This is a genomic window from Enterobacter sp. GD03975, from assembly GCF_029838645.1.
GTDB lineage: Bacteria > Pseudomonadota > Gammaproteobacteria > Enterobacterales > Enterobacteriaceae > Enterobacter > Enterobacter quasihormaechei.
Genome location: NZ_JAOBZC010000002.1, coordinates 457,785 through 515,090 on the forward strand (window position 1 = coordinate 457,785; position 57,306 = coordinate 515,090).

At 53.3% G+C, this 57,306-nt stretch carries 55 protein-coding genes, 1 tRNA gene and 2 pseudogenes (2 of these 58 running past the window's edge); 11 read left to right on the forward strand and 47 right to left on the reverse strand.

Translation table 11 applies throughout. The features are described from left to right. The 6 genes from tauD to mmuP form a co-directional block, all read right to left on the reverse strand. On the reverse strand, window positions 1-414 hold the beginning of the coding sequence (tauD, locus tag N5C09_RS05800; RefSeq protein ID WP_102749794.1) for a taurine dioxygenase. The gene continues 435 nt to the left of window position 1, outside the view; 414 of the gene's 849 nt are visible here — the first part of the coding sequence; its start codon is at window positions 412-414; its stop codon lies off the left edge, out of view. After that, entirely contained in the window at window positions 411-1,238 is an 828-nt protein-coding gene (gene tauC / locus N5C09_RS05805; RefSeq protein WP_279748632.1) for a taurine ABC transporter permease TauC, read from the reverse strand. The genes tauD and tauC overlap by 4 nt, the downstream gene beginning before the upstream one ends. Beyond that, complete coding sequence (gene tauB / locus N5C09_RS05810; RefSeq protein ID WP_063451739.1) at window positions 1,235-2,002, reverse strand: taurine ABC transporter ATP-binding subunit; 768 nt, start codon at window positions 2,000-2,002, stop codon at window positions 1,235-1,237. The genes tauC and tauB overlap by 4 nt, the downstream gene beginning before the upstream one ends. A gap of 10 nt (window positions 2,003-2,012) precedes the next feature. Beyond that, on the reverse strand, window positions 2,013-2,975 hold the full coding sequence (tauA, locus tag N5C09_RS05815) for a taurine ABC transporter substrate-binding protein (RefSeq protein WP_279748633.1): 963 nt from the start codon (window positions 2,973-2,975) through the stop codon (window positions 2,013-2,015). A gap of 224 nt (window positions 2,976-3,199) precedes the next feature. Next, the gene (gene mmuM / locus N5C09_RS05820; protein ID WP_279748634.1) at window positions 3,200-4,132 is read right to left on the reverse strand and encodes a homocysteine S-methyltransferase; all 933 of its coding nucleotides are present in this window, start codon (window positions 4,130-4,132) and stop codon (window positions 3,200-3,202) included. Then, the gene (mmuP, locus tag N5C09_RS05825; RefSeq protein ID WP_279748635.1) at window positions 4,119-5,519 is read right to left on the reverse strand and encodes an S-methylmethionine permease; all 1,401 of its coding nucleotides are present in this window, start codon (window positions 5,517-5,519) and stop codon (window positions 4,119-4,121) included. Before mmuP ends, mmuM begins: the two co-directional genes overlap by 14 nt. Before the next feature lie 158 nt (window positions 5,520-5,677). On the opposite strand from mmuP, the gene N5C09_RS05830 reads away from it, so the two are divergent. From N5C09_RS05830 to N5C09_RS05845, 4 genes are all read left to right on the forward strand, one after another. Then, window positions 5,678-6,787, forward strand: coding sequence for an AI-2E family transporter (locus N5C09_RS05830; RefSeq protein ID WP_063451743.1), 1,110 nt, complete (start codon window positions 5,678-5,680; stop codon window positions 6,785-6,787). Between the two features lie 112 nt (window positions 6,788-6,899). After that, window positions 6,900-8,684, forward strand: coding sequence for a diguanylate cyclase (locus tag N5C09_RS05835; protein ID WP_279748636.1), 1,785 nt, complete (start codon window positions 6,900-6,902; stop codon window positions 8,682-8,684). A gap of 238 nt (window positions 8,685-8,922) precedes the next feature. Further along, window positions 8,923-9,417, forward strand: coding sequence for a molybdopterin-dependent oxidoreductase (locus N5C09_RS05840; RefSeq protein WP_063869143.1), 495 nt, complete (start codon window positions 8,923-8,925; stop codon window positions 9,415-9,417). A 17-nt stretch (window positions 9,418-9,434) separates the two neighbouring features. Continuing rightward, window positions 9,435-11,372, forward strand: a complete 1,938-nt coding sequence (locus tag N5C09_RS05845) for a bifunctional diguanylate cyclase/phosphodiesterase (protein WP_204643812.1) — start codon at window positions 9,435-9,437, stop codon at window positions 11,370-11,372. Between the two features lie 351 nt (window positions 11,373-11,723). On the opposite strand, the gene N5C09_RS05850 is transcribed toward N5C09_RS05845, so the two are convergent. Continuing rightward, window positions 11,724-12,737 (reverse strand): acyltransferase family protein, encoded by a 1,014-nt coding sequence (locus tag N5C09_RS05850; RefSeq protein ID WP_279748637.1) that lies wholly within the window; start codon window positions 12,735-12,737, stop codon window positions 11,724-11,726. A gap of 290 nt (window positions 12,738-13,027) precedes the next feature. Here N5C09_RS05850 and N5C09_RS05855 point away from each other — a divergent pair. Next, window positions 13,028-13,351, forward strand: a pseudogene (locus tag N5C09_RS05855) (hypothetical protein); the annotation flags it as partial. Window positions 13,352-13,551: 200 nt separating this feature from the next. Here N5C09_RS05855 and N5C09_RS05860 read toward each other — a convergent pair. The 18 genes and pseudogenes from N5C09_RS05860 to proB all read right to left on the reverse strand — a co-directional run bounded on the left by N5C09_RS05860 (window position 13,552) and on the right by proB (window position 27,992). Continuing rightward, window positions 13,552-15,234 (reverse strand): DUF262 domain-containing protein, encoded by a 1,683-nt coding sequence (locus N5C09_RS05860; RefSeq protein ID WP_087703414.1) that lies wholly within the window; start codon window positions 15,232-15,234, stop codon window positions 13,552-13,554. A 676-nt stretch (window positions 15,235-15,910) separates the two neighbouring features. Beyond that, window positions 15,911-16,426, reverse strand: coding sequence for a DNA-binding protein (locus tag N5C09_RS05865; RefSeq protein ID WP_279748638.1), 516 nt, complete (start codon window positions 16,424-16,426; stop codon window positions 15,911-15,913). Window positions 16,427-16,461: 35 nt separating this feature from the next. Next, window positions 16,462-17,247, reverse strand: coding sequence for a hypothetical protein (locus tag N5C09_RS05870; RefSeq protein ID WP_047737890.1), 786 nt, complete (start codon window positions 17,245-17,247; stop codon window positions 16,462-16,464). Then, window positions 17,244-17,417 carry a hypothetical protein gene (locus N5C09_RS05875; RefSeq protein ID WP_014830800.1) on the reverse strand — a complete coding sequence of 58 codons (174 nt, stop codon included), beginning with the start codon at window positions 17,415-17,417 and terminating at the stop codon, window positions 17,244-17,246. Before N5C09_RS05875 ends, N5C09_RS05870 begins: the two co-directional genes overlap by 4 nt. Before the next feature lie 411 nt (window positions 17,418-17,828). After that, a complete protein-coding gene (locus N5C09_RS05880; protein ID WP_279748640.1) occupies window positions 17,829-19,592 on the reverse strand; it encodes a primase-like DNA-binding domain-containing protein in 1,764 nt (587 codons plus the stop codon). Continuing rightward, on the reverse strand, window positions 19,589-19,903 hold the full coding sequence (locus tag N5C09_RS05885; RefSeq protein WP_279748641.1) for a DUF4222 domain-containing protein: 315 nt from the start codon (window positions 19,901-19,903) through the stop codon (window positions 19,589-19,591). Before N5C09_RS05885 ends, N5C09_RS05880 begins: the two co-directional genes overlap by 4 nt. 10 nt (window positions 19,904-19,913) lie before the next feature. Then, complete coding sequence (locus N5C09_RS05890; protein ID WP_020686326.1) at window positions 19,914-20,117, reverse strand: hypothetical protein; 204 nt, start codon at window positions 20,115-20,117, stop codon at window positions 19,914-19,916. A gap of 115 nt (window positions 20,118-20,232) precedes the next feature. Further along, the gene (locus tag N5C09_RS05895) at window positions 20,233-21,108 is read right to left on the reverse strand and encodes a tyrosine-type recombinase/integrase (protein ID WP_116326435.1); all 876 of its coding nucleotides are present in this window, start codon (window positions 21,106-21,108) and stop codon (window positions 20,233-20,235) included. Further along, window positions 21,101-21,346, reverse strand: a complete 246-nt coding sequence (locus N5C09_RS05900; protein ID WP_279748666.1) for a host cell division inhibitor Icd-like protein — start codon at window positions 21,344-21,346, stop codon at window positions 21,101-21,103. Before N5C09_RS05900 ends, N5C09_RS05895 begins: the two co-directional genes overlap by 8 nt. A gap of 44 nt (window positions 21,347-21,390) precedes the next feature. Then, a pseudogene (locus N5C09_RS05905) lies at window positions 21,391-21,705 on the reverse strand (ash family protein); the annotation flags it as partial. A 92-nt stretch (window positions 21,706-21,797) separates the two neighbouring features. After that, a complete protein-coding gene (locus N5C09_RS05910; RefSeq protein WP_063138967.1) occupies window positions 21,798-22,406 on the reverse strand; it encodes a BRO family protein in 609 nt (202 codons plus the stop codon). Window positions 22,407-22,427: 21 nt separating this feature from the next. Beyond that, on the reverse strand, window positions 22,428-22,640 hold the full coding sequence (locus N5C09_RS05915) for an AlpA family transcriptional regulator (protein ID WP_074135079.1): 213 nt from the start codon (window positions 22,638-22,640) through the stop codon (window positions 22,428-22,430). A gap of 209 nt (window positions 22,641-22,849) precedes the next feature. After that, the gene (locus tag N5C09_RS05920) at window positions 22,850-23,533 is read right to left on the reverse strand and encodes a hypothetical protein (protein ID WP_224787900.1); all 684 of its coding nucleotides are present in this window, start codon (window positions 23,531-23,533) and stop codon (window positions 22,850-22,852) included. Window positions 23,534-23,542: 9 nt separating this feature from the next. Beyond that, complete coding sequence (locus tag N5C09_RS05925; RefSeq protein ID WP_006809974.1) at window positions 23,543-23,914, reverse strand: hypothetical protein; 372 nt, start codon at window positions 23,912-23,914, stop codon at window positions 23,543-23,545. A 141-nt stretch (window positions 23,915-24,055) separates the two neighbouring features. Next, complete coding sequence (locus tag N5C09_RS05930) at window positions 24,056-25,270, reverse strand: integrase arm-type DNA-binding domain-containing protein (RefSeq protein ID WP_116326436.1); 1,215 nt, start codon at window positions 25,268-25,270, stop codon at window positions 24,056-24,058. Between the two features lie 166 nt (window positions 25,271-25,436). Continuing rightward, window positions 25,437-25,512, reverse strand: a tRNA-Thr gene (locus N5C09_RS05935). A 111-nt stretch (window positions 25,513-25,623) separates the two neighbouring features. Further along, window positions 25,624-26,877, reverse strand: a complete 1,254-nt coding sequence (gene proA, locus N5C09_RS05940; protein ID WP_279748642.1) for a glutamate-5-semialdehyde dehydrogenase — start codon at window positions 26,875-26,877, stop codon at window positions 25,624-25,626. An 11-nt stretch (window positions 26,878-26,888) separates the two neighbouring features. Continuing rightward, the gene (gene proB / locus N5C09_RS05945) at window positions 26,889-27,992 is read right to left on the reverse strand and encodes a glutamate 5-kinase (protein WP_063451759.1); all 1,104 of its coding nucleotides are present in this window, start codon (window positions 27,990-27,992) and stop codon (window positions 26,889-26,891) included. Between the two features lie 305 nt (window positions 27,993-28,297). On the opposite strand from proB, the gene phoE reads away from it, so the two are divergent. After that, the gene (gene phoE, locus N5C09_RS05950) at window positions 28,298-29,350 is read left to right on the forward strand and encodes a phosphoporin PhoE (protein ID WP_279748643.1); all 1,053 of its coding nucleotides are present in this window, start codon (window positions 28,298-28,300) and stop codon (window positions 29,348-29,350) included. Between the two features lie 132 nt (window positions 29,351-29,482). Here phoE and crl read toward each other — a convergent pair whose 3' ends face one another. The 3 genes from crl to gpt form a co-directional block, all read right to left on the reverse strand. Then, window positions 29,483-29,884: a sigma factor-binding protein Crl gene (gene crl / locus N5C09_RS05955; RefSeq protein WP_063451761.1), complete on the reverse strand. Its 402-nt coding sequence runs from the start codon at window positions 29,882-29,884 to the stop codon at window positions 29,483-29,485. Between the two features lie 56 nt (window positions 29,885-29,940). Then, window positions 29,941-31,185: an esterase FrsA gene (frsA, locus tag N5C09_RS05960; RefSeq protein ID WP_063869152.1), complete on the reverse strand. Its 1,245-nt coding sequence runs from the start codon at window positions 31,183-31,185 to the stop codon at window positions 29,941-29,943. Between the two features lie 104 nt (window positions 31,186-31,289). Then, window positions 31,290-31,748: a xanthine phosphoribosyltransferase gene (gpt, locus tag N5C09_RS05965; protein WP_003863205.1), complete on the reverse strand. Its 459-nt coding sequence runs from the start codon at window positions 31,746-31,748 to the stop codon at window positions 31,290-31,292. A gap of 258 nt (window positions 31,749-32,006) precedes the next feature. On the opposite strand from gpt, the gene pepD reads away from it, so the two are divergent. Further along, the gene (pepD, locus tag N5C09_RS05970; RefSeq protein ID WP_193528354.1) at window positions 32,007-33,464 is read left to right on the forward strand and encodes a cytosol nonspecific dipeptidase; all 1,458 of its coding nucleotides are present in this window, start codon (window positions 32,007-32,009) and stop codon (window positions 33,462-33,464) included. A gap of 55 nt (window positions 33,465-33,519) precedes the next feature. Here the strand turns inward: pepD and dinB are convergent, their stop codons facing one another. Next, window positions 33,520-34,578, reverse strand: coding sequence for a DNA polymerase IV (dinB, locus tag N5C09_RS05975; RefSeq protein WP_063869155.1), 1,059 nt, complete (start codon window positions 34,576-34,578; stop codon window positions 33,520-33,522). Between the two features lie 160 nt (window positions 34,579-34,738). Here dinB and N5C09_RS05980 point away from each other — a divergent pair, with 160 nt between their 5' ends. Then, window positions 34,739-35,602 carry a glycerophosphodiester phosphodiesterase family protein gene (locus N5C09_RS05980; protein WP_279748644.1) on the forward strand — a complete coding sequence of 288 codons (864 nt, stop codon included), beginning with the start codon at window positions 34,739-34,741 and terminating at the stop codon, window positions 35,600-35,602. A gap of 30 nt (window positions 35,603-35,632) precedes the next feature. On the opposite strand, the gene nqrM is transcribed toward N5C09_RS05980, so the two are convergent. Genes nqrM through N5C09_RS06015 form a run of 7 tightly spaced genes read right to left on the reverse strand, consistent with a single transcriptional unit; the run spans window position 35,633 to window position 41,672 of the window. Continuing rightward, window positions 35,633-35,833: a (Na+)-NQR maturation NqrM gene (nqrM, locus tag N5C09_RS05985; protein WP_041911135.1), complete on the reverse strand. Its 201-nt coding sequence runs from the start codon at window positions 35,831-35,833 to the stop codon at window positions 35,633-35,635. Between the two features lie 2 nt (window positions 35,834-35,835). Next, window positions 35,836-37,059, reverse strand: coding sequence for an NADH:ubiquinone reductase (Na(+)-transporting) subunit F (nqrF, locus tag N5C09_RS05990; RefSeq protein ID WP_279748645.1), 1,224 nt, complete (start codon window positions 37,057-37,059; stop codon window positions 35,836-35,838). Window positions 37,060-37,069: 10 nt separating this feature from the next. Further along, the gene (gene nqrE, locus N5C09_RS05995) at window positions 37,070-37,666 is read right to left on the reverse strand and encodes an NADH:ubiquinone reductase (Na(+)-transporting) subunit E (RefSeq protein ID WP_003863217.1); all 597 of its coding nucleotides are present in this window, start codon (window positions 37,664-37,666) and stop codon (window positions 37,070-37,072) included. Window positions 37,667-37,672: 6 nt separating this feature from the next. Continuing rightward, on the reverse strand, window positions 37,673-38,311 hold the full coding sequence (locus N5C09_RS06000) for an NADH:ubiquinone reductase (Na(+)-transporting) subunit D (protein WP_003863219.1): 639 nt from the start codon (window positions 38,309-38,311) through the stop codon (window positions 37,673-37,675). Next, window positions 38,304-39,098 carry a Na(+)-translocating NADH-quinone reductase subunit C gene (locus N5C09_RS06005; protein ID WP_063869161.1) on the reverse strand — a complete coding sequence of 265 codons (795 nt, stop codon included), beginning with the start codon at window positions 39,096-39,098 and terminating at the stop codon, window positions 38,304-38,306. Before N5C09_RS06005 ends, N5C09_RS06000 begins: the two co-directional genes overlap by 8 nt. Continuing rightward, complete coding sequence (locus tag N5C09_RS06010; protein WP_063869163.1) at window positions 39,091-40,326, reverse strand: NADH:ubiquinone reductase (Na(+)-transporting) subunit B; 1,236 nt, start codon at window positions 40,324-40,326, stop codon at window positions 39,091-39,093. Before N5C09_RS06010 ends, N5C09_RS06005 begins: the two co-directional genes overlap by 8 nt. A 2-nt stretch (window positions 40,327-40,328) precedes the next feature. Next, window positions 40,329-41,672 (reverse strand): Na(+)-translocating NADH-quinone reductase subunit A, encoded by a 1,344-nt coding sequence (locus tag N5C09_RS06015; RefSeq protein ID WP_279748646.1) that lies wholly within the window; start codon window positions 41,670-41,672, stop codon window positions 40,329-40,331. A 300-nt stretch (window positions 41,673-41,972) separates the two neighbouring features. On the opposite strand from N5C09_RS06015, the gene dpaA reads away from it, so the two are divergent. Then, entirely contained in the window at window positions 41,973-42,713 is a 741-nt protein-coding gene (gene dpaA / locus N5C09_RS06020) for a peptidoglycan meso-diaminopimelic acid protein amidase (protein WP_279748647.1), read from the forward strand. Here the strand turns inward: dpaA and N5C09_RS06025 are convergent. Together N5C09_RS06025 and lpcA are read right to left on the reverse strand one after the other, a co-directional pair. Continuing rightward, window positions 42,684-43,451, reverse strand: coding sequence for a class II glutamine amidotransferase (locus N5C09_RS06025; protein WP_102750185.1), 768 nt, complete (start codon window positions 43,449-43,451; stop codon window positions 42,684-42,686). The genes dpaA and N5C09_RS06025 overlap by 30 nt on opposite strands. Window positions 43,452-43,499: 48 nt before the next feature. Beyond that, window positions 43,500-44,078 (reverse strand): D-sedoheptulose 7-phosphate isomerase, encoded by a 579-nt coding sequence (gene lpcA / locus N5C09_RS06030; RefSeq protein WP_063869169.1) that lies wholly within the window; start codon window positions 44,076-44,078, stop codon window positions 43,500-43,502. A gap of 239 nt (window positions 44,079-44,317) precedes the next feature. On the opposite strand from lpcA, the gene fadE reads away from it, so the two are divergent. Next, window positions 44,318-46,762, forward strand: coding sequence for an acyl-CoA dehydrogenase FadE (gene fadE, locus N5C09_RS06035; RefSeq protein WP_107534761.1), 2,445 nt, complete (start codon window positions 44,318-44,320; stop codon window positions 46,760-46,762). A gap of 107 nt (window positions 46,763-46,869) precedes the next feature. Next, on the forward strand, window positions 46,870-47,640 hold the full coding sequence (locus N5C09_RS06040) for an amidohydrolase (RefSeq protein ID WP_279748648.1): 771 nt from the start codon (window positions 46,870-46,872) through the stop codon (window positions 47,638-47,640). 41 nt (window positions 47,641-47,681) lie between these two features. Here the strand turns inward: N5C09_RS06040 and N5C09_RS06045 are convergent, their stop codons facing one another. From N5C09_RS06045 to N5C09_RS06085, 9 genes are all read right to left on the reverse strand, one after another. Continuing rightward, on the reverse strand, window positions 47,682-49,283 hold the full coding sequence (locus N5C09_RS06045; protein WP_193038236.1) for a gamma-glutamyltransferase family protein: 1,602 nt from the start codon (window positions 49,281-49,283) through the stop codon (window positions 47,682-47,684). A gap of 9 nt (window positions 49,284-49,292) precedes the next feature. Continuing rightward, complete coding sequence (locus N5C09_RS06050; protein WP_279748649.1) at window positions 49,293-50,168, reverse strand: ABC transporter permease; 876 nt, start codon at window positions 50,166-50,168, stop codon at window positions 49,293-49,295. Window positions 50,169-50,170: 2 nt separating this feature from the next. Continuing rightward, window positions 50,171-51,112: an ABC transporter permease gene (locus N5C09_RS06055; protein ID WP_063451776.1), complete on the reverse strand. Its 942-nt coding sequence runs from the start codon at window positions 51,110-51,112 to the stop codon at window positions 50,171-50,173. An 18-nt stretch (window positions 51,113-51,130) separates the two neighbouring features. Beyond that, window positions 51,131-52,645: an ABC transporter substrate-binding protein gene (locus tag N5C09_RS06060; RefSeq protein WP_279748650.1), complete on the reverse strand. Its 1,515-nt coding sequence runs from the start codon at window positions 52,643-52,645 to the stop codon at window positions 51,131-51,133. A gap of 2 nt (window positions 52,646-52,647) precedes the next feature. Then, entirely contained in the window at window positions 52,648-53,730 is a 1,083-nt protein-coding gene (locus N5C09_RS06065) for an oligopeptide/dipeptide ABC transporter ATP-binding protein (protein WP_279748652.1), read from the reverse strand. Further along, window positions 53,727-54,740 carry an ABC transporter ATP-binding protein gene (locus N5C09_RS06070; protein ID WP_023299383.1) on the reverse strand — a complete coding sequence of 338 codons (1,014 nt, stop codon included), beginning with the start codon at window positions 54,738-54,740 and terminating at the stop codon, window positions 53,727-53,729. Before N5C09_RS06070 ends, N5C09_RS06065 begins: the two co-directional genes overlap by 4 nt. Next, window positions 54,737-55,456: an FCD domain-containing protein gene (locus N5C09_RS06075; protein ID WP_063451779.1), complete on the reverse strand. Its 720-nt coding sequence runs from the start codon at window positions 55,454-55,456 to the stop codon at window positions 54,737-54,739. The genes N5C09_RS06070 and N5C09_RS06075 overlap by 4 nt, the downstream gene beginning before the upstream one ends. Window positions 55,457-56,600: 1,144 nt before the next feature. Next, complete coding sequence (locus tag N5C09_RS06080) at window positions 56,601-57,179, reverse strand: hypothetical protein (protein WP_279748653.1); 579 nt, start codon at window positions 57,177-57,179, stop codon at window positions 56,601-56,603. An 8-nt stretch (window positions 57,180-57,187) separates the two neighbouring features. Then, window positions 57,188-57,306, reverse strand: the end of a protein-coding gene (locus N5C09_RS06085; RefSeq protein WP_279748654.1) for a hypothetical protein. It continues 775 nt past the right edge of the window; the window shows 119 of its 894 coding nt (coding positions 776-894); its start codon lies off the right edge, out of view; its stop codon occupies window positions 57,188-57,190.

The following is a 57,306-nucleotide window of genomic DNA, read 5'->3' on the forward strand; positions in this document are numbered from 1 at the left end:
GAGCGCCTCAAACGCCGCAATGCCGCTCGCCCACAGCGTATCGCCGCCGGTCTCTGGCAGTAATTTTGCTGCCAGAATGGCCCCGGCTGGCGGTGTGTCGATAAAGGTGACGTCCGTGTGCCAGTTGTCATTATCGGGCGGATTATCGTTATGGGTGTCCAGCACGATAATTTCTTCCACCCCTTCCGCATGCGGGTAGACCGGGTGGATATGCAGGTCGCCAAAGCGCAGGGCCAGCGCGCGCTGCTGCTGCGGGGTAATGGCCTGATCGCGCAGGAACACCACCTGATGGCGCAGCACCGCGTGGTATAGCTGCTCAAACTGGTTATCGCTCAGCGGACGGGTTACGTCCAGGCCCGACACCTGCGCGCCAATGTACGGCCCCAGCGGGGTAATCGTCAGACGTTCACTCATTGTATTTCTCCATGCCAGGGCGTCAGGCGACGCTGTAGCGCGCGCAGTCCCAGTTCTAATCCAAAGGCGATCGCGGCGATCACCGCGATCCCTGCCAGTACCACGTCAGTCGCCAGGAACTCTCCCGCCGACTGCACCATAAATCCAAGCCCGCGCGTGGCGGCAATCAGCTCTGCCGCCACCAGCGTAGACCAGCCCACCCCAAGGCCAATGCGCAGCCCGGTCAATATCTCCGGCAGCGCACCCGGTAAAATGACGAACAGCAGCACCTGCGCGCGGCTGGCACCGAGCGACTGCGCCGCGCGTATGCGTACCTGTTGCGCACTTTTTACGCCAGCCAGGGCCGACATCGCGACCGGCGCAAAAATCGCCAGGTAGATCAGTAAGATCTTTGACGTCTCGCCGATGCCAAACCAGATCACCATCAGGGGCAGGTAAGCCAGCGGCGGAACGGGCCGGTAAAGCTCTATCAGCGGATCGAGAATGCCGCGCACCGTCGGGCTCAGCCCCATCGCGATCCCCACCGGAACGCCAATCATCACCGCCGCCAGCAGCGCCACCAGAATACGCGCCATACTGGCGCCTAAATGCTGCCAGAGGGTGGCATCCATAAAGCCCTGCGGCCCGGAGATGGTCATCAATTTTTCCAGAACCTGGCCTGGCGGCGGCAGAAACAGCGGACTGATCCACTGCTGAGCGGCAACCGCCCACCATACCGCCAGCAACACCGCCAGCGTGCCGACGCTTAAGGCGATCCGGCGAGAGAACGGCCAGCGTAAGGCGAGGCGCGCCCGCCGCGGTTTTTCACTGAAGACAATGCTCATGAGAAGGCCTCCCGCTGCTCAAACACGCGGCTCAGGATATATTCCCGTTTTTCGATAAACAGCGGGTCGGATTTGATGCTGCGCACCGGTTCTCCCGCAACATAGCGTCGGGCAAATTCAAGCGGCAGGCGCTCCAGCACGCGTCCCGGCCCCGGAGAGAGCAGCACCAGCTCCGTCGCCATAAACACGGCCTCTTCGATATCGTGGGTAATTAACAGCACCTGCTTGCCGGTTTCATGCCACAGGCGCAGCAGCAGGGTTTGCATCTGCTCGCGGGTGAAGGCGTCAAGCGCCCCGAAAGGTTCGTCCAGCAGCAGCAGCTGTGGATTGGCCGCCAGCGCACGGGCGATCCCGACGCGCTGGCGCTGCCCGCCCGAAAGCTGCCAGATAAAACGTTTTTCAGCTCCCTCCAGCCCGACTTTTTTTAGCATGTCGCGCGCCGTACTCAGGCGCTGTTCACGCGCCACGCCAGCCAGTTGCAGACCGAACGCAACGTTTTCCTGTACGTTTCGCCACGGCAGTAGCCCTTCGTTCTGAAAGACCACGCCGCGCTCTGCGCCCGGCCCCGTGACCCGTTTCCCTTCCAGGTGGATCGTGCCGTGCTGATACGGTACAAACCCGGCGATCAGGTTCAGCAGCGTGGTTTTCCCGCAGCCGGACGGCCCCAGCACGACCAGCAGTTCACCGCTGTCCAGCGTCAGGTTGATCTCTTCCAGGGCGGGTTTGCCGCCGTAATCGGCAGACAGGTTTGTAATGTTCAGCATCGCAGCCTCTTTATTTCACAAAGCGATCGGTCACGAACTGGCTGTAATCCGCCGCCACCGCAGGCACTTTGCCCTGCTCTTTCAGGAACGTTGCGGTGTCGACAATCGCTTTGCTTACCGGCCCGTTCAGCTGCTGGACCTGCTGAGCCGGCGTCAGATAGGTGTTACCCTTCACCAGCCCCGGCACGTCTGCTTCCGGCACGCCGCTCAGTCGTGAGAGTTTCTCCAGGTTGGCGGGCTGTTTCAGCCATTCATCCGGGTTATTGATGTACGGCTGCTGGGCTTCAATGGCGCTTCTGGCGAAGGCTTTCACCACTTCAGGGTGTTTTTCGGCAAAGTCTTTACGGACTACCCAGACATCAAGGGTTGGCGCGCCCCATTGCCCCACTTTTTCGGAGTCGGTCAGCACGGTGCCGTCTTTTTCCAGCTCGTTGACGGCGGGCGCCCAGACGTAGGCCCCGTCAATGTCGCCACGCTGCCAGGCTGCGATAATCGCCGGTGGTTGCAGGTTAATGATCTGCACCTGCCCCGGCTTGATGCCCCAGTATTTCAGTGCGGCCAGCAGGCTGTAATGCGTGGTGGAGATAAACGGCACCGCGATGCGTTTACCAATCAACTCTTCGGGTTTCGTGATGGTTTTCTTCACCACCAGCGCCTCGGAGTTTCCGAGCTGCGACGCCAGCAGGAAGACTTCAATCGGTACCTGCTGGCTGGCGGCAACGGCCAGCGGGCTTGAGCCCAGGTTGCCAATCTGCACGTCGCCCGAGGCTAACGCCCGCACAATTGCCGCGCCGCTGTCGAACTTGCGCCAGTCGACTTTTGCCCCGCTCTCTTTGGCGAAGGTGTTATCCGCCTGCGCGACTTTCGCCGGTTCCGCGGAAGTCTGATACGCCACGGTGACGTCCACCGCCTGCGCCTGAAATGCCCACAGCGCCAGCGCGCCGAGTAATGTGATCCGCGATGAAATAGCCATACTCTCTGCTCCCCTTGTTGTTATAAGGGCAGTATTTCCGGCGCAAGAATTTTGATAAAGGAATAAAAAAGCATCGTTAATGACGATTCGTTTTTAGAAAAAAAGCGGGAAAGGATAGTGAATTTTGTGCGGTTGGTTTGTGCCGGGTGGCGCTGCGCTTACCCGGCCTACGGTTCGTGCAATTTGTAAGCCGGGTAAGGCGCAGCCGCCACCCGGCAAAGACCTCAGCGCTGAACCGTCAGCGCAGCAATATCTTTCGGCGTGGTCCGGCAGCATCCGCCAATTAATTTCGCGCCCGCCGCCAGCCACTGCGGTAAATACCCCGCCAGCGTTTCGCAGGCTTCACCATGGTGATGCCACGTTTTGCTCACCGCATCGTAATGCTCCCCGGAGTTCGGATAGACGACCAGCGGCAGCGACGTCAGGCTGTGCAGATGCGTCAGCGCCGCCGTGGTGTTTTCCAGCGCGATACAGTTAATCCCCAGCGCGACAACCTGCGGGTAGCTTTCCAGCGCAGAAACGACATCCCGCAGCGGCGTTCCGTCGCTCAGGTGCTCGCTGTCACGCAGGGTAAATGAGAACCATGCCCGGGCGCGCGGATACGCCATCAGCAACGCGGCCAGCGCCCTGATTTCCGGGAACGAAGGCAGCGTTTCACAGGCCAGGAGATCCGCGCCCGCATCCAGCAGCGCCTCCACGCGGGGGCGGTGGAAGGCGGTAAATGCTTCAGCGCTACGCACGTAGTCGCCGCGATACTCGGAACCATCGGCCAGATACGCGCCGTACGGCCCAACGGAACCCGCCACCAGCAGCGTGCCCGCCTGTGGGTTCTCCGCCAGATACGCCTCGCGCGCCTTACGCGCCAGCTCTACGCTTTTGCCGATCAGCGCCCGAGATTGCGCCTCGTCCAGCCCGCGAGCGGCAAAGCCTGCGGGTGTCGCCTGATAGCTGGCGGTGATCGCCACCTGTGCGCCCGCGCGGTAGTAGTCGAGGTGCACGTCGCGGATCAGTTCAGGATTTTCCATCAGCACTTTGGCCGACCAGAGGCTGTCGGCAAGGTTACAACCGCGCGCTTCCAGCTCCGTTGCCATCGCCCCATCCAGCACCACAAACGGCTGTTTTTCAAGGAGGGCGGTAAGCGGATTATTCTGCGACATGTTCAGGCTCCTGCGTAGTCAGAGTTCGGGTCAGGTAGTACGCACCATAACACAGGGCGACAAACGGAAGCCCGCAATAAAGGGCAATTCGCTGGCTGGGGTCAAACCACAGACCGACGCAGGCGACCAGGCAAAGAATAAAGCCGAGCACGGGCACCAGCGGATACCATGGCGCGCGATACTGCAACGCGGATAGCGGCTGGCCGGACTGCACGTGACGGCGACGAAACACGAAGTGCGACGCACAGATGCTGATCCACACCGCCACCACCGCAAAACCGGAAATGGCTGACAGGGCCACAAACACCGTATCCGGCGCGACCACGCTGGAGAACAGCGCCAGCACGCCGCCCAGCATGGACACGGAGAGCGCCGTCAGCGGCACGCCGTTTTTGTTGACGCGGGCAAAGCAGCGCGGCAGCGTTTTCTCGTTAGACAGGGACCACAGCATACGGCCAGAGGCGTACAGGCCCGAGTTCGCCGCCGAGAGGATCGCCGTCAGGATCACGAAGTTAAAGATATCGGCCGCATAGGGAATGCCGACCTTTTCAAACACCAGCACGAACGGGCTTTTCTCCACGCCAGCCTGCTGCATGGGGATCAGCGCCGCCAGCACAAACACGGTGCCGATAAAGAAGATGATGAGCCGCGCGATGGTGGTGCGAATAGCAACCGGAATGACCTTGTGCGGATTTTCCGTCTCCCCTGCCGCGATGCCGATAAGTTCCGTCCCGGAGAAGGCAAAGTTGACCGCCACCATGGTCATCAGGATCGGCAGACCGCCGTGCGGGAACCAGCCTTCGGCGGTAATGTTGCTCAGCCCCGGCGCGGCAGAGCCGTCCGCCATCGGGATAAAGCCAAAGATGGCCGCGCCACCGAGAATAATAAAGGCGACAATAGTGATGACTTTCACCAGCGAGAACCAGAATTCCCCTTCGGCAAAAAAGCGCGTGGAAATCACGTTAAGGCCAAAAATCACCGCGCAAAAGACCACGCACCACGTCCAGACGGGAACCTGCGGGAACCAGTACTGCATGCAGAACCCGGCTGCGGTAAAGCTCGATCCCAGCGCCACCGTCCAGGTGAGCCAGTAGAGCCACGCCACGGTATACCCCGTCGCCGGGCCGAGATAGCGGGCGGCATAGACGTGAAACGCGCCGGTTTCCGGCATCGCCACGGAAAGTTCGCCCAGACACTGCATCACCAGCCAGACCACCAGCGCACCGATCAGGTACGCCAGCAGCGTGCCCGCCGCGCCGGTTGTCGAAATGATGTATCCGGTATTGAAGAATAACCCTGTGCCGATAACGCCACCCAGCGAAAGCATAATCAGGTGGCGGGTTTTCATGGTGCGCTTAAGCTGCCCGTTTTCTTGTTGTGTTTGCATGTTACCTTCTAAACGTATGGACATCTAAACATCCAAAGAAGAGGTGTTATACCGCGATTGTTAACAAAAAGCCACCCGCCGCGACTTCAGCGCAATTATTGGTAAATCCCTAAATCAGTTCTATAGTCGACACAGTTTCTTCCTCACCAGGACTTACTATGCGCTTTAACGGACTGACCAAAGGTTTCTTTATTCTTATCCTGGCCCTTGTCACCTGGGCCTTCTTTGACGTGCTGTCTCCCTATTTCTCGGCGATTCTGTGGGCCGCGATCCTGACCATCATTTTCAACCCGGTGAAAAACAAACTGCGTACCGCGCTGGGCGATCGCAACGGGCTGGCTTCACTCCTCACTCTCGGCATTATCTGCCTGATTGTGTTTATTCCGTTGATGGTGATCCTTTCATCGCTCGCGGTGGAACTGAACATGGTTTACACCAAGCTGCAACAGAACAATACGCAGTTCCCGGAAGTGATCGCCGGTATCTTCAACCGCCTGCCGGACTGGGCCAGCGGCTTTCTGGCGGATCACAACCTCACCAACGCCGCGCAGATCCAGAAAAAACTTTCTGATGTCGCGTTACAGGGCGGGCAGTATCTGGCGGGCAGCGCATTCCTGATTGGTAAAGGAACGTTCGGCTTTGCTATTAGCTTCGGCATAATGCTCTATCTGCTGTTTTTCCTGCTGAAGGACGGGCCGTATCTGGTGCGCCAGATCCTCGACTCGCTGCCGCTGTCTGACTTCGCCAAACAGCACCTGTTCGCTAAGTTTGTCGGCGTGTCGCGCGCCACGGTAAAAGGCACGGCGGTCGTGGCGGTGGTTCAGGGTACGCTCGGCGGTATCGCCTTTGCCATCGTGGGTATTGACGGCAGCGTACTGTGGGGCGCGCTGATGGCATTCCTCTCTCTGGTGCCTGCCGTCGGGTCGGCCATCGTCTGGGTTCCTGCCGCCATCTTCCTGTTCGCCACCCACCAGCTGTGGCAGGGCCTGTTCATTGTGGGCTTCTTCGTCATTATCGTCGGGCTGGTGGACAACCTGTTGCGTCCGCTGCTGGTGGGCAAAGACACCAAAATGCCGGACTACCTGATTTTGATCACCACGCTGGGCGGTATGGAGCTGTACGGGATTAACGGCTTTGTGATTGGGCCGCTGATTGCCGCCCTGTTTATCGCCTGCTGGAACCTCTTCTCCGGGCGCGATCACGAAGGCAATGCCGAGGAGCTTGACGCAGACTTTATCGAAGAGGGAAGAAACCCTCCGGATCTCTAAAGCAGACGTTCTGAAAGGCGGCCCCAGGTCGCCTTTTTTTTCGCCATAAATCAGCGGTTTTCTATAATCTGAATGAACGCTCTTTCATTTTTGTCGCAGAGGAAACCAACAGGTGCGAATCGCCACGATCACAAACTGGGCTTATGGCGTCACGGTGTGCCTGACCATTGCCTCCGGCATCGTCATGCTGTTGGCTTCCCATGCCGCTAACATCGAACGTGAAGCCGTTAAACAACGCCAGGTTTTCGATCAGCTGACGGAGGAGATCGAGACAGACACCTGGATGCTCTCCGATCTGGCGCGACTTTACGTCATCCAAAAAGAGCCCGAGGTGCTTGAGAAATACCAGGCGAAAGAAGCCGAGCTGAAAAATATTGAACACACGCTGCGACAGCTCAAAAACACCGGGGCATCGGGTGAAGAGCTGGCGCTGCTGTACGACGGACTGAAAATTGTAGACGAACTCCAGGATGAACAGCAGTCAGCCATTGACGGCATCGCACGGGGCGAGGAACAGCAGGCCGTTGCGCTGCTTTTTGGTAAGAGCTATGAGCGGGAACTCGAACGGGCACACAACAATATCGAACGCTTTCGCATGCTGCTGGACAAGCGCATTATTGCCGACGTGCAGGCTGCAACCAAAACGTCCAAAACGCTTCGAACTGCCTCGGAGGTGATGGTCGGCCTGACCGCCCTGCTCTTCTTGTTTGTGATGGGCTTTATCCTCAAGCGCCGCGTACTCCGTCCGGTGGTGCGTCTGAGTGACGTGGTTCATCGTCTGGCATCGCAGGATTACGCCGTCGAAACGCCGAACTTCACCCAGGTTGATGAAATCGGCGATATGGCGCAGGCCATCCGTATCTTCCGTGAGAACGGTCTGGCAAGGCAGCGGCTGGAAAAAGAGCGCGATGCTGACTGGGCCATCCGCGAACTGCTGGCGCGAATGACCCAGCGGTTGCAGGGCTGTGAAAACTTTGCCGACGTGATGAACGTGGCGGAGCTGTTTGCGCCCAATATCGCACCGGGCGTTTCCGGGCGTCTGTATATTCTGGAACGCGATCCGTGGCAGATGCGCTGTGCGGCCGAATGGCTGTCGCCCGAAGGGGATAAAAAGCCGTTCCATCCTGACGAATGCTGGGCCGTCCGGCGTGGCCAAAGCCATCCGCCGGTGAATGGCGAGCCGGATATCGGCTGTTATCATCTGCCTGAATCACAGGCACAGCAATCGCTGTGCGTTCCCTTAATTGCTCAGGGCGAGGCGATTGGATTGCTCTCATTCCAGAACATCACGCCTGAAACTGCGCCGTCCCGCGCCTATCTGGAACTGATGGCCGAGGCGCTGGGACTGGCGCTGGCCAACCAGCGGCTGCGCGATGCGCTGCTGGAAAAAGCCCTGTTCGATCCCCTGACGGGGCTGCGTAATCGCCACCATCTGGAAGATACGTTACGTACTCAAATGAAGCAGGCCGTGCGTAACGAGGAGCCGGTAAGCTGCCTGATGATTGATATCGATCACTTCAAGAGCATTAATGACCGCTTTGGTCATGAGGCTGGCGATCTGGTGATCAAAAGCGTGGCATCCATTATTCAACGGACGGTGCATGATACCGGGCTGGCCTTCCGCTACGGTGGCGAAGAGTTTCTCGCGCTTCTTACCGGTGCGGATGAGGAAGCAGCGCACGCCGCCGCAACGGAGATCTACAACGGCGTGCATGCGCTTTCGCTGCGCTACGGGCTTTCGGAGATTGGCCCGGTGGATGTGTCGATCGGGATCGCCAGCTATCCGCAGCACGCCCAGGGCGATAACCTGCTGCGCGCGGCGGACGTTGCGCTCTACCGGGCGAAAGAGCTGGGGCGCTCGCGGATTGTCAGCTTTGGGATGCTGGAGGCGGGCTAACGAGTGTATGGACCGGCGCACCATCAATCCATCCTGTTGACACTCTGATTTATATCTTTCCCCGTGTGAACGTTTTTTTTGCTCAGCCAAATAATCGTTAAATACCCCTGCGCCACCCGACGGGTGGCGTTTTTACATCCTGCCCATGATGGATAAACGTGGGGGGAGAGAAAATATATAAACTAGTAGGATAACTAAATTATAATTCTTATACTTATGATAAAACGTGGAGGCTGAAATGCGATTAATCCTACTGCTGTGCTGCTTTTTAGTGCAAAGCGTCACCCTGGCTGCTGAGTTGCCAAAACCTGCTGGTAAACCCATTTTAACCATTTACGGGAATATTGAGAACACGAATGAAAGTGGAAAAGCCGTGTTTGATATCGCCAGCCTTGAAAAACTCGGTATGGTGAGCTTCCAGACGTCATCTCCCTGGTACAATGGCCGCACTAAGTTTGAGGGTGTTCCGATGAGCAAACTCATGGATTATGTGGGTGCCAAGGGTAACGTAGTCAATGTTATTGCGCTTAATGATTACGCGACAGCCATCCCGCTCAGCGACTTCAAAAAATACAATGCCATACTCGCTTTAAAGGTTAATGGCGAATATATGCGCATTCGCGATAAAGGCCCGGCATTCATCGTATATCCTTATGACAGTCTTCCTGAATTAAATAACCAAATATATTACTCGCGCTCGGCATGGCAGGTCAGCAAGATGAAGATTGAATAGCAGTTCAGGAGAACATAATGAACAGGATACTGGTTGGTATCATTTTTTCTCTTTTTATCACGACTGGATATATTGCTTTTCTGGTTTACGATCGACAGCAGGAGCTCCAAAAACTGACTCATTACACGGAGTCATGGTCTGTCGCCCAACTGGTATCCGAATATTATCGCTTTGAATCATGGCTTGGTCTGTACGCAACCGATTCCGACGACGTTACGATAGACCAGGTCCGCATGCGCCTGGAAATTATGCTAAGCCAGAACGATCTGTTTAAGGAGGGGGATTTAGGGCATTACGTTAAAAACGTTCAGGCGCATCGAGACCTCGCGTTAAGACTCGATCAAATACTTGCCTATCTGGATGGTAACCTCGAAAAAATGAGCCATTCGGACGTAAAAACATACCTGCATACCATGCATTTACTGGATGCTCCGCTCAGCCAGCTATCATCAAGCGCGTTAACGAAAGATATTAGCACGATTAACAGCACCAACCATAAAATACAGATCCTGTATTATATTTACTCCGCTCTCTCTTTACTGCTGATCATTCTGAGTATTATTCTGGGCTTTTTAACAATTTATCAAAATAAAAATATTCTGAAAGCGCACAGGCAGGTTGAAAGTCTGGCAGAGGAACTCCAGTTATCCAAAGAGACCCTACAGGTTCAGAATTCAAAACTGGAGTATGACGTTTACCATGATTCCCTCACCGGCATGAAAAACCGCCTCTACTTCTGGGATGACCTCAGCAAACTTAATCTTGAGGCCGAGGAAAATCATATCCCCGTCACGGTGATGTTATTTGATTTAGACCGCTTCAAAGAGGTCAACGACACCTATGGTCATGATGCTGGCGACTTACTGTTACGCCAGGTATCCAGACGACTGACCGCCATGAGCAGTATTTCAGACACCTTTTACCGTTTAGGCGGAGACGAGTTTGCTTTTTTAGCCAGCGGATTAACCGAAAGCGAAGCCGTTTCGCGCGCAAGAGAAATCAGCGAGAATATCAGCAAGCCCTACACAATTAATAACCAGCTTATAAAAATTGCCACCTGCGTGGGCATTGTTTTATCAGATAATGAACGACGCGCTGATTATCTTTATAAGTTCGCCGATCTGGCGCTCTATGAGGCCAAAAAGGCAGGCTCACAGCAGATTAAAGTTTTCCGCCAGCGAATGCTTCAAAAGTTGCAGGAGAGCAGAACGCTTGAAAACGATATGGCCAAGGCGATAGAGAACAATGAGTTTATTGTTTATTACCAGCCTATTGTGAATTCCATCAGCAAGGAAATTTACGGCTATGAAGCGCTGATTCGCTGGATGCATCCTGTAAAAGGAATGCTCTCACCTGATAGCTTTATTTTCGCTGCTGAAAAAACAGGCATGATCAACGAGATAGGCAAAACCGTACTCAAACTGGCCTGTAGGGAAGCGGTCTCCTGGGCTGTTCCGGCAAGGATCTCCGTAAACGTCTCGCCTGTCCAGTTGGGCAGCAAATCATTTATTAGTACGGTGCAGTCCGTTCTGACAGAGACCGGGCTACCGGCTAACCGTCTTGAGTTAGAGGTCACAGAGTCATCACTCTTCAGCGACAGAAATAACCCTATTACCATTCTCAAAAAGCTACGCTCATTGGGCGTAAGAATTTCCATCGATGATTTTGGCACGGGTTACTCGTCGCTCTCACGACTCAGTGAACTGAATTTTGATAAAATCAAAATCGATAAATCTTTTGTCAATCCGATATCTACGCAAGACGATGCGCTTAATATTGTAAAACTTATTACCGGGATGGCTAAAAGCCTTAACATGGGTGTTATTGCCGAGGGTGTTGAGACCGAAGAGCAGCTTGAGCGCCTTCAGGCTTTGGGTTGCGAGCTGGTGCAGGGATATCTTTTCAGCAAACCACAGCCTCAGGTGGACAGCAAAATTAAGCACGGCCTGGAATGATCTCTTTACTCAACCAGCTAAATATGTGATCCCTCACGGACTCACATATTTAGCTCTGGCTATTCACTTACAAAAATCAGGTGTTATTATTCATCCCGTAAATACCTTTTAACTCAATCCGAGGCTTTGGTGCTGGAGAATGTCATCATCCGATAATCAGCTACCCGACCTTCCAGGCCGGACGAGAAAATAATTTTTCTAGTTTATTCAAATAATATACCACCAGTAGTTTCTAATGATCGATATTAAATTTACCACCATACAGGGATAAATATCACATGGATAAATGGCACTAAAAGATATGTGTTTAAATAAAATGGGGGAATCAAACTCCCCTAGGATTTTATCTTGTTATGAAACCAGTTTATTTCTATCAACTGCCTTTATTGAAAATGCTATTAGTAAAGATAATAAGAAAACGGAAATTGACATTAAAAACATATCCAATACTGGTTTATCTAAAGATCGATAACCTCTCATTACAAAATAATCTAAAACCAGGGCATGAACACCATAAATAGGTAATGATGCACCTGATATCAATTTTATGACTGGATTTACACTACGATCTGAGTAATAGTTTTTCAAGAAAATGAAAATACACAGCGAGGCGCCCATTACGAAAGGAGAACTTCCGCTGTAAAAATTACCAACATACTTGTTGAAATTATCACTTTGCAAGTAAATAAAGTATGCTGTAAGCATTGAAAAAATAAGATACCCTACAACTGGAGTCAAAACTCCAATTCTTTTTGTGTCCATTCTTCCAAAAAAATACCCCAACACACAATATATAAAATTATAGATGAATCCACCATCTATAAGAAAAGTTCCGTAATATCTAATCCCGATGAATTTAAATAAATTAGAAGTGAACGGATTTAACAGAACAAACACAACCAATAATATAGTTATAGCACTATATTTTCCAACATCCCTAACCTTAAGGAAAGAGAAAAGTATGTAGCAACCAACTAAAGTATAAAAAAACCATAAGTGATAAAATACTGGCTTAGAAAGTATATTTAATATTCTTTCTGTCGGGTTATAGCGGTCGGTAGCTAACATATAAATTATGCACAGCGCGCTATAAAATAAAAGACAATACAGAATTCGTAATATATTCTTGGCTTTTACTTTCTTTTCTCCAAGAAAAATATAACCTGAAATCATAAAGAATAGCGGCACACAGGGTCTTACAAACGAATCAACTATATTCCCTGACATCCAGTCAGAAAGTGGGATTTTTCCATATGAAACCACATACCACACAGAACTGTGCAAGATGATAACCATTAAACACGCAAGAGCGCGAATTGCATCTGGCCAGGATTCTCTTTGTTGATCCATAATTGCATTAAACACATGTTAACATTTTGTGTGCAGATTATGACCAAGAATTAATTTTTTTCAAGAAAATTTAACATATGGATCACGTTTGAAGTATTCAATGGCTTACTCTAACTACTACGCTCTCCATGCCCGCTGTAGCTACGTTAGCTAGCTAGTGGGCCGTTACGCTACTGACGTTCAGTCAGTAAAGAAATTTACCGCTTCATTTTAAAAGTCTTCAGGATAACGCCTACCTCTCATGGGCACCTCTCTTTAAGTCATCTTAAATGACTACGGGTGTCTGTTAGATCCGTGCCGATTCAATCCTCAAAGTTCCTCAACCGAAGAACAAACGTATCAGACGGCTTGAACCTTATGAGGCGAGAAGGTTGAATGATGAATGTCCGGAGCCGCTTAAGTCAGTCGTAGAGTTTGCGCTTTCTACTGGCTTAAGCCGCTCGAACATCATCAATCTGGAATTGTTGCAGGAAATAGTTCGATGGGAGTCAATCGAAATGGTCCAGTGATACGCTCACCTTTCCGCCAGTCATCTCCCCAAGCTCGCTAGCAAAATTGGCGCGATTATTGACCGCAATGTCACAAATACAGTACAAGAGGAGAATGTAGTTTATTTAAATCTTTTGTAAGTATGTGATATGAGTGGTGCGATAATAGGAACATAACATCGCTAAACATCCAATTGATTTTCAGTGAGTTATATTCATTAAGTTTTCTAAGGTACCCCCAAAAGTACCCCCAATCAGATCCCGTCTGAACTCTGACAGTAAAAAATGTTGCGGGCTGCCTAATAGACAGCCCGCCAGCACGGTTGATGTTTTTACAGAGACTAATCAACCTTCCAAACGTTAACTGCTTGTTGTGACATCCACTTTTGAAAATCATTGACAGATTCTAAATTCCACTCTGCATATTCTGTTACTTTTAAGGCCAACTTATATCCGGATTTTGTATATTCTTTTTTCTTCTCTTCAAAGGATGAGCGTTTTAAATTATCTTTATCCATTAAGATCATGTTTCCAAGTCTATCTTTTACATCATTAATTCCTTCACCAAAAGATTCGTTCCAATCTTTCTCTGGATGATAAGGGCAAATATGCTCTAATGTCGTTTTTTCATAATCACATGGATTACCTAAATAGCCTTCAATTTCAGAAAGTAAAAAGCGTATTTTTTTCGCTGTTTGTCTACTTGGCATTCTATGAAATTCAAAAGCATTAAAGAAAGCATTATCATCAGGATACAAACGTTTAAATTCTTCGCTATTTTTCACATGACTAGCTCTTAAGAACTCTCGATTATAAACTTTGTTCGCGATTTGATTATAAATATTCTCTTGTTCACTAGGTGATAAATGGCAGATAATATTATACCGAATAGATAATATATATATATATTTTACGAGCTTAACAAACTCTTCTGGAGAAAAATTACCAAAGGCAGCGAGGAATATTGTTAGTGGTTGCTTGATATTAAACAATCTAATACCATTAAGATAGTGCAATACATTTCTGTATTTCACATCTTGATCCCCCCACCATGCATCATTGGGATTGATCAATGATGCATAGATAGGTGAGTAGTCAATTAATGACTTCAAATACTGATACGCTTCTTCCGGTTTCGTTAATATTTTTCTCATTGAGGAAAAAAGGTTGTTCTTAGTAACCATTCTTCTCTGTGAATTATAGTGATATCTAATGTAATCAGAAACATTGCTCTCTCCAAGTTGAACAATCATTTCTGACCATTGTTCGTCCAAATCGTTGAGCTCTTCTTCTCCGATTTGATCATCTTTCGTCACAATTGAAAACAAATAGTTTTTTAGTAGGTCCGGAGTAGACAATTGGACCCCTCTCGCATTCAAAGTTTCAAAAACTTTATAGGCATTAAGATCGTCTTGTACAATTATCTTTGTAAAAATCATACTTGAAGAAAAATCTGCAATAAACTGAGCAATCTCCGCACCTGTTTTGCCGTAATCTTTCTTACAGAAAAAGTCAAAACACTTGCGTATCAATTTATTAGTTGATGTTATACCGCGAGAGTTTTGAGCCTCTAAATGAGATGACATTCTTTGAAAATAACTTTTATTATTTCTATTTAGTTCTAATTTATTAATTACTTTAAGCGTAACGAAGTTCTTACTTCCTACAAAATTCTGAGTTATACCATCGAGTCGCTCAGTATTGCCCTGAACATCCTCCCCGTTATCAATTAAAGTTTTGATCGCTTTCATTGCAGCCAGAACTATAATCGATAACGTAACTAAGCGTTGTTGCCCATCTATAATTTCATGCTGATACTGTTCTTTTTGTTGTAGGACAATATAGCCCATATAATGAAAACCTTCATCATCAAGAGAATTTATATCTCCCCATAAATCCTCCCATTGTCCTACATCCCATGCATAGTCTCGCTGGAATCTAGGCACTATATATTTGTTAGGCCCACCGATTAATTCATTAAAATTCTCATTTTTTGGTTCCATCAACATAAATTGCTTTGCCATTTAATCAAATCCCGTTATTTTAAAATGACGTTATCATAAGGCTGTTAATTATTAACAAGACATTATGATGAGAGTTTCATAGCTATGATGCACGATAAACGATTCGAGCACTAAGAGACACTTCTAGTGCTCTACATCATCAGAGACAATCAACTTGGTCGCTTAGAACAAGCTTTAGAATGGTTAAAAGTTATTCTAAATATATCTAAATTACTGACTGAAGCAACTGTAACTTAGAGCGCGTTCTGCCAAAAATCCCCGCTGGCGCTGCCGGTGGGTGACAACTTTTGACAACTCAATCTGAACGCCAGCGTCCGGGCAAACCAGAACAGCGATCTGAAAGAGGCTCGAGGATGGTTGCAAAGGGGGAGTGCTTGACACCTCCCCTTCACGAGTTCGTGTGCCTGAAGTTTTCTGAAGCGGTAGCGGTTGACACTTTCCCCCTAGTTTTCCCTAGTAAGGCATAACAAACCATAACAGGCTGACACCTGCCCTGCTTCGCATCAGGATTAACAAAAGCTAACAGCCAAGGCTCAACAAATCTCAACGCCAGCCCTTTACACTTCTGCTGTAGCTGCTGTTCGTAGGCGTTAGGATCCGTTAGGTTGGGTTGACACTTTTCCCTGTTTTTCACGAAAAAGTGTCAAGTTAGAGGGGTTAGGTTTGACCGGGGGGTTTACAGTTTCTCACCTGCCAGCAGACAGAGTGCCTTTAATCCTGTATCGCTCCAGTCATCCTGGGTGTCGGGATGCATTGCGGCCACATAGGCCAGCTCGGAACGCAGGAAACGCAGACCACCAGCCATGTGATCTTTGCCATAGAAGCTGTGGGTTTCTTCATCCAACCGGAAGAGGATCAGCAATTCTTCCTCGGGCTCGTGCTGAACATCAAAACCCAGCTCAGCGGCTGCTGCCTCTATTCGCTGGCCAGCATTAATATCAGCCGGCAGCTCTTTACCGCTGTCATGCCCCCATACCCACGCGGCGGCCTGCGCCCACGTCATTGCATTGTGACGATCACCAGCACCAGCACCAGCACCAGCACCAGCACCAGCAGAATTTTGTTTAGCCTGCGATGCTTCGACATCCACTTTATCGCCTGAAATTACAATTTCACCGCGGGCTATCCAGCCGTAAACAGTTTGCCGGCTGACGCCCATATGCCTGGCGTAGGCTGATTTACTTAATAGCATCGTGATGTTTCCCTCCGGTCAGAAAAAAGCCGCCCTCAGGCGGCCTGCTTCTCTTCTGAATGTGTCTGCCGCTGGCTGCCTTTGAGCATCGCGCTGACATGTTCGCTTAACTGGTCAAGGCCGGTCATGCGGGGCTGTACGTCTGATGGATCGTCGTTCTTCCCGTACACGAGATTGTTATACCAGGTTCGGACAGCTGTAATTTGTGCGACATCTTTCCTTACCGCGTCGACCAGATCGGCAACTGCGCTAATCACCTGCCCGTTCTCCGATGCGATACGGGAGAAGCCGAGACGTTTTAGCTGTTCCGTATCGAGTCCCGAACACACAGCGTGCGCCCTTAGTAAGGCGTCCGCCAGCTCCTGATGCTTTCCACTGTGCATCGACAGCAGCATTTTTTCCTGGCTGCGGCGATCCAGCCTTGCGAATGCCTGGCGCATTTCGCTGTCACGCATGAATCCCTGAACATCATCAGATGCCAGGGGATTAACCGGTGCGAGCTTATTCTTCAGGTAATCGAGAATGTTTGCGGCCTGCTCGCTTACGGCTGCCACACCGCGGGTAAAGTCTTTGAGCGTGTCCGGGTTCCGGGCTTCACCTGCCCTGCGGTTTTTTGCCTGTTCGTTCAGATCCGGATCGTTGCGGATAACGTCCAGCAAATCCGCCTCGGCTTCGGCCTGCTGCGCCGTTGTCCTCAGGCTGGTGAGTTCCCCCGCCATACCACGGAATAAAGCGGCCATCTGAGTATTTGGCGCAACAACCTTACCGGCATAACCCGCCAGCTCGATGCTGTGTTTCCCTATTTTGATTGAGTAGCTCACTGGCCAGCCTCCATTTTTGACAGCCCTGCATCAAATACCTTGCGTGCAACAGCATGGATTGACGGCGCGATCCCCATGCCCGACTTCTGGCGCTCCCTCTCCTGAATGGTTTTCAGAGCCTGAATCTGTTCCCCGTTCAGCAGAACGGGCTTAACGTTAACCTTGCTCATGATGCCCCCTGGTAAAGCGATCGTTAAAGTTTCATTAATCGCAACAATCAAATAATAAATTGCGATTTATGAAACGATGTTAATGAAATTACAGGGGTGCACAACGCGAAAAGTGTGGATGCGTTTTAAAGAATTTGCCCTCAAGGTATACATGGTGTTCATAAAGGCAATATATTTCTTTTAAAACAATATATTAACCTATGAATACCAGCCTACATTTTGGGATTTGAGGTCTACACGGTATACATCATTCTGTTTAATAAACCATCAGATGATTAATGAGAAAATGAACACCATGTACACCCTGTGTATACCTGAAAACAAGGTATACATGGTTTACTTCACTGATCTATATATAAATTATTCTCTCGATGTATACCATGTATACCTTTCTCCATATTTATCTGAACTTCATTCTTTATGACCGGCTACAGGATGCGTCTGAGGTAACCAGTCTTCCGCACTTTCCGAAAGTTCAACGTTAGTCACCATGCCACGGGCTCTACGTTCCTTACGGTACTCGTGATTAAACTCCCGCATCGCGCTTTCCATCCCCTCTGCGAATTTATTCAGCGTCAGCGGCTTGTCGAAACCGTTGGCCTCCAGGAATGCCAGATAAGCGTGATAGAGATAAATTCGCGGATAGTGAGGCGGATTGCGGTTTCCTACCATCATTCCCGCACAATCAGCCAGTCGCTCAAGGTGAGCGCAGAAGGCATACAGCGGATCCGTTTTCTGCTTCACCTCCAGTGCTTCTTCGCTGTTCCGTTGCTCCAGCAGCAGCGCCCGCGCTTTTTCCGGGTCCGCAAAGTTCGCCAGCAGCCGGCGAACAACTACCGGAATTTCAGCGGATATCTTTTCTGCCAGGTCGGGATCTTTATTCTCTTCGCTGACGCGCCGGTTAAACTGGAAAATTACGCGGCGCCGGGAAACGCCGCCGGCACGTTCGGTGAAAATCATCGGCGTGTTGTTCGTGGCCACAACCACCGCCCGCAGAACGGCGGTGTACTGGTGCTCGTGTTTGGGGTCTATCTCCACGGCATCCCCGCCGGTTATCGCTTTTATCCCGGTGCCTTCTCCTGAATATTTGGGCTGATCAGGAAGCGTTATCATGCTTTTCCCGACGAACTGCGCCCGCCCGCGCGCGCTGTCGAGCGCCGCCATGTTCCCGCTGGCGGTGTTATGCGCCCCGGCCAGCATCGTGGCGATGTGGGTAAAGACGCTTTTCCCGCTGCCGCCCTCCCCGGTTATCTCGAGGAACAGCTGCCAGTCGTACCGGTTCGCCAGCACCATAAAGAGCGCCGCAGCGATACGCTGCATCTTAATTGCGTCTCTATCTGATGCGTAACTTAGCCACTTATGGAAGTTCGGCGCGTGGTCGCGGAGGTTTTCGCCCGGTACCGCCGGTGTATAGGTCACGCCGTTATGGTTGGTCAGCCAGTTATCCTGGCTGTGTTCGGAGAAAATGCCGGTTTCCATATCGTAGACGCCGTTTGCAAAGGGGATCAGGCTGCGCCGCGGCTCTCCCATTACCGGGATAACGATTTTGAGGGCGTCGATAACGTTGTTGATCGCGCGCTTGCTGAAGTTGGTTTTGTTCTCGTTGTAGATAGCCACCATTTCGCGGCTCAGCTCGAGCAAAGCCGTTTTCTCCCAGATGCCGGCACGGTAGACGTACACGCCCTCGCTGTTTTCATTGATCGCAATGCCGGTGTAACGCGCGGCCAGTATGAGCGCCTTTTCGTTATCAGCCAGGTCGCGGAGGTTTACATCCGTCAGCGGTTTGCCGATCACCATGCTTTTGCCGGCTTCCGCATCGGCTTTGAGGCGCGGCAGTCGCGGCGTCCAGTCCTCCAGAAGCTGATAACCTTCAGAGTAGAATTGCGCGCGCTCCACGCCGGCCACCGCCAGCTTTGTAGCGAGAATGGTTATCTGCCGTTCGGTCAGATGCCCGCCACGACAAACCCGGGCATAGAGCCGGCCATCATCCACAATCCGGATATTCTCCAGCTCCGCCAGCTGCTTTTTATCCAGCACGACCGGCGGCACGGTGTCACCAATCGGGTTCATTTCCTGCCATGCTTTGGCGAACGTCCAGGCATCGGCGCCGGCAAAGATAATTGACTCCTCCATGAGATCCGCCGGCTGCTTTTTAAGGTTTGGTGCATTCTTCATTTTCTGTTCCCTCGCTCCCTGATGATTTCCCGCATAACCCGAATTCGTTCGATGCCCTGTACCCGCATAATCCGATCGATATCTTTTTCGCCGGCGACCGGCGCGGAAGAAATAAATTCAAACTCCCGTACCAGTCTTTCGGGCGTGCAAAAACACGGTGAGCAGTACCCTTCACGGCAATATGTCACTCTGTCGAATCGGTAACTTTCGATAATTACGATATTGCCCCGACTGTCCTTCCATTTATCGCCCGGCCTGATTTCAGGGTGAGCGCGGGCACCAGCAGCTAAGCCGGAATTTTTAATCGTCATATTTTTTACCTCACGCCGCTGGCGGGATTACCTGATAACCAATTTTCCTCAGAAAGCGCGCGGCACTCTCCACCGTAAAAATGATCTCGTCGTCCATAAGGGGGCGCATCGACTGAAGACCATTTGACGTGTCCACCAGATAGCGGCCGCCGGCCGGGAAACTGAAAACGTTTTTGCCGTCGGCCCGGCGAACCAGATCGTACACAGGAGTCATAATTTCTCCTCCCCATCCCTTAATGACTGGCTGGCAAAACAATATCGCGCACTATTTAATTGCTCAGATACGTGATCGGCAAAAGCGCCGAGACGGCAAAATTGGATAACCATTTTCATACAGATACCTCCATGGCCAGACGGGATTGAATGGCGGAGGCTTTACTGCCTAACTGGAGGTAAGTTCGGGTGATTGCCGGGTTACTGTGCCCGAGCATTTCAGAGGCGACCAGCAAACCCTGTTCGCCGCCGGCGGACATGAGATTAAAGGCGGCAATTTTGCGGCTGGAGTAGGCACTCAGGCGCAGACGCGTGTTTACGACGCGCGTAAACCACAGCATTACGTTGTGCAGTTTCTTCCAGATTGTCTGGCGGCTCACGCTACCTTCCAGAGACTGGCAACGATTACTTTCGATCTGGCTGCGGGAAAATACCAGGTCGTCACCGATAAGATTGCGCTCCATGCGTTCGCGCAGCCGCTTGATAATGCCCGGCGGCAGCTGTTTGGTGTCGTGCTTAACTTCAGCCTTTGCCACCAGCTCAAACACGATCGCCTGTTCTTCTTCCGTCATGCCGGCGGCCAGCTCGTCGCAGCTCACGCTATCCCAGTGCATGTACCCAATGTGATCGCCAGCAAGCCGGGCAGCGTCCTTACGCTGCTGGCGAACAATCTCGATCCCCTTCCGGGTCGCTCTGGCTTCCGCTGCTTTGGTCTGCTTCGCTACGATGATTGTTGCAATGCCGGTTTCCCAGTTAATGCACGAGTAACGAAAGTTGCACACGTCACTGGTACGCCAGCCGGTTACGGTCGATATATCCCACCAGAGTAAAACCCAGTCCGGCTGGGTCTGCTGGATACGTTCGCGCAGTTTGCGCTGCTCTTCCCGTTCGTAAACAGGGGTCATGGTGCGGGTGCCTTTCGTGGTAGTGGCTTTTACCACGTTGCCGCGCAGCGCGCGGGCTTTAGCTGTAAGGGTCTGGAGGTTAAACATAGCTACCTCCCAATTTCGCAACATCCAGTTCAAACGCGCCGCTGCTGTACTGATAAAGCGAACATTCAGAGCGAATTTTGGCGGCAAAAATAAGATCCCAGCGGGAATACCACTCGCGGGCTTCTTGCTCACTATCGGCAACGATGCGGATAACAACGGGAGTGCACGTTTGGCCTTTCGGCGTACCGAGGAAAAGCCAGGTAAATTTGGGCAGTTTTTGGGTTGGGGTAGTAGCCATGTGGCAGCCTCCTTTTGCTTACTGGAGTCACCACCTGAGTTCTCACGCTCATAAAGGGTGGTGACACTGACGGGGGTGAGAATACCGGTGCAAAAGGATACCGGCCAGCCTTTCGGCTGCCCCGCCAGCGCCACCATAGATTCGACGCGGATCTTCCCCGCTGAATGAAGATGTACTGGCTTTACGACACAAAAAAAGACGCTATAGGCGTCTGGTATCGCCTTTTGCTTATCCGGGTTCTCACGCCCGACACCAGATTTTGCTGGTGCTTTTAAAGCATACCCTTCAGTTGAATAACAAGGCAAGGAGTTTTTAGGATGAGCGAAACCCTGCCCCAGATGGGCATAAATGTTCTTCATGGCATTAACCTTTTCGAATTTTTTAGTGAGCTGTCGCGACAAACTTATTTTGAGTGCTCAACATCGCAAGAGCACGCAAGTTATTCACGAACTCAATTTATTTCATCCGTTAAAGGGCGAACTTCAGTAAACGGCTCATGACCATCTTCGCCTAACAGCTCGGGCTGATACTTACGCCATAGCTGGCTCTCCTCCCGCACAAGAGCCTCTTTTACTGCCTTACACTGCTGCAACTTATACCCGCGTTTGCTGGCCTCCTGCTGATAAGCAGCCATGCGCCGGCTGAAGTCGTTCAGGAACACGAACGGCACTCCATAGAAGCCAGTTTTACGAATTGAGGGAATGACCTCACGGAATACCCAATTACTGAACTGGTGCGCAAAGGTGCCGGGAGTAGTCGCCTTACGACTACGTGAGATCAGTTTGTAGAATCCTGACTCGCAGACAGTTCGCATTGTCTGCTTTCCACCAGGGGTGGGTATTAAACACTCCCCCTTTTCATCATCATCCAGACGTCGCAAAGCAACCTTGTGATCAGTTATTTCCAGAGCTGCGCATACATCTGCCGCGACAAACCATGGCTCACCCAGGATCTTAACAATTCGTACTTTTGCATCCTCAAATTTAATTACCGAAATATCATCACTGCTGTTTTCTGGGTGAGCAAAACCCTGCCCGGCACGGGCATTTTTGATAGTCATCTTAGTTTTCCCCGGGCTAAGTTACAGTTGTGGCTTTGTGGAAATTAACGCATCACGCTCTTCGATCCGCTGGCTTATCCATTCGTCAATTTCACTTTCAACAAATGCGATAGCTCGGGCTCCAATTTTAACTGATTGTGGAAAGCGATTTTCTTTAAGGAGACGATAGATCCACGCTTTGCTATAGCCTGTTCGTTTCTGTACTTCTGCAAATCTAATTAATGAATAAGACATATATACCTCGTGTCGTCTAATGAAGTTCACGAGAATAATTTAATCAGAACTAGAACTATGATTGTGGAAACCGATATAAGATTGTTGGAAGGGATGATAGATAGCCTACAGGCCATGAAATCGTTTTTTTAAGTGCGTTTGGAAATGACTAAAGCATGAACGCGAGACTTTGGAAGTTGAGACCCGCGTTCACATTAACTTTGGAAATGCTAACCATCGCTTTCTGGAAATGTGACTTCCAAAGCCTCCTTTATGAGGTTTGTCATCTGTTTTTCCGTCACTACCATCCCTTGATATCCCAGAGTAGCCAGGTTCTGTGCAACCGCACGAGCAATTGCCAGCTTGTTCAGGCGCTCACCATTTCGATAGCTTTTACTTGATTTTTCGAGGGCGATAGCCATACCTGCAATCATCATCAATGCAGTGTTTTTACCGGGGAACTCCCCCCATTGATCTAGATAGACCTGATTTGTTTGTTCATTTACAGTCGGTTGCTGTAAGGGTAAAGGCCAGTTGAAATTATGTTCTGTAACCCATTTTTCAACCTCACTACGCACGAGCATACAATCACGCCGATCATGGTCCATGTTATCGTAGTGGGAAATATCCCTTGCGGTTAGTTTTGAATTATCAATCGCATCCCAGAGAGATTCTTTATAAGCTTCATATTCGTGAGATTTTTCACCTGTAATATTTTCTCTTGGATTTGCGCCAACAATTAAACGTGCAGAGTCACTAAGAGAGATACTATCTCTTGAAAGATATGGAACAAGCCAACTTGGTAAATTTTTCTTTAAACCAATGTTATATTCCAATAAATTATCATGCAGATTAAGACCTAACGTTTTCTCAATCTCTGAACGATTAAATCCTATAAAATCAAATGAATTCATAGCATCACCTTAAAATGGAATATCGTCATGAAAATTGAGATCTGAAGAGCTAGAGGTTTGCTCTTGGCCTTCTTGTGTCATAGATGGAGTCCATCCCTCGTAAGGAGGTTCATCCATAGTAGGGTTTGCCATAACACTGCTAAGCATTTCATAGGCACTAAAAGAAGGATCACCGAAAGTTGGTCGTCTGGTGATTCCACGAGAGTCTTGTATCAATAGACTCGGTGCGTATTCTTGTTCTTCATCAAGTTTAATGATTATCCAGTTTGCGATTTGATCCCTTGTCATGTCAGGGAATTTTGCCTCAATTCGAGCAATCAATTCCCTAATGCTTATAAACTGCTGTTTTTTTGCTTTGAGCTCTACTGCTGGATTAAGCATACGCCACCTCGCGTCCTCTATCTGGTGGCATTGCCAGCCCGCAGAGGTGCGCGGGTTTTCGGTGATCAGCCTAGACAATGCCTAATTATTGTTCGTCTACTGAAGTCTACTACTGTCAATTAGCACTGTCTATACATACAGTTAAGCGCTTTTCCCAAACGTTCCATGCACTACATTTTCGCCGTTTTCCAACGCCTCCATATAGTCGGCATACCACTGGAGCATTTCGCGGCGGCCATCCAGATACTGGGCGTGGTTGTACGTTCCTCGAATAGAGTTTTTGTCGACGTGTGCCAGCTGCGTTTCTATCCACGCGGTGTTGTAGCCCTGTTCGTGCAGGATTGTACTCATGGTGTGCCGGAAACCGTGCCCGGTGACTTTTCCGTTATAGCCAATCCGCTTGAAGACTTGGTTTATGCTGGCTTCACTCATTGTTTTTCGCGGATCGTTACGGCCTGGGAACACAAGCGGGTAATTGCCTGTTAGCTCTTGGATCTGACCAATAAGCGTAAGAGCTTGCCTGGACAACGGCACCACATGAGGGCGACGCATTTTCATGCGTGAAGCGGGTATTTCCCAGACCGCCTTACTGATATTGATTTCATCCCAAAATGCCCCACGGAGTTCGCCGGGACGCAATCCGGTGATAATCAGCAAACGAGCAGCCAAAACTACTAACTCGCTTCCTGAATATCCTGACAACGCATTGAAGAAATCAGGCAATTCTTTCGGTGTAAGGAAAGGAAAATGATTGGACTCGTGCCCTTGCATCGCACTGGTGAGATCCGGGGCGGGGTTATACTCAGCTCGACCGGTGACTATTGCGTAACGGAAAACTTCCCCACAGCGCTGCCTAACTTTTCTTGCCTTTTCGGTAGCACCGCGCCCCTCTATGCGCCGCAGTACATTCAACAGTTCAAGCGGTTTAATATCGGCTATTGGTTTTTTGCCAATGTATGGGAACACATCTTTATTGAAGGCTTCGAGGATGTCTGAAGCATACCCAGCAGACCATTTTTTTAGTTTGTTGCTGTGCCACTCAAGGGCAATATCTTTGAAGGTGTTGTTTAACTGCGTTTCACGGGCGATCTTCTCTTCCCGTTTCGCTTCCATAGGATCGATACCCCCAGCGATACCCCTTTTGGCTTCTTCACGTTTTGCCCGAGCATCGGCCAACGTGACTTCAGGATACACACCCAGCGCTAACAGCTTCTCTTTACCGGCAACACGATACTTGAGCCGCCAGTATTTGCCGCCATTAGGTTTAATCAGGAGATACAAACCACCACCATCAGCCAGCTTGAAAGGCTTATCTTTAGGTTTGGCGGCGTCCACCTGCCGGGCGTTTAGTTTCACTTGGGGGTACCTCCTCTAGACCGAACAGCAAATACCCCCATAAGTACCCCCAAACGACCGTAGATTTCAGGGAACTTTAGTAGACGTAGAAATACTAAAAGGGGCTGCAAAGCGCAGAGTATAAGGGGTTTTAGTGAACTTTAGTAGACTTGGGGAGACGTTAGAATGGTGCCGATAATAGGAGTCGAACCTACGACCTTCGCATTACGAATGCGCTGCTCTACCAACTGAGCTATATCGGCCCTGAGAGGCCGGTTACGAGCGTAACCACGGGGCAAAAGAGTAGATCTAACCGGGTGATGCGTCAATGCCCTTTTGAATCAAACGGCTATTTTTGCATCACCCGCGATTATTTACGCACGAATGGTATCATCACCGAAGCCGATCCACTTGTAGGTGGTCAGCGCTTCCAGCCCCATCGGACCCCGGGCGTGAAGCTTCTGAGTGCTCACAGCTACCTCCGCGCCAAGACCAAACTGGCCGCCATCGGTGAAGCGCGTCGAGGCATTCACGTAAACCGCAGATGAGTCCACTTCATTCACAAAACGATCGGCATTACGCAGGGTGCGCGTCAGGATCGCATCAGAATGCTGGGTGCCGTGTTCACGAATGTGCGCAATGGCGTCATCGAGATCCGCAACCATCTTCACGTTCAGATCCAGCGACAAATACTCATCGTCGTACTGCTCCGCGTTAACCGGAACAACCGTCGCCGGGCCGTCCTTCAACAGAGCGAAAGCCTTCTCGTCCGCATGCAGCGTGACGCCACTTTCCGCCATCTGCTTGCTCAGCGCAGGCAGGAAAGTACTGGCGATGCCCTGATGCACCAGCAGCGTTTCCACCGTATTACAGGTGCTTGGACGCTGGGTTTTGGCGTTGACGATGATCTTAAGCGCAGGTGCGATTTCTGCGGTGTCATCCACCACGATATGGCACACGCCGATACCGCCGGTGATCACCGGGATCGTCGACTGCTCACGACACAGCTTATGCAGGCCCGCGCCGCCGCGTGGGATCAGCATGTCGATGTATTTGTCCATGCGCAGCATCTCGTTCACCAGCGCACGATCGGGGCTTTCGATTGCCTGCACGGCACCCGCCGGTAAGCCGCACTCTTCCAGCGCCTGCTGGATGACGTTGACCGTCGCGGCGTTGGTGCGCCAGGTCTCTTTCCCGCCGCGCAGAATCGCGGCGTTACCGGTTTTCAGGCACAGGGAGGCGACATCCACCGTCACGTTTGGACGCGCTTCATAAATCACGCCGATAACGCCGAGCGGCACGCGGCGTCGCTCCAGACGTAACCCGCTGTCGAGCACGCCACCGTCAATCACCTGCCCTACCGGATCTGCGAGGTTGCACACCTGACGGACGTCGTCGGCGATACCTTTCAGACGCGCCGGGGTTAGCGCCAGGCGGTCGAGCATCGCTTCGCTCAGGCCGTTGCGGCGCGCTTCCAGCAGATCCTGTTCGTTAGCGAGCAGGATCTCCTGCGACTGAGATTCCAGATAATCAGCGATTTTTTCCAGCACGCGGTTTTTCTCGCGGCTGGAAAGGAGCGCCAGTTTATAAGAGGCGGCTTTCGCGGCTGCGCCCATTTGTTCCAGCATGTTCAGGCTCCTTAACGAATAATCATGTCGTCGCGATGCACAGCAACCGGGCCATATTCATAGCCCAGGATGGCGTCGATCTGCTGGGAGTGGTGACCCGCAATCCGACGCAGCGCGTCGCTGTTATAACGACTGACGCCATGAGCGATGTCGCGACCTTCAAGGTTACGGATTCGGATCACTTCACCACGCGAGAAGTTACCTGTCACGCTTTTAATTCCTTTTGGAAGTAATGAGCTTCCTCTTTCCAGAATAGCGGCAGTAGCGCCTTCATCCACGGTCAGTTCGCCAGCCGGAGGCGCGCCAAAGATCCAGCGTTTTCGGTTTTCCAGCGGGGAGGCCTGGGCGTGGAAACGCGTGCCCACAGAGATGCCTTCCATCACGTCACCGATGACGCCAGGGCGGCTGCCTGCGGCAATAATGGTGTCGATACCGGCCCGGCACGCCACGTCCGCGGCCTGGAGCTTGGTGCCCATACCGCCGGTGCCCAGCCCAGAAACGCTGTCACCCGCGATGGCGCGCAGCGCGTCATCAATGCCGTGAACGTCTTTGATCAGTTCTGCCTGTGGATTGGAACGCGGGTCAGCGGTAAACAGCCCCTGCTGATCGGTCAGAAGTAGCAGCTTATCGGCCCCTGCCAATATCGCCGCCAGCGCAGAGAGGTTATCGTTATCGCCTACTTTGATTTCAGCGGTGGCAACTGCGTCGTTTTCGTTGATGACCGGAACGATATTGTTATCCAGCAGCGCGCGCAGCGTATCGCGGGCGTTAAGGAAACGTTCTCTGTCTTCCATATCCGCGCGCGTCAGCAGCATCTGCCCCACGTGAATGCCGTAGATGGAGAACAGTTGTTCCCAGAGCTGGATGAGTCGACTTTGTCCCACGGCGGCCAGCAGCTGTTTGGAGGCGATCGTCGCGGGGAGTTCGGGGTAGCCCAGGTGTTCACGCCCGGCGGCAATCGCCCCGGAGGTCACAATCACAATACGATGCCCTGCGGCATGCAACTGAGCACACTGACGTACAAGCTCAACAATATGGGCACGATTCAGGCGGCGCGATCCGCCCGTTAACACACTGGTACCGAGTTTTACCACCAGCGTCTGGCTATCACTCATGATTCTCTGCCGTTCAACAATAAGGGAAAATGATGTCAGTCAGACGTTTTAACAGGTGTCAGCCCCGTTGCCAACTGCCTTAGCACATCACCCGTCACTTTGTTGCGCGGGATCAGGAAGCGTAGCGGCAGATTTTGACAATTTTATTACCGAAAAATTAAAACATACTTTTTTAGACATATTCTTACTTTGTCATAAAAGTTTCACCCACGGACGATAAAACCCTTCCTGTTTTTCACGGGGTAATAAGTTGAATCTTATTGCTCAGCGAATATTAGCGCGTTTGTATAAAATCAGGATTGAAAATGAAAAAGAGCACTCTGGCATTAGTGGTAATGGGCGTAGTTGCTTCCGCATCTGTTCACGCAGCAGAAGTTTATAATAAAAACGGTAATAAACTGGACGTGTACGGCAAAGTAAAAGCAATGCACTACATCAGTGATGATGACGCTAAAGATGGTGACCAGACTTACGTTCGTTTCGGCTTTAAAGGTGAAACGCAGATTAACGATCAGCTGACGGGCTACGGACGTTGGGAAGCAGAATTCGCGGGTAACAAAGCAGAAAGCGATTCTTCTCAAAAAACACGTCTGGCATTTGCTGGCCTGAAACTGAAAGACTTCGGCTCTCTGGATTACGGTCGTAACCTGGGCGCGCTGTATGACGTCGCTGCCTACACCGATATGTTCCCTGAGTTCGGCGGTGACGGCCTGGCACAGACCGATAACTTCATGACCAAACGCGCCTCCGGCCTGGCTACCTACCGCAATACCGACTTCTTTTGCATGGTTGACGGTCTGAATATGACCCTGCAATACCAGGGCAAAAATGAAAACCGCGACGTGAAAAAACAAAACGGAGACGGCTTCGGTACCTCTCTGAGCTATGACTTTGGCGGCAGCGATTTCTCTGTGATTGGTGCATATGCCAGCTCCGATCGCACCAACGAGCAAAACCTTCAGGCGCGCGGCGAAGGTAAAAAAGCAGAAGGCTGGGCGACCGGTCTGAAATACGATGCCAACGATATTTACCTGGCCGCTATCTATTCCGAAACCCGCAACATGGCCCCTATTTCCGGCGGGTTTGCGAATAAAGCGCAAAACTTCGAAGTGGCCGCGCAATATCAATTTGACTTTGGTCTGCGTCCATCTCTGGGCTACGTGCAGTCTAAGGGCAAAGATATCGAAGGTATCGGCGATGAAGATATCGTGAAATACATCGACGTCGGTGCGACTTATTATTTCAACAAAAATATGTCTGCGTTTGTTGATTATAAAATCAACCAGATCGATGACGATAATAAACTGGGCGTAAGCAGCGATGATATCGTTGCGCTGGGCTTGACCTACCAGTTCTGATGCTGTGGTAATAAAAAAACCGGCGCTGAGCCGGTTTTTTTGTGCCCGGTGGCGCTGTGCTTACCGGGCCTACAGGAAAGTACATCTTGTAGGCCGGGCAAGGCGTAGCCCCCACCCGGCGCGGTGATATCATCAGGCGGTCAGCTTCACCGCTTCGCTGGAAAAATCATCCGCAGGTTCCAGCTTCAGATCCAGCGTGGCCAGCAAATCACGCGCCCTGCCGTGGAACTCTTTAAGCGTGTGTTCCAGGCGGTCAATCACCTCCTGATCCTTGATGGACGTCGCCTGCCAGTACCCGTCTTTATTAAACAGGCCAAACTGATAGCTATAGGTAAAACGGTTTTCCTGTGCTTCCATTTCCATCCACCAGCCCCAGAACTCACGTTTTTCGGGTGCAGGCTTCACGTTGACGCAAACAGCCAGGCAGTCGAAAAAAAAGCGATTCTCTTCACACTGCTCTTCTCGAATATACGGGCCAAGAGCCATGAACTTCTTAATCAGTCTACTTTTCGGGTGTCCACTCGGTAACGTCATTGCGATCTCCTTTTGTGAAGCACTGTTTTACCAAACCAACGAAATTTAGCAAACTATTAACACAATCTCTGCGTGATCCAGCGTGTAATCTCTTTCAGCGCTTTGTCAAAATTCTGGTACACCGGGCTGAAGGGTACCTCCAGCAATTTGCCATCCGAAGATGACGACGTGATTAAGCGTGACTCCTCTTCCGGGCTAAACGGATCGTTCTTCCAGAAGCCGGACATCATCGGAGTTGGGCACCGGCGGCCCAGTAAGCCCTGCGTTTTTAATGAGTACCGATTAAGTTCAATGCGTAACGCTTCATCTGAAGCATCATGCATGCCAAGCCGGCTCGCCAGCACGTCCAGATACATCTCAGGAACGTTACCCTGACGCTCCGGATCGCTTAACAGCGCATGCACCACCGGGCCAAGGCAGGCGACGGCCTTCAGGCGGGAAGATTCAAGGTAGGCCAGCCGAACCGCCACGTTAGCGCCGAAGCGGAAACCAAACGCGCCCACCCGGGTGTGGTCCACCCACGGAATATTCTCCAGCGCTTTTAACGCATGCTGGTGCAGCAGACTGGAATCCTGAGTGAGCTTCCACTTGGATGAAAAACCGATCGAAGGCATATCCAGCGTCAGCATGGCGATCCCGTTTGGTGCGAAGTAGCGCTCATACAGGCTGTAATAATCGATTTGCAACGAATCCAGGCCGCCGCACATCAGAACCGTCGGGAACGGGCCTTCGCCTTCCGGCATATGCAGGAACCCGGTTACCGGGCTGCCGCCGGGAATGGTGAACTCAATTTCACGCATCCGGCCAGGCAAACGCTGGGCGGCCTCTTCATAGGCGCGGTTGGCCAGCGCCTGTGCCTGCTCCGCCAGCTCGTCGCCCTTAAGATGTGGGTAAGCAGCGATGCTGTACAGGTTTGCCGCATGCAGCCAGTGCTTGCCGCTGAGCGCCGCGTCCTCTTCCTGGCTCGCTTTCTGCTGCCAGAGCATGGCCTGCTTCGACCATTCGTAGATCCAGTTCCCACCACGGTAGCCCACCACCGTATCGTAGAGATCGCTGTCGGTGCGCTCAGACTCGCTCATCACGATACGCGCCTGCACGTCGAGAATTTCACGCGGATCGATGCCGCGCCAGATCCACATCAGGCGGTTAATCATGCGGTACCAGTGAGGCACGTTCTTACCGTCTAACGCTGACTGGACAGCAGGCATTGTTCCCGGATTAAACCGACGCACCAGCGTCGACGTTTCAGGGTGCTTGAAACGAGGTTTGAAGAGAGTTTCGGTGAGATTCGCCTGCGTCATTGCGTTGCCTCCATGGATACGTCATATGAAGACCATTGTAACGCGTGGCAGACCAAAAAGAACAACGCCCGGCATAGCCAGGCGTGTAAAGTTACGTACTGAAATTAACGGCCGGAGATAGGCGGTACAAAGACCACGCCCATATCCCATGGCTGTTCAATCCAGGTATCCTGCGGGATATCAATGACGTAATCATCAACCAGTGGGCGGCCCGCTGGTTTCGCGAAGATAGTGACGAAGTGCGCTTTAGGATACATTTCGCGGATAGCTACCGCGGTACCGCCGGTGTCCACCAGATCGTCGATAACGATGAAGCCTTCACCGTCGCCTTCCGCGCGTTTCAGCACTTTCAGCTCGCGCTGGTTGTCGTGATCGTAGCTGGAGATACAGACGGTATCGACATGACGAATACCCAGCTCACGTGCCAGCAGCGCCCCCGGTACCAGACCGCCACGGCTGACGGCAATAATGCCTTTCCACTGTTCGGAAGGCATCAGACGCGCAGCCAGTTTGCGTGCGTGAATCTGCAACATGTCCCAGGTGACGACGTATTTTTCGCTCATGTGAAGTGTCCCAGCCTGTTTATATACGGCTTAAAAAAATGAGGGTGAACCAGGTTGCGCGAGATTATAGAGATCTGACGCACTAAAAACCAGTGTTACGCGCCAACAGCCTGAGTTTTTACATGCTTAATGCTACCAGCCACGGGAGAAAGTGGTATTCTCAGTTGCATCTCGCAAGCCCGTCTTGTGGTAACAATCAACCTGCTAACCCTGTGACCTGCAACATTGTTTTGCAGCGCATCGACAAGGAGACCTATCGTGTCTGAACTGTCTCAATTATCTCCGCAGCCGCTGTGGGATATTTTTGCCAAAATCTGCTCCATTCCGCACCCTTCCTATCATGAAGAACAGCTCGCCGAACATATTATGGGCTGGGCAAAGGAAAAAGGTCTGCACGCCGAGCGTGACCAGGTTGGCAACATTCTTATCCGCAAACCTGCCACCGCAGGTATGGAAAACCGCAAGCCGGTTGTCTTGCAGGCGCACCTGGATATGGTTCCGCAGAAAAACAACGACACCGTTCACGACTTCACCAAAGATCCGATCCAGCCGTATATCGACGGCGAGTGGGTGAAGGCGCGCGGCACAACGCTGGGCGCGGATAACGGTATTGGTATGGCTTCCGCGCTGGCCGTACTGGCTGACGACAGCGTCGAGCACGGTCCGCTCGAAGTGCTGCTGACCATGACCGAAGAAGCGGGCATGGACGGCGCGTTCGGCCTTCAGGCGAACTGGCTGCAAGCGGACATTCTGATCAATACCGACTCTGAAGAAGAAGGTGAGATCTACATGGGCTGCGCGGGCGGGATCGACTTCATCTCTACCCTGCCGCTGTCCCGCGAAGCGGTTCCTGCCGGCTTCGAAACCTTCAAGCTGACGCTGAAAGGTTTGAAAGGCGGCCACTCCGGCGGTGATATTCACCTGGGCCTGGGCAACGCCAACAAACTGCTGGCACGTTTCCTGGCGGGCCACGCGGCTGAGCTGGATCTGCGCCTGGTGGACTTCAACGGCGGTACCCTGCGTAACGCAATCCCTCGCGAAGCCTTCGCGACCGTGGCGGTACCCGCGGCGAAAGCGGACGAGCTGAAAAAACTCGCCAGCGCATATCTGGATATCCTGAAAAACGAACTCTCTGAGAAAGAGAAAAACCTGACCGTGGTGCTGGAGTCCGTTACGACGGATAAAGCCGCGCTGACCGCGCAGTCTCGTGACACGTTTGTTCAGCTGCTGAACGCGACGCCAAACGGCGTGATCCGTAACTCTGACGTCGCGAAAGGCGTGGTGGAAACCTCTCTGAACGTGGGCGTGGTCACCATGGGCGACGACAGCGCGGAAATCATCTGCCTGATCCGTTCCCTGATCGACAGCGGTAAAGAGTACGTGGTGAGCATGCTGGAATCTCTGGGTACCCTGGCGGGCGCGAAAACGTCTGCCAAAGGCAGCTACCCGGGCTGGCAGCCGGATGCAAGTTCTCCGGTTATGGCACTGGTGCGTGAAACCTATCAGCGCCTGTTCAACAGCACCCCGAACATTCAGGTTATTCACGCGGGTCTGGAGTGTGGTCTGTTCAAGAAACCGTATCCGGACATGGACATGGTTTCCATTGGGCCAACCATCACCGGGCCACACTCGCCGGATGAGCAGGTTCACATTGAAAGCGTTGGGCATTACTGGACACTGCTGACTGAACTGCTGAAGGCGATCCCTGCGAAGTAATTTGTCGTCTGTTGCCCGGCGGCGCTACGCTTGCCGGGCCTACGATGAGTGCAATCTACAATCCCAAAACCAGCTGACGCTCCAGCTGCGGATCCAGCAGCGTGACGTGCAGTCCCACCAGCCTCACCCCTCGCCCGCCTCGTCGTTCTTCCCACGCCTTTTTTGCCGTCGCGATGAGATCTTCTTTATTCAGGCGCGGCCAGACGTGCTCCTGCGTCGTCTGCTGAAAGTCGTTAAATTTCAGCTTGATGCCCTGGCGGGCAATCAGTAAATCCGGTTTCACTTTGATCAGCCGTCGCTCCAGCTCTGGATAGAGCTGTTCCGTAATGATGGTTTCACATGCCGACCAGTCATGAATATCTTCGCTCAGCGTGCGTTCAACCCCGACCGATTTACGCAGCCGTTCGTTGTTTACATCGCGGTCGTCAATGCCCTGACTGCGCTCCCACAGTACGCGGCCAAACTTGCCAAAACGCTTAAGCAGCAGGGCCAGATCGCTTCGCTGGACGTCTTCGCAGGTGCGTAGCCCCATACTTTCCAGCTTCGCGGCGGAGACTTTACCCACGCCGGGGATTTTGCTGAGGGGCAGCGTTTTCAAAAACGCCGGCACCTCTTCCGGAGTGATGACGTACTGGCCGTTGGGCTTATTTAAATCGGAGGCGATTTTGGCGAGAAATTTGACCGGCGCGACGCCCGCCGATGCCGTCAGATTCAGCTCGTTAAAGATAGTCTGGCGGATCTCCTGCGCCATCAGGGTGGCGGAGCCGTGGCAGTGCAGGCTGTCGGTGACGTCCAGATAGGCCTCATCCAGCGACAGGGGTTCAATCAGCGAAGTGTAGCGAGAGAAGATCTCACGAATATGGCTCGACGCTTCTTTGTAGGCTTCAAAGCGCCCCGGCAAAAGGGTGAGGTGCGGGCACAGCTTCAGCGCCATCGCCGTCGGCATGGCGCTGCGCACGCCAAATTTGCGTGCAGGATAGTTCGCGGTGCTGATCACACCGCGCTGAACACGACTGCCGCCAATGGCGATAGGGATGTCCCGCAGCGCGGGGTTGTCACGCATCTCCACTGCGGCAAAAAAACAGTCCATATCGACATGGATTATTTTGCGCATTGATTACACCACACATGTATTTATATACAGTATAACAAAAGGCAAAAAATGCGTCAGCTATTTTCCTTTCTCACGATTGTCATAAATCCATGTTACAAATAACCCGAATAAAGTCTTTATATTCATATATTTAAAGAAAATACATAGAGGGTTATCATTGATGAGGAAAATACTTTCGGTGTCGTTACTGTTTCTGGCGAGTGCGGCATCGGCTCATCCCGGGATCGTTGCTCACCGGGGGGGTACGGCGGATGCCCCTGAAAACACCCTGCCTGCAATTAAGCTCGCGCTCGAAAATAAAGCCGATATCGTCTGGATAACCGTGCAGCTTAGTCGGGATGGCGTGCCGGTTCTGTATCGACCGGCTGACCTGAAGGCGTTAACCCGCTTGCAGGGAAAAGTATCACAGTTTACCGCTGAAGAACTGGCAAAGGCGGATGCCAGCGTAAAATGGAAAGATAAGGGCCTGGCGAAAGACATGCTGAATACGTCAGTACCAACGCTGAAGTCGGTACTGACGGTCTGGCCAGACACGCGGTTTTTTATTGATATCAAATCTCCGGATGCCGATCCGGCAACAATGGGCAACGCGCTGCTTAACGTACTGAAAGAGACCAACAGCCTGAATCGTGTTCGCGTTTATTCAACCGAAGATCGCTATATGGCAGCATTGCCTGTCGAAATCCCCCGCTTTGTCACGCGCAGCGAAACCCGTACACGACTGGCCACGGTGTCATTGAGCCACGAATGCCGGCCTCCTTCCCAAAAAATGGACGATTACTGGTATGGGCTTGAGTTAAACCGAAAAGTAGAGGTGGTAGAGAAATTCACCTTAGGCGAAGGCGTCTCTTCTGCAACATTAACGTGGGACAAAGAGGCCGTGGACTGCTTCCGCTCTCAGGGCAATGCCCATCTGATTTTTATCGGCGTGAACTCTGAAGAGGATTACCAGAAGGCGAAAACACTGGGTGCCGAAGGGGTTCTTGTAGACTCACCAGCCAAAGCCAAAAGCTGGGCAAAATAAATGATAAAGGCCGCACGAAGCGGCCTTTTCCTAGATAATTCTCTGCTGGTCCCGGGCCATGCGCTTTTTACGCGCATCGCACGGTTCCGGACAGTCGCACACCTTTTCCATTCCGATGGAAGAGATACCTCCACAGCTGCCCTGAATGCTTTTACGCTTGATGATCCAGCCTAAAGACATACCGAACACCACCAGCAAAAACACCGCAAAGGTTGCCAGAAAGGTCAACATAATCAGCCTCCGAAATCATCAAGGAGGATGTTTTCATCTTCCACGCCGAGATCTTTGAGCATCTTGATCACGGCGGCGTTCATCATTGGCGGACCACACATATAGAACTCGCAGTCTTCCGGTGCCGGGTGCTGTTTAAGGTAGTTTTCATACAGCACGTTGTGAATGAATCCCGTATAGCCCGTCCAGTTATCTTCCGGCTGCGGATCGGAGAGCGCCACGTGGAAGGTAAAGTTAGGGTTATCACGCGCCAGCTGTTCAAACTCATCGTCATAGAACATTTCGCGCAGTGAACGCGCGCCGTACCAGAAGCTGATTTTACGCTTGCTGCCGAGACGCTTGAGCTGGTCAAAGATATGCGAACGCATCGGCGCCATACCCGCGCCGCCGCCGATAAAGACCATTTCCGCATCGGTATCTTTAGCGAAAAACTCCCCAAACGGACCGGAAATCGTCACCTTATCGCCAGGCTTGAGGGACCAGATATACGACGACATCACGCCCGGCGGGGCATCGGGCACATTCGGCGGCGGCGTGGCGATACGCACGTTGAGCATAATGATCCCCTTCTCTTCCGGGTAGTTAGCCATGGAATAGGCGCGCAGCGCGGGCTCTTTTACCTCGGAAACAAAGCGGAAGAGATTAAACTTATCCCAATCGGCCCGGTACTCATCCGGCACGTCGAAGTCAGCGTACGCTACGGTGTGTGCCGGACACTCAATCTGGATATAACCACCCGCACGAAACGGGACGCTCTCCCCTTCGGGAACGCGCAGCTTGAGCTCTTTAATGAACGTAGCTTTGTTATCGTTTGAGATAACTTCGCACTCCCATTTTTTCACGCCGAAGATCTCCTCCGGCAGCTCAATCTTCATGTTCTGGCGCACCGCGACCTGACACGCCAGACGGCAGCCCTCTTTCGCTTCACGCTTCGTGATATGTGACAGTTCCGTTGGCAGAATATCACCGCCACCCTCTTTCACCGTCACGCGGCACTGCCCGCATGAGCCGCCTCCACCGCAGGCTGACGAGACAAAAATCCCATTCCCGGAGAGCGTATTAAGCAGCTTATCCCCTGCCGGTGTACGGATCTGGTTCTGCGGATCGTCATTGATATCAATGATCACATCCCCGGAATTAACCAGCTTTGCGCGCGCCGCCAGAATCAGCCCTGACAGCACCAGTACTATCAGCGTGAACATCACCACGCCAAGAATAATTTCCATCTGTTAGCCCTTATAGCTGCACACCGGAGAAGGACATAAAGCCCAGCGCCATCAGGCCGGTGGTGATAAAGGTGATCCCTAAGCCACGAAGCCCCGCAGGGACGTTGGCATATTTCATTTTTTCACGGATCCCCGCCATGGTGACAATCGCCAGCATCCAGCCGATACCGGAGCCGAAGCCATACACAACCGATTCACTGAAGTTGTAATCGCGCTGAACCATAAATGAAACACCGCCAAAAATGGCGCAGTTCACGGCGATCAGCGGCAGGAAGATCCCCAGCGCGTTGTACAGCGACGGGAAATACTTATCGAGGATCATCTCGAGGATTTGCACCAGCGCCGCAATCACTCCGATAAAGGTGATGAAGTTCAGGAAGCTGAGATCAACGCCCTCCACCAGCGCGCCATCGCGCAGCACGAAGTTGAACACCAGGTTGTTAATCGGAACGGAAAGCCCCAGCACAACGGTGACCGCCACGCCCAGACCAAATGCCGTCGAGACCTTTTTAGAAACGGCAAGGAACGTACACATGCCCAGGAAGAACGCGAGCGCCATGTTTTCAACAAACACCGCGCGCACAAATAAACTCAGGTAATGAGCCATTGTCGGTTACTCCTTTTCCTGCTGTTCAGGCTTCAACGTACGAATCAGCCAGATCAGCAAACCGATAATGAAAAATGCGCTTGGGGCCAGCAGGAACAGGCCGTTCGGCAGATACCAGCCGCCGTTCTGTACCGTATCCAGCACCGGAATACCGAACAGCTTGCCGCTGCCAATAAGCTCGCGCAGGAAACCGACCGTCAGCAGGATCACGCCGTAACCCAGCCCGTTGCCGATACCGTCCATAAAGCTTGCCAGCGGCGGCATTTTCATCGCATAGGCTTCAGCACGCCCCATCACGATGCAGTTGGTGATAATCAGGCCGACAAACACCGAAAGCTGCTTCGAGGTTTCATAAGCAAAGGCGCGCAGGAGCTGATCGACCACAATCACCAGCGAGGCAATGATCGCCATCTGGACGATGATCCTCACGCTATTGGGAATATGGTGGCGAATCATTGAGATAAACATGCTGGAGAACGCCGTCACCAGCGTTACCGCCAGCGTCATCACCACCGCCGTTTCCAGCTTGGTGGTCACCGCCAGAGCCGAGCACACGCCCAGCACCTGAAGCGTTATCGGGTTATTGGCTAACAGTGGGCCAATCAGCACCTTTTTAACTTCTTTCAGTTCACCCGTATCAGCCATTGTTCAGCGCTCCTTCACGTACGTTCTTCAGGAAGGGACCAAAGCCCAGTTCACCCATCCAGAAATCAAAGCTGTGCTGCACCCCGTTAGAGGTGAGCGTGGCGCCGGAAAGACCGTCAACGGCGAACTCATCGCCGGGACGTGCGCCCCCTTTCACCACCTTGAGCGCAGGCTGGCCGTTGTCGTCGAGCACTTTTTTACCGACAAACTGTGCGCGCCAGTTAGGGTTTTCAACCTCGCCCCCCAGCCCCGGCGTTTCGCCCTGATCGTAATAAGTAATGCCTTTGACCGTGCGGCCATCGGTATCCAGCGCCACAAAGGCGTACATCATTGACCACAAGCCGTTGCCATAGATGGGCAACACGATTTCCTGTATGCGCTTTTGCTCGTCACGGACGAGGTAAATCTCCGCGACATTGCTGCGGCGCTTGATGCCAGCCGGATCCTGCGAGGCGTCAAGCACGGTGCTCATCTGCGGATCCTTTAACGCCAGCGCCTGGTTATATTTCGCCGGGTCTTTATCCATCAGTTCGCCGGTTTTTAAATCTACCAGCCGGGCGGTAATGCGTTCTGCAAACACGGCCGCGACGTCGTCCTTCGTCATGCCTTCCTGCATCAGCCCGGCTACGGCCAGGATGTTGCGCTGTTTATCCAGCGCGCGTTGCTCCTGCTGTAGCGGTTTTAACCCTACGGCAGAGCCCGCCACGACTATGGAGCAGACCAGGCACAGTACCAGCACCACCAGCAGCGTTTTGCTGATGCTGTCGTTATTTTTGATTTCAGCCACGCGCCTTCCTCCGCTTAATGTTGGCGCGCACGACCAGGTAGTCGAACAGCGGCGCAAACAGATTGGCAAACAGAATGGCCAACATCATCCCTTCCGGATAGGCCGGGTTGACCACGCGAATCAGTACGCACATCACCCCAATGAGCGCGCCGTAACACCATTTCCCCCTGTCGGTAAACGAAGCCGAGACGGGATCGGTGGCCATGAACATCATGCCAAACGCAAAGCCTCCCAGCACGAGGTGCCAGTACCACGGCATGGAGAACATCGGGTTAGTGTCTGAACCAATGAAATTGAACAGCGTGGCGGTGAGTACCATCCCGAGCATGACGCCTGCGACAATGCGCCAGGAGGCCACGCGGCCAAAGAGGATGATGGCCCCGCCGATCACGATCATCAGGGTAGACACTTCACCGATAGAACCTGGAATATTGCCGATAAACGCATCAAACCAGGTGACAGGCTGGCCGGTGGCATTATTGACCAGCGTTTCGCCGCCGCCTGCCGCCCACTGTGAAAGTGGCGTAGCGCCCGAGAATCCGTCCGCAGCCGTCCACACCAGGTCGCCAGAGATTTGCGCCGGGTAGGCAAAGAACAGGAACGCGCGCCCCGCCAGCGCCGGGTTGAGGAAGTTACGTCCGGTCCCGCCGAAGATCTCTTTAGCAATGACCACGCCAAAGCTGATCCCCATCGCCGCCTGCCAGAGCGGTAGCGTGGGCGGAACAATCAGCGCAAACAGAATAGAGGTAACAAAGAAACCTTCGTTGATCTCATGCTTGCGGATTATGGCGAACAGCACTTCCCAGAAACCGCCCACGATAAAGACGGTCATATAGATCGGCAGGAAGAAGACGGCGCCCAGGGTCATCATGCTGACCCAGCCGGCATCTGCCGCAAAGCTTACGCCAAGAGACTGCGCCAGACGGTAGTGCCAGTCAGACTGAATCACCTGCGCCAGCTGCTCTGCATCGTACATATGGTGCAGCGCCGGGATCGTCTGCAATCCAACGTTATACATCCCCCAGAACATCGCCGGGAAGACCGCAAACCAGACCAGAATCATCATTCGCTTGAGGTCGATGGCGTCGCGAACGTGCGCCGCGCCTTTCGTCACCAGCCCAGGGGTGTAGAAAATGGTCGTTGTCGCTTCATACAGCGGGTAGTACTTCTTCAGCTTACCCTCGGTAAAATGCGGCTCAATTTTTTCGAAGAGGTGTTTTAAGCCCATGGTTATCCTTCCTGCTCAATGCGGGTTAACACCTCGCGCAATACGGGTCCGTATTCGTATTTACCTGGACACACATAGGTACACAGCGCCAGATCTTCTTCGTCCAGCTCCAGGCAGCCCAGCGCCTGGGCACCGTCGGTATCGCCGGCCAGGAGATCGCGCAGCAGCACGGTAGGCAGAATATCCAGCGGCATAACGCGTTCGTAGTTGCCAATCGGGACCATGGCGCGCTCGCCGCCGTTCGTGCTGGTGGAGAAGTTAAACAGCTTATGACGCAGGAAGTGGCCCAGCGTGGTGCGAGTCACGGAGAATTTTTCCGCGCCAGGCAGCACCCAGCCGAACAGTTCTTTCTCGCGCCCTTCAAGCACTACGCTCACCTGAAGATGGAAACGCCCCAGCCAGGCCTTCGGGCCTGTCGCGTGCCTGCCGCTCAGCACCGAACCGGAAATAATGCGGTTTTCGCCCTCTTTCGTTTCGCCAGCCAGCAGCGCAGTTAGATCTGCTCCAAGCAGCGTGCGAACCAGACGCGGACGGGTTGCCTGAGGGCCACCGATGGCAATAATGCGTTCCGCGCACAGCTCACCCGTGGTGAACAGCTTACCGATAGCAATAACGTCCTGGTAATTGAGATGCCAGACCTGTTTCGTCAGGCTCACCGGCTCCAGAAAGTGAATATGCGTTCCCACCAGCCCGGCCGGATGCGGGCCGGCAAATTCATTAAAAGCGACCTGCCCCTGCGGATGCCCGCCCAGCTTGCCGCCGCTGGCCTGGCAGACATGCACTTTGCCCGGCGTCAGGCGTGTTAACACGGTGAGACCGGCATCGAAAGCTTTTCGTTCGGCCAGGATAATAGGCTGCGGATCCGCGCTGAGCGGGTTGGTGTCGATGGCCGTGACGAAGATAGCGGCGGGTACGGTGCCTGGCACGGGCGTTTTGCTATAGGGACGCGTGCGAAGCGCCGTCCACAGACCGGACTCCAGCAGTTGCGTCTGCACCGCGTCGTGGCTGAGGGTAGCGAGATCGGCAGCGTCAAAACGCGCAAACTCGCGTTTTTCGTCACCTTCAATTTGAATAACGACCGATTGCAGGACGCGACGCTCACCACGATGGATGGCCACGACGGTGCCGCTGGCAGGGGCTGTAAACATAACGCCAGGATTTTTTTTATCCTCGAAAAGCGCCTGGCCTTTTATCACGCGATCGCCTTCCTGTACCAGCATCGCAGGACGCATGCCCACGTAATCATCACCCACAAGAGCGACATGGTGAATACTGGCGCCGGTTGTTACGTGCTGTTCAGGCACGCCAGAGATTGGCAGATCGAGTCCTTTTCTGATTCTAAACATGTGGTTAGCAGGTATCCATGAACAACAATCCAGAGTGGCCGGAGTGTACCATTTCCCGCCCCTGCAAGGGCAGCAAATCCGCCGTCTGGCGCGCCGAAATGCGAGCTATTGCGCAAAGTTCCTGGAGTCACGGCAATTTGAATGGGTTATAAAGTAAAACTAATTTGTAAACGCAAAGGTTGGCTCTTGCGAAAATCTCCATCGGTGCTAATGTGAGCGCTCCTGTCCAGATTAGTCTGATTTCGGGTGTCTTTTGCCGTTCTGGCAAGTTGGTCATTGTTTTATCAAGGAACCAGTAGTATGCGTAAAATCGCATTGTTCATTGCGATGCTTCTGATACCGTGCATGTCGTTTGCCGGGCTGCTCAGCAGTAACAGTTCAACGACGCCGGTCAGCAAAGAATATAAACAGCAGTTGATGGGGTCCCCGGTTTATATTCAAATCTTCAAGGAAGAGCGCACACTCGATCTGTTTGTCAAAATGGGCGAGACGTATCAGCTGCTCGATAGCTACAAAATTTGTAACTATTCTGGCGGACTGGGGCCAAAACAGCGTCAGGGCGACTTTAAAAGTCCGGAAGGGTTTTATAACGTTCAGCGTAACCAGCTAAAACCGGACAGCCGCTTCTATAAAGCGATTAACATCGGTTTCCCTAATGCCTTCGACCGCGCTCACGGTTACGAGGGCAAATACCTGATGATCCACGGCGCCTGCGTGTCTGTCGGCTGTTATGCGATGACGGATTCCGGCATTGATGAGATTTTCCAGTTTGTTACCGGCGCTCTGGTCTTTGGTCAGCCGAATGTTCAGATCAGCATTTATCCGTTCCGTATGACGGATGCCAACATGGCGCGCCATAAGTACTCTGTATACACGGATTTCTGGAAACAGCTAAAACCGGGCTATGACTACTTCGAGCAGACCCATAAGCCGCCGGTGGTATCCATCGTCAATGGCCGTTACGTGGTGAGTAAACCGCTCAGCCACGAAGTGGTTCAGCCGCAGCTTGCGTCAAATTACGCGGTCCCCGAGGCAAAATAGCACCCACTCGCCTGGCATGATCTTTTGCCAGGTTTCGTTGCCCGTCAGCGGCTGCGTTGCAATGACGGTGACCACATCGTTCGGTGTGGTCTCCTTCTGAAAATCAATTTCCACATCCTGATCGAGCAACGTGGCGACGCCAAACGGCGCGCGGCGCGTGATCCAGAAAAGATTCGTGGAGCAAAACGCCATCACGTAACGCCCGTCTGACAGCAGCATATTGAAAACGCCCTTCTCGCGTAATTCCGACGCCAGCGACGCAATGTATTTAAAAACGGCGGCCATGTTGCCGGGCGTGCGCGGGTAGCGCTCGGTCAGCTTGTGCAGCAGCCAGCAAAACGCTTTTTCACTGTCGGTTTCGCCAACCGGTCGAAAATTCCCGGTTTCCAGCGATTTATAGCCCGTAAGCTGGCCGTTGTGCGCGTAGGTCCAGTTCCGGCCCCACAGTTCACGGGTAAACGGATGGGTATTTTCCAGCGCCACTTCACCGCGGTTAGCCTGACGAATGTGGGCGATCACCGAACAGGATTTAATGGGGTAGTCCTGCACCAGTTTGGCAATGGGTGAGTTAAAGCTGGGCTGCGGATCTTTAAACGTGCGACAGCCTTTGCCTTCGTAGAAGGTAATGCCCCAGCCGTCTTTATGCGGCCCGGTTCCTCCACCGCGCTGAACCAGCCCGGTGAAGCTAAAGCAGATATCGGTTGGCACATTGGCGCTCATCCCGAGCAGTTCGCACATAGATTACCTCCACAACAGCGGGGGGCACCGGCGCCCCCCAGCGAAGCCTTACTTAACCATCTCTTTTTCGATTAACTGAATCAGGATATGGATCACTTTGATGTGAATTTCCTGAATGCGGTCGGCATAACCGAAGTGTGGAACACGGATTTCAACGTCCGCCGTACCGTCCATCTTACCGCCATCTTTCCCGGTCAGGGTGATCACCTTCATGCCCTTCTCACGCGCCGCGTCAATCGCTTTGATCACGTTAGCGGAGTTACCGGACGTGGAGATCCCCAGCAGCACGTCGCCTTCGCGGCCTACCGCTTCAACGTAGCGGGAGAAGATGTGGTCGTAACCGAAGTCATTGCCTACGCAGGAGATGTGGCTGACGTCGGAAATCGCAATCGCCGGGTAACCCGGACGGTTTTCGCGATAGCGTCCGGTCAGCTCTTCTGCGAAGTGCATGGCGTCGCAGTGGGAGCCGCCGTTACCGCACGAAAGCACTTTGCCACCGGCTTTGAAGCTGTCGGCCAGCAGGACCGCCGCGCGCTGAATAGCGTGAATATTGGCATCATCTTTCAGAAAGTTCGCCAGCGTTTCCGCCGCTTCGTTCAGTTCGTTACGAATAAGATCCTGGTACATGAGGATAATCCTTCAGTATTGATGAAATAACACAGTGGAGTGTACCGGATAGCGCTAAAAGCGAGAAGCTAAAGCCATGCGAATCGTCCGGCGTTTTGATTTTTTGTGCCGGCTAAAACGCGAACAATGTGAACCAGGTTGTAATTATTTTGTAAACACATTGCTAAAGGAAATGACATCAACTACAACCATATCATCACAAGTGGTCAGACCTCCTACAAGCAAGGGAGCTTTTCTTTATGATGATTTTGAGCATTCTCGCAACCGTTGTTCTGCTCGGCGTGTTGTTCTATCACCGCGTCAGTTTATTCCTGAGCAGCCTGATTCTTCTGGCCTGGACGGCTGCACTTGGCGTCGCTGGCCTGTGGAATATCTGGGTCCTCGTCCCGCTGGCAATTATTTTGCTGCCGTTCAACCTGACGCCGATGCGTAAGTCGATGATCTCCGCGCCGGTGTTTAAGGGCTTCCGTAAAGTGATGCCGCCGATGTCGCGTACGGAGAAAGAAGCGATTGATGCCGGCACCACCTGGTGGGAAGGCGATCTGTTCCAGGGCAACCCGGACTGGAAAAAGCTGCACAACTATCCGCAGCCGCGTCTGACCGCCGAAGAACAGGCCTTTATTGATGGCCCGGTGGAAGAAGCGTGCCGCATGGCCAATGACTTTGCGATCACCCATGAAATGGCCGACCTGCCGCCGGAGCTGTGGGCGTACCTGAAAGAGCATCGCTTCTTCGCGATGATCATCAAAAAAGAGTACGGCGGCCTGGAATTCTCCGCTTACGCTCAGGCTCGCGTCCTGCAAAAGCTGGCGGGCGTTTCCGGGATCCTGGCTATCACCGTTGGCGTACCAAACTCCTTAGGCCCGGGTGAGCTGTTGCAGCATTACGGTACGGAAGAGCAGAAAGATCACTACCTGCCGCGTCTGGCGCGCGGTCAGGAAATCCCGTGCTTCGCGCTGACCAGCCCGGAAGCCGGTTCTGATGCTGGCGCAATCCCGGATACCGGCGTGGTCTGCATGGGCGAATGGCAGGGCCAGCAGGTGCTGGGCATGCGCCTGACCTGGAACAAACGCTATATCACCCTGGCGCCTATCGCCACCGTGCTGGGCCTGGCCTTTAAGCTCTCCGACCCGGAAAAACTGCTGGGCGGCGAAGAAGACCTGGGCATTACCTGTGCGCTGATCCCAACCTCAACGCCGGGCGTGGAAATTGGTCGTCGTCACTTCCCGCTGAACGTGCCGTTCCAGAACGGCCCAACCCGCGGTCAGGATATCTTTGTCCCGATTGATTACATCATTGGTGGTCCGAAAATGGCCGGCCAGGGCTGGCGTATGCTGGTGGAATGTCTGTCTGTGGGCCGCGGCATTACCCTGCCGTCGAACTCGACCGGCGGTCTGAAGTCCGTGGCGATGGGGATTGGCGCGTACGCTCATATCCGCCGCCAGTTCAAAATTTCTATCGGCAAGATGGAAGGCATCGAAGAGCCGCTGGCGCGTATCGCGGGCAACGCTTACGTCATGGACGCCGCTGCCTCGCTGATTACTTACGGCATTATGCTGGGCGAAAAACCTGCCGTGCTGTCGGCGATTGTGAAGTACCACTGTACCCACCGCGCCCAGCAGTCAATTATTGATGCAATGGATATTGCTGGTGGTAAAGGCATTATGCTGGGCGAAGGCAACTTCCTGGCGCGCGGCTACCAGGGCGCACCGATTGCCATCACCGTGGAAGGGGCAAACATCCTGACCCGCAGCATGATGATCTTCGGCCAGGGGGCGATCCGCTGCCATCCTTACGTGCTGGAAGAGATGGCCGCCGCGCAGAATAACGACGTGGATGCCTTCGACAAGCTGCTGTTCAAACATATCGGTCACGTCGGCAGCAATGAAGTTCGCAGCTTCTGGCTCGGCCTGACGCGCGGGCTGACCAGCGCGACGCCGACCCGCGATGCAACCAAACGTTACTACCAGCACCTGAACCGTCTGAGCGCTAACCTGGCGCTGCTGTCTGACGTCTCCATGGCCGTTCTGGGCGGAAGCCTGAAGCGTCGCGAGCGCATCTCCGCCCGTCTGGGTGATGTGCTGAGCCAGATTTTCCTGGCCTCTGCGGTGCTGAAACGCTACGACGATGAAGGCCGTCAGGAAGCGGATCTGCCGCTGGTGCACTGGGGCGTACAGGATGCGCTGTATCAGGCCGAACAGGCAATTGACGATCTGCTGGCAAACTTCCCGAACCGCTTTGTGGCCGGCGCCCTGCGCGTGGCGATCTTCCCGACCGGACGTCATTATCTGGCGCCGTCCGACAAGCTGGATCACAAAGTGGCGAAGATCCTCCAGGTACCGAGCGCAACCCGTTCCCGTATCGGCCGCGGTCAATACCTGGCGCCTACCCCGCATAACCCGGTAGGTTTGCTGGAAGAGGCGCTGCTGGACGTCATGGCCGCCGACCCGATTCATCAGAAAATCTGTAAACAGCTGGGCAAAAACCTGCCGTTTACACGACTGGACGAGCTGGCAAAACAGGCGCTGGCGGGTGGCATCATCGACAACAGCGAAGCCGCGCTTCTGGTGAAAGCCGAAGAGAGCCGTCTGCGCAGTATTAATGTGGATGATTTCGAACCAGAAGAGCTGGCGACGCAGCCGGTAAAGCTGCCGGAGAAGCACCGCAAACCTGAAGCGGCATAAGGCATCCCGCTCCCACAAACCCCGCCCCGCGCGGGGTTTTTTATTGCCACATTTTCTCGTAATGACGTGCTACAGTGTCAAAAGGTATTTTTTTAGGAGCCTGTATCGTGCCTGGTTTAAAGATTTCTGTTTTGCAGCAACCTTTAGTGTGGATGGACGGCCCCGCCAACCTTCGCCATTTTGATCGCCAGCTGGAAGAGATAACCGGACGCGACGTGATTGTTCTGCCGGAGATGTTCACCACAGGTTTCGCGATGGAGGCGGCAACACAGTCTATGCCGCAGGACGAGGTGGTGTCCTGGATGCAGGCCAGGGCGCAGGATACCAACGCGCTGATTGCCGGAAGCGTCGCGCTCCAGACCGGGCGCGGAGCGGTTAACCGCTTCCTGCTCGTCGAGCCGGAAGGAACAGTCCACTTCTACGATAAGCGCCATCTGTTCCGTATGGCGGATGAACATCAGCATTATGAAGCCGGCAACGAACGCGTGGTATTTGAATGGCGCGGCTGGCGTATTCTGCCGCTGGTCTGCTATGACCTGCGCTTCCCGGTGTGGTCACGCAACCGCAACGATTACGATCTGGCGCTGTATGTCGCCAACTGGCCCGCCCCACGCTCCCTGCACTGGCAGGCTCTACTGACCGCGCGCGCGATTGAAAACCAGGCGTACGTCGTTGGCTGTAACCGCGTAGGAACGGACGGCAACGGGCATCACTATCGCGGTGACAGCCGGGTGATCAGTCCACAGGGCGAGATTATTGCCACCGCCGAGCCGCATCAGGCGACACGAATTGATGCTGAGATTTCGTTAACGGCGTTAAGGGAGTATCGGGAGAAGTTTCCGGCGTGGCAGGATGCGGATCCGTTTAGCATTGGCTGAATAAAAGCCGGGTGGCGGCTGCGCCTTACCCGGCCTACAAATCAGCTCACCAACGCCTGCCCGTCTTTGCGGCTCTCCGTCGCAGCCACGTAGTGCCCTTCCGGCATACGGTAAATCACCTGCGCGCCGCCAAAATTGTAATCCTGGAGCGGATCTTCCACCACGATCTGGTGTCCGCGCTCGCGCAGCGCCGCGATGGTATTGCGATCGAAGGTCGATTCAACAATCACTTCCCTGCCCTGCACCACGCGCCAGCGCGGGGCATCAATCGCCGCCTGCGGGTTTTGCCCGTGCAGCATAATGCGCAACGCCATTTGCATGTGCCCCTGCGCCTGCATCGGGCCACCCATCACGCCGAAGGACATCAGCGGCTTGCCGTTACCGTCCATCGCAAAACCCGGGATGATGGTGTGGAAAGGACGCTTGCTGCCCGCCAGCGCGTTCGGGTGTTTGGGATCGAGCACAAAGCCGCAGCCGCGGTTTTGCAGGCTGATTCCGGTATCCGGCACCACAATGCCTGAACCGAAGCCCATAAAGTTGGACTGAATAAACGAAACCATCATCCCGCTGGCGTCCGCGGTGCTGATGTAGACCGTGCCGCTCTGCGTCGGCGATCCGTACACAAAATCAGAGGCTTTATCGTGGTCGATAAGCGCGGCGCGCGACTTCAGATAATGGTCGCTCAGCAGCACTTTGGCCGCGAACTCCATATGCTCTTCATCCGCAACGTAGCGATCGAGATCCGCCAGCGCCAGCTTCATTGCCTCAATGGAGAGGTGCAGCCCCTGCACGGAGTCCGGGTGATGTTTCTCGATGCCGCACTGCTCCAGAATGCCGAGCGCAATCAGGGTGGCGATCCCCTGACCGTTTGGCGGCAACTCCTGCACCGACCCGCCCGCGAAGTCGCGCGACAGCAGTTCTACCCAGTCCACGCGATGGTTTGCCAGATCTTCAGCCGTCAGGTGTGCACCGTGTGCTTTGGCAAAGGCGGCAATTTTCTGCGCCAGTTCGCCACGGTAAAACGCGTCGCCGTTGGTTTTGGCGATCAGCTCCAGCGTGTTCGCCTGCGCGGGGTTACGGAAGATCTCGCCCACGCGCGGCGCGCGGCCTTCCGGCGCGAAGCAGGCGCTAAAGCCCGGCTGATCTTTCAGCTTGTTGTAACCGCGCTGCCACAGGTGCCCGATGAGCGGAGAGACGGGAAAACCGTTACGCGCATACTCAATGGCCGGCTGCGCCAGGGTGGTGAGCGGCAATGTGCCAAAACGTTCAGCCAGCGCTACCCAGCCCGACACCGCCCCCGGTACGGTTACCGCGTCCCAGCCGATTTCCGGTACGGCGGTTTTTCCGACAAACAGATCCGCATGCCAGCTGGCCGGCGAACGACCGGACGCATTCAGACCGTGAAGTTTTTCACCGTCCCAGACAATGGCAAAAGCATCGCTGCCGATGCCGTTGCCGGTCGGCTCGACAACGGTCAGCGCCATGGCGGTGGCAACCGCCGCATCAACGGCGTTTCCGCCCAGCTGTAGCATCTTCATTCCCGCCTGTGCCGCCAGCGGCTGCGAGGTGGCAACGGCGTTGTGGCCCATCATCGGCGGGCGTCGTGAATCGTAACCGGTTGTAAAATCGAGCGCTTTGGTCATCATGACTCCTTAGTCGTGGCGCGGATCGAGCGCATCGCGCAGCCCGTCGCCGAGTAAATTAAAGCCCTGAACGGCAAGGAAAATCGCCACGCCGGGGAAAACGGACATCCACGGCGCCTGCTCCAGAAATCCTTTGGCGGTGTTGAGCATGGAGCCCCAGGATGGGTTCGGCGGCTGTTGCCCTAACCCTAAAAATGAGAGGCTGGCTTCGGCGATAATCGCCGAGGCAATGGCCAGCGTGGCCTGTACCAGAATCGGTGACATCACGTTAGGCAGAACGTATTTGATAATGATCCAGCGGTCCGGCAGGCCAATCGCCCGCGCGCCGTCGATATACTCTTCGTTGCGAATGGCGATCACCTGGCCGCGCGTCAGGCGGGCGAAGATCGGCATCGCCGAGAGCCCAATGGCAATCATGGCATTCGTCAGGCTTGGGCCTAAAAACGCCCCCAGCGCGATCGCCATGATCAGGAATGGACAGGCCAGCAGTGCCTCGATAAAGCGGGAGATCACCCCGTCCCACATCTTCTGGAAATACCCCGCCACCAGCCCCAGCGGCACGCCGATGACCACCGCGATCGCCACCGACATACAGCCCGCCATCAGCGAGGTTCTCGCCCCCCAGATAATGCGGGACATGATATCGCGCCCCAGCTCGTCGGTGCCGAACCAGTACATCGCCGAGGGCGCTTTGCGCACCGCGAGGAAGTTAGCCTTTACCGGGTCAAACGGCGCGATCCACGGTGCCAGCAGCGCCACCAGCACAAAAAAGCCCACCACAATCGCGCCAATCACCGCACTTTTATTGGCGAGGAATTTTTTCAGCACGCGGTTTTGCGCGCGCGGCAGCGCGGGTGCCACGGTTCGCGTCGTCAGTTCCGCCATGATTAACCTCGCATTTTCGGGTTGATAAGGACGTAGAGCACGTCAGCCAGCAGGTTGAGCATCAGGAAACCGATCGCCACGATCAGCACTACGCCCTGCACCACCGCGTAATCGCGGTTGAACACCGAGTCGACGATCATTTTGCCGAAGCCTGGAATGGTGAAGACCTGCTCGGTCAGCACCGCCCCGCCCAGCAGCTCGCCAAACAGCAGCGTGGTGAGGGTGATCACCGGCACCAGCGCGTTGCGAAAGGCGTGCTTCAGGACCACCGCTTTCGGCAGCAGCCCCTTAGCGCGCGCGGTGCGGATGTAATCCGCTTTCAGCACCGCAATCATCGACGCACGGGTATGGCGCATCAGCGTTGCCGCCAGGCCGGTCCCGAGCACGGACGCGGGCAGCAGCAATGTCCGCAGGTTCTGGATCGGATCTTCACTGAACGGCACATAACCGGACGCAGGCAGCCATTGCAGGTTTACTGAAAAGACCAGAATCAGCAGGATCCCCAGCCAGAAGTGCGGTATTGAGATCCCCGAGATCGCCACAAAATTCGCCCCGTGATCGACCCAGCTGTTTTTATTCACCGCCGCGAGGATCCCCATGCTGATACCAAACACCAGCGCGATAATCATCGCCAGCAGCGACAGCTCCAGCGTGACCGGCAGCTTGCTGGCAATCAGCTGCGTGACCGGCTCATGAGTGCGTAAGGAGACACCCAGATCGCCTTGCAGCGCGCGCGTCAGCCAGTTGAAATACTGCACGGGGATCGGCGCGTCCAGATTCAGCTCAGCACGCAGCTGGGCGATCACCGCCGGATCGCGCTCCTCCCCGGCCATGGCGATCAGCGGGTCGCCGGGCAGCAGCTTTTGCAGGCCGAACACCATCATGCTCACCAGCAGCAGAGTGGGAATAGCCAGCAGCAGACGTTTGCAAATCAGTTCCAGCATGGGTTCTCCTCAGGAGGTTTATTTCGCCAGCGTTAAGCCAGCCAGACGCACAATGCCGTCCGGGTACGCTTTGAAGCCCTGTACGCGCTTGTTCAGGCCAAAAATGCGCGGTTCGAAGTAGAGGTAGGCAATCGGCATGTCGGTTTGCAGTTGCTTCACCACCTTGTCGTACAGCGGCTGGCGGGCGGCCTGATCGGTGCTCTGACGCGCCTGCGTTAGCCATTCATCCACCTGAGCATTGCTGTAGCGGCCATCGTTAAGGGTGCCTTTGCTGTTGATAAAGCCGTAGATGCTGCCATCTGGATCCGGGCGACCCGACCAGCCGGAGAAGCTCAACTGGTAGTCACCGCTCTGCTGGCGATCCAGCAGCGTGGCGAACTCGGTCATTTGCAGGTTCAGGTTAAAGCCCGCCTCTGCCACCATCGCCTGCAATACCTGGCCCACCTGCTGCGAGGTTGGGTTGTTCGGCACCAGCAGATTGACGGTCAGCGGCGCGGTGACACCTGCGGCTTTCAGCAGCGCTTTGGCTTTGTCGACGTCACGTGGGGGAACCGGAAGATTGACGTGGTACGGGCTTACCGGCGAAAACGCCTGGTTCGCCGGAGTGTAAAGTCCCTCGAACACCACCTGGTTTAAAGCATCGCGATCGATGGCCTGAGAAAATGCTTCACGCACGCGGGCATCTTTGAAGGGATCGTTCGCCGGGACTTTGCCATTGTTAATGTTGAAGGTGATGCCCTGGTATCCGAGGCCCGTTACCTTCGCCAGCGCCAGTTTGCTGTCGGCCTCGACGGTTTTGACGTCGCTGGCGGCAATGCCTTCGGTCAGGTCGAGATCGCCCGCGCGCAGGTTCGCCAGGCGCACGGAAGCATCCGGGATCGGCAGATAGATTATTTTATCGAAGTGGTAGGCGTCTTTGTTCCAGTAGTTGTCGAAGCGGGTCAGCACAATGCGATCCTGCGACACGCGGCTGTCGAATTTATACGGGCCGGAACAGACCGGATGCGCGGCAAAATCGGCTTTTTTAGCGGCTTCCGGCGCCATCATTGCGCCTGCGCGATCGGTGAGCTGCATCAGAAGTGCGGCATCCGGCGTTTTCAGGTGCAGGGCTATCTGCATCGGGCCGGTGACCTCCACTGACTCAACGGAAGAGAGTTCACTTTTACGCAGAGAACCTTTTAACGTCAGGGCACGGTCGAGGTTGTATTTCGCGGCGGCGGCATCAAATTTTTCACCGTCGTGGAAGGTCACGCCATCACGGAGATCCAGGATCAGCGTTTTACCGTCATTGCTCCACGCCCAGGATTTTGCCAGTCCCGGCACCACCTTGAGGTGTTCGTCCACGTCCACCAGCCGGTCACACAGGGAGGCAAACACGAAGCGGCCATAATAGGTACGCGCCAGATGCGGGTCCAGCATGTCCGGGTCTGCGCCCAGGCCGATTCGCAGCACGCTTTCAGAATGGGCGGGCAGCGCCGCGCCAAGCAACATAACACTTCCCAGTACGGTCAAAAGAGAATTACGCATTGTCATTATCATGAGTTCCTTGAAGGAAGGGAGGAGTGAGTGGCCGCGTGTTCAAACAGCGCGCGGCGGCGCAAAAATGCGGCGGATGGCGGTGCGATCTGGATAACGCTGCGATCGCGGTTAATCTCCTGCCAGCGGTGGCAGGCGACCTGACGCCCGCCGTCGATGACCTGATTAATCGGCTCGACCTGGCGGCATTCGTCGGTAACGTAGGGGCAACGGGTGTGGAAACGGCAGCCAAAGGGCGGATTAGCCGGGTTCGGTAAATCCCCCTGCAACAGCGGCGCATCCCGCGCTACGCCTGGCTGCATTTGCGGTGCTGAGGCGATTAACGCCTGAGTATAAGGATGCAGCGGCGCGTCGAAGATGTCGTCGACGGTGGCCAGCTCGACGATTTGCCCAAGATACATCACCGCCACGCGGTCGCTCATATGACGGATAACCGCCAGCCCGTGGGCGACGATCACCATCGTTAGACCCAGCTGGTGCTTCAGGCTTTCCAGTAAATTCACCACCTGTGCCTGAACGGAAACGTCCAGCGCAGAGACCGGTTCATCGCCCAGCAGCAGCGTTGGGCCCGACGCCAGCGCGCGCGCAATGCCGATACGCTGGCGCTGCCCGCCGGAAAATTCGTGCGGATAACGCCCGGCCCAGGCCGCGGGCAAGCCGACCGTCCTGAGCAGCTCGGCAACGCGGTACTGGCGATCCGCTTTTTTCATGTTCTGGTGCAGCCACAGCGGCTCACCAACAATCTGCTCTACCGTCATGCGCGGGTTCAGCGAGGCGAAGGGATCCTGAAAGATGATCTGTAGCTCACGCCGAAGCTGGTTCAGACGAGCGCCTGAGGCATGGGTGATCTCCTCACCCTGATAAAATACGCGCCCTTCGCTGGCACTCAGCAGGCGCAGCAGCAGACGACCGAGGGTGGATTTTCCGGAACCGGATTCGCCGACAATGGCCAGCGTTTCGCCAGGCATCACCGACAGCGAAACGCGGTCGACAGCCGTAACAAAACGGGCCGGCGTAAACAGTTTTTTCGGGCCGGGGAAAAGCTTGCTCAGATCGCGGGCTTCAAGAATGGGCGTGGTCATGCAATTTCTCCCAGGGCAATGTGTTGTTCCAGCGGCACGCGGAAGCAGGCAACCTGATGGCCCGCGCCGAGCGTAGTGAGCGGTGGTTTATCAGCATGACAGCGCGTCTGCGCGAAGGGACATCGGGTGGCAAAGCGGCAGCCTTGAGGCATGGATTCCGGCAGCGGGACCGATCCGGGAATGGTGGAAAGCTGGCCCTTGCGTGCGCCAAGGGAGGGGATCGAGCCCATCAAGCCAATTGTGTACGGGTGCTGCGGGTCGGCAAATATCGCCTCGACGCTCCCCTGTTCCACCACCTGTCCGGCGTACATTACCGCCACCTGCTGCGCGACTTCGGCCACCACGCCTAAATCGTGAGTGATCATCAGCACCGCCGTGCCCGTTTCTTCTTTTAGGGTATTGAGCAGGGCGAGAATTTGCGCCTGAATGGTCACGTCCAGGGCGGTAGTGGGTTCGTCAGCAATCAGTAATTTGGGATGGTTTATCAGGGCCATCGCAATCATCACGCGCTGGCGCATACCGCCGGAAAGCTGATGCGGGTAAGCCTTGAGGCGCATCTCTGCGGCCGGGATCTGCACCTTCTCCAGGATCTGTAGCGCAACCGTCATCGCCTCAGCCCGGGAGATCGTTTGATGGCGCATCACCGCTTCACTGAGCTGATCGCCAAGCGTGAAGGCCGGGTTGAGCGAGGTCATGGGCTCCTGGAATATCATCGCCAGCTCGCTGCCGCGCAGATCGGCATACTCGCGCGGCGAGAGCTTGCGCAGATCGTGGCGGCGGAAATGCATCTCCCCGCTGACGATCCGGGCGCTGGCAGGCAATAACCCCATCAGCGCCAGGGAAGTGATGCTTTTACCGCAGCCGGACTCGCCCACCAGCGCCAGCGTCTCTCCCGCCCTGACCGTCAGGGAGATGTCTTCGAGCACGCTTACCGGCGAGCCCGCGAATTTAACGTTGAGGTTTTGCAGCCGCAGTACGGGCGTGGAGTCCTTAAAGGGTATCGTCGTCATAGCGTGGAATCGTCCTCAAGGTGGATAGCCTGAATCAGGGCGGTTTGCAGGCTGAGCAGGTGTTCGCGCATGGCGGCGGCTGCTTCATTAGGCTGGCGATGAATAATCGCTGACATGATGTTGTGATGGTGGTCGTTGTAGCTATCGACACGTTCAGGGGTGCGGGCAAGCTCGCGCAAATGCTGCCAGCCGGGCTCCCGGCGGACGGCATCTATCGCATCGAAAAGCCCTAGCATCAGGCGGTTGCCTGCTGCTTCCGCAATGGCGCGGTGAAAGGCGCTATCCCACAGTTCGTTGAGATCGCGGTCATCCGGACTGACCTTATCAATGCGTTCCAGCATGCGCTGCATGAGCGCGAGGTTTTCCCTGGTGGCACGCAGTGCCGCAAGTCGGGCTAAGCCGGGTTCGAGCTGTAGTCGAGCTTCCATGACTTCAAGCAGGTTGGTTTGCTGAACCAATCCCTGAAGCGCCAACGGCTCAACAGGGGCAGCCGGACCAATGAAGGTGCCCTTGCCCTGCTTGCGCCAGATACGCCCTTCCTCTTCCAGCACGTCCAGCGCGCGACGCACTTCACGTCGCCCTACGCCGAGCGTGTCCGACAGCTCACGTTCAGTGGGCAGCGGAATGCCTGGTGTTGACTCGTGCTGGTTGATAAGCCCGCGCAACTGCTCAAGCGCGGTGCTGGAATTTGCTAAAAACCGTGAAGGCTTTTCCATATTGGTTCGCTCGCTTTCATCATCACTTTATTCTTATCAACGATAAGTTATTGATATGACGCACTACTTATCGTGCTAATGATTTAGCAATAAGCGAACCAATATCGTATTGGTTCAGAGGTTTTCTTAAAAATGATCGGTAAATGAATGATTTTTTATGAATTATTTTTACATAATTATTACATAACTAAGTGAGGCTCGGAGAGGGGATGGGCAAACAATGCACAAAAGCAGTGCAAATAACGCACTAAAACCGTGCAAATGTTAATAAATTGCACTGAATATATTAACTTTTTGTTAACGAAAATAAGAAGAGAGATACTCGAGTGTAGGGAGTATAAAACGACGAAAGCCTGAATTATTTCTGATTCAAGCTTTCTAAATAGTGGCGGAACGGACGGGACTCGAACCCTGTATTGAACCATATGAAAAATATAGATAAAGTTCATCTCACCTTCACTGTAGGCTCATTTTCAAAAACTGAAAAGCGGGCGTTTTTTTAGACGAGACCAGTTATCCTGATATCACCATTCTACAGTGTGTAGCTACATTTCTATACAGGAAGCTCTCTTCCATGTGTACAGATATGACTGCCAGAAAATTGAACATCAGAATGGAAATTATTTACCATGAAACAACTTGTCTTACGTTTCAGTTCTGTGGGTAACCGCCAAAAACGCGCTGTATAATTCTTGACGCCGTTTTTCATCAAAGATGCCTTTGAAACCGATAATATGAATTTCGCTACGTCTCATTCGATATGTGAAGACTTTTTACTATACAGTAACTCACCTTTACCGTTTCCAACATCAGCTGTTCTTCCAGCTCCACTTTTGAAACTAACTTACTTCATTATCCGCTAAATTGAGCCCCATCGCATACTCTCTTTGCCTTACCGCCATTTTTATTGTTTTCAAAAAATTGTTCAGCCACAACCATTCCTACCTCAGGGTATTACTGTTCCTGCTTACTCCAGCCATGCAGTAATTTCGGGCCACTTTTTTTTACCCAGCTTTGATACTTTGTCTTCTGTCCGTTTTCCGATATATCCGCTTTTACCTGTTATTATGATTTTATCTCTGATCATATATCAACCTGACGCTTTATCCATTTGCTAGCTGGATTTTAATCTACATATATGACTTTATTCGCCAACGGCTTCACAAAGATGCGCCACTTCAGGATCATCTGTATCCCTACAATCTTTTGGCCGAGCAAAAGCCTGAATAACTATTTTTTCACCATATTCATCACAATCACGACGTTGTAAATCAACATCTTTCTGGCGATATCCATACATCGGGAGGATATCAGGATTGCGACGAATTTCTTCTTCAGTATAAAGTTTTCGAAGTTTTTCCATTGTAAAGACAGACGTTTCTTGATCAATAATATTGGCATCATTTAAAGACATATAATCGTTTTCACCAGGATTACGGCCCAGCGTCCAATTAGAAAATATATAATTATTTTCATTCCAGAAAACGACTGCACTTCGGCGACCATCAGGCCAGTCATAACCTAGCATGCAAAAATGATTATCATTCTGACTTTTATCTTCTTTTAATATAAAATATTCAAGAGCATCCTTATAGACCTCTTTATAGGGTGTTGTCGCAGTTATTTTGTATCTGGCAACTGGCTTTGAATTAAAGATCCCCCAGTCATCAGCCTTTGACACAAAAGAGCTAAACAGGAAAATAACGATAAGAACAGATCTCATAACAGCCCTCAATCATTTTTGGGTTTATTAGGGTTATCGATAAATTTCTTTTGCAGCCCATAGAAACTCTGACCTGACAGATCAAATAAGTGCTTAAAATTTCTCCCTGGGCTGGAACTCCCCTGAG

Excerpts from the sequence above, each read along its gene's own strand:
- nqrE (WP_003863217.1), bottom strand. The coding sequence starts at position 37,666 with ATGGCTCATTACCTGAGTTTATTTGTGCGCGCGGTGTTTGTTGAAAAC.
- N5C09_RS06060 (WP_279748650.1), bottom strand. The coding sequence starts at position 52,645 with ATGACAATGCGTAATTCTCTTTTGACCGTACTGGGAAGTGTTATGTTG.
- lpcA (WP_063869169.1), bottom strand. The coding sequence starts at position 44,078 with ATGTACCAGGATCTTATTCGTAACGAACTGAACGAAGCGGCGGAAACG.
- N5C09_RS06075 (WP_063451779.1), bottom strand. The coding sequence starts at position 55,456 with ATGGAAAAGCCTTCACGGTTTTTAGCAAATTCCAGCACCGCGCTTGAG.
- N5C09_RS05885 (WP_279748641.1), bottom strand. The coding sequence starts at position 19,903 with ATGACGATTAAAAATTCCGGCTTAGCTGCTGGTGCCCGCGCTCACCCT.
- proB (WP_063451759.1), bottom strand. The coding sequence starts at position 27,992 with ATGAGTGATAGCCAGACGCTGGTGGTAAAACTCGGTACCAGTGTGTTA.
- N5C09_RS05865 (WP_279748638.1), bottom strand. The coding sequence starts at position 16,426 with ATGCTATTAAGTAAATCAGCCTACGCCAGGCATATGGGCGTCAGCCGG.
- N5C09_RS05980 (WP_279748644.1), top strand. The coding sequence starts at position 34,739 with ATGAGGAAAATACTTTCGGTGTCGTTACTGTTTCTGGCGAGTGCGGCA.
- N5C09_RS05925 (WP_006809974.1), bottom strand. The coding sequence starts at position 23,914 with ATGCTTAATCCAGCAGTAGAGCTCAAAGCAAAAAAACAGCAGTTTATA.
- nqrF (WP_279748645.1), bottom strand. The coding sequence starts at position 37,059 with ATGGAAATTATTCTTGGCGTGGTGATGTTCACGCTGATAGTACTGGTG.
- N5C09_RS05840 (WP_063869143.1), top strand. The coding sequence starts at position 8,923 with ATGCGATTAATCCTACTGCTGTGCTGCTTTTTAGTGCAAAGCGTCACC.
- N5C09_RS06045 (WP_193038236.1), bottom strand. The coding sequence starts at position 49,283 with ATGACCAAAGCGCTCGATTTTACAACCGGTTACGATTCACGACGCCCG.
- tauC (WP_279748632.1), bottom strand. The coding sequence starts at position 1,238 with ATGAGCATTGTCTTCAGTGAAAAACCGCGGCGGGCGCGCCTCGCCTTA.
- N5C09_RS05900 (WP_279748666.1), bottom strand. The coding sequence starts at position 21,346 with ATGGCTACTACCCCAACCCAAAAACTGCCCAAATTTACCTGGCTTTTC.
- N5C09_RS05875 (WP_014830800.1), bottom strand. The coding sequence starts at position 17,417 with ATGAGCAAGGTTAACGTTAAGCCCGTTCTGCTGAACGGGGAACAGATT.
- N5C09_RS06050 (WP_279748649.1), bottom strand. The coding sequence starts at position 50,168 with ATGGCGGAACTGACGACGCGAACCGTGGCACCCGCGCTGCCGCGCGCG.
- N5C09_RS05830 (WP_063451743.1), top strand. The coding sequence starts at position 5,678 with ATGCGCTTTAACGGACTGACCAAAGGTTTCTTTATTCTTATCCTGGCC.
- N5C09_RS06010 (WP_063869163.1), bottom strand. The coding sequence starts at position 40,326 with ATGGGCTTAAAACACCTCTTCGAAAAAATTGAGCCGCATTTTACCGAG.
- tauB (WP_063451739.1), bottom strand. The coding sequence starts at position 2,002 with ATGCTGAACATTACAAACCTGTCTGCCGATTACGGCGGCAAACCCGCC.
- N5C09_RS05890 (WP_020686326.1), bottom strand. The coding sequence starts at position 20,117 with ATGACTCCTGTGTACGATCTGGTTCGCCGGGCCGACGGCAAAAACGTT.
- tauA (WP_279748633.1), bottom strand. The coding sequence starts at position 2,975 with ATGGCTATTTCATCGCGGATCACATTACTCGGCGCGCTGGCGCTGTGG.
- crl (WP_063451761.1), bottom strand. The coding sequence starts at position 29,884 with ATGACGTTACCGAGTGGACACCCGAAAAGTAGACTGATTAAGAAGTTC.
- N5C09_RS05880 (WP_279748640.1), bottom strand. The coding sequence starts at position 19,592 with ATGAAGAATGCACCAAACCTTAAAAAGCAGCCGGCGGATCTCATGGAG.
- N5C09_RS06080 (WP_279748653.1), bottom strand. The coding sequence starts at position 57,179 with ATGAGATCTGTTCTTATCGTTATTTTCCTGTTTAGCTCTTTTGTGTCA.
- N5C09_RS05920 (WP_224787900.1), bottom strand. The coding sequence starts at position 23,533 with ATGAATTCATTTGATTTTATAGGATTTAATCGTTCAGAGATTGAGAAA.
- dinB (WP_063869155.1), bottom strand. The coding sequence starts at position 34,578 with ATGCGCAAAATAATCCATGTCGATATGGACTGTTTTTTTGCCGCAGTG.
- N5C09_RS05910 (WP_063138967.1), bottom strand. The coding sequence starts at position 22,406 with ATGACTATCAAAAATGCCCGTGCCGGGCAGGGTTTTGCTCACCCAGAA.
- phoE (WP_279748643.1), top strand. The coding sequence starts at position 28,298 with ATGAAAAAGAGCACTCTGGCATTAGTGGTAATGGGCGTAGTTGCTTCC.
- mmuM (WP_279748634.1), bottom strand. The coding sequence starts at position 4,132 with ATGTCGCAGAATAATCCGCTTACCGCCCTCCTTGAAAAACAGCCGTTT.
- N5C09_RS06055 (WP_063451776.1), bottom strand. The coding sequence starts at position 51,112 with ATGCTGGAACTGATTTGCAAACGTCTGCTGCTGGCTATTCCCACTCTG.
- N5C09_RS06070 (WP_023299383.1), bottom strand. The coding sequence starts at position 54,740 with ATGACGACGATACCCTTTAAGGACTCCACGCCCGTACTGCGGCTGCAA.
- N5C09_RS05895 (WP_116326435.1), bottom strand. The coding sequence starts at position 21,108 with ATGTTTAACCTCCAGACCCTTACAGCTAAAGCCCGCGCGCTGCGCGGC.
- N5C09_RS06025 (WP_102750185.1), bottom strand. The coding sequence starts at position 43,451 with ATGTGCGAACTGCTCGGGATGAGCGCCAATGTGCCAACCGATATCTGC.
- frsA (WP_063869152.1), bottom strand. The coding sequence starts at position 31,185 with ATGACGCAGGCGAATCTCACCGAAACTCTCTTCAAACCTCGTTTCAAG.
- fadE (WP_107534761.1), top strand. The coding sequence starts at position 44,318 with ATGATGATTTTGAGCATTCTCGCAACCGTTGTTCTGCTCGGCGTGTTG.
- N5C09_RS05860 (WP_087703414.1), bottom strand. The coding sequence starts at position 15,234 with ATGGCAAAGCAATTTATGTTGATGGAACCAAAAAATGAGAATTTTAAT.
- N5C09_RS06065 (WP_279748652.1), bottom strand. The coding sequence starts at position 53,730 with ATGACCACGCCCATTCTTGAAGCCCGCGATCTGAGCAAGCTTTTCCCC.
- gpt (WP_003863205.1), bottom strand. The coding sequence starts at position 31,748 with ATGAGCGAAAAATACGTCGTCACCTGGGACATGTTGCAGATTCACGCA.
- nqrM (WP_041911135.1), bottom strand. The coding sequence starts at position 35,833 with ATGTTGACCTTTCTGGCAACCTTTGCGGTGTTTTTGCTGGTGGTGTTC.
- N5C09_RS06015 (WP_279748646.1), bottom strand. The coding sequence starts at position 41,672 with ATGTTTAGAATCAGAAAAGGACTCGATCTGCCAATCTCTGGCGTGCCT.
- proA (WP_279748642.1), bottom strand. The coding sequence starts at position 26,877 with ATGCTGGAACAAATGGGCGCAGCCGCGAAAGCCGCCTCTTATAAACTG.
- dpaA (WP_279748647.1), top strand. The coding sequence starts at position 41,973 with ATGCGTAAAATCGCATTGTTCATTGCGATGCTTCTGATACCGTGCATG.
- mmuP (WP_279748635.1), bottom strand. The coding sequence starts at position 5,519 with ATGCAAACACAACAAGAAAACGGGCAGCTTAAGCGCACCATGAAAACC.
- N5C09_RS05845 (WP_204643812.1), top strand. The coding sequence starts at position 9,435 with ATGAACAGGATACTGGTTGGTATCATTTTTTCTCTTTTTATCACGACT.
- N5C09_RS06000 (WP_003863219.1), bottom strand. The coding sequence starts at position 38,311 with ATGGCTGATACGGGTGAACTGAAAGAAGTTAAAAAGGTGCTGATTGGC.
- N5C09_RS05915 (WP_074135079.1), bottom strand. The coding sequence starts at position 22,640 with ATGTCTTATTCATTAATTAGATTTGCAGAAGTACAGAAACGAACAGGC.